This is a genomic window from Mesonia aestuariivivens, from assembly GCF_019311235.1.
Classification (GTDB): domain Bacteria; phylum Bacteroidota; class Bacteroidia; order Flavobacteriales; family Flavobacteriaceae; genus Mesonia; species Mesonia aestuariivivens.
This window is the reverse complement of record NZ_JAHWDF010000002.1, coordinates 57672-115342: the sequence shown is the minus strand read 5'-3', so window position 1 is coordinate 115342 and position 57671 is coordinate 57672. Positions and strand designations below refer to the sequence as shown.

Sequence of the window (57671 nt, the reverse complement as noted above, 5' to 3'; positions counted from 1 at the left end):
ATAAATTTCTACAAAGCTATCAGATACAAAATCACCACCTTCTGCTACATAAATTCTGTTATCTTCTACTTCAAAACCATACATAGTTCCCCATTGAGATGTTGTATTGTAGGTAAATAAAGGCTCTGCTGGAGCTTCTTCAGCATTCATACTCATCATATAAACTGAATTTGCAACCGTAAAATAAATTTGATCGTCTTCAATATCTATGTTTGCGACATCTCCTTCATAAGCGAAAGTAATGGTACTTTCTAAGGCTAAGGTATTTAAATTAAATTTTTCTAACTTATTTCCACTCAAGGTATAAATAGCATTATTTTCAATTTCAAAAGAATTTAAACCTAATTGTTTTATAATTTCTCCTGTTTCTGGATCTCTTTCGACTAAAATGTTAGTGACAATCGTATTTTCAATTTCATTAGTTGTAGGGTTAAATACTGTAATTTTTTCACCTAAGTTATAGGTAGACTTTTGAATATAAAGTTTTCCATCTTCTTCTTCTATAAACTCTAAAGCTTCACCTTGAGCGCCCATATGGATCGTTTGCTCTACTTCTAACGTTTCTAAATTGATAATGGTCAAAAAATCGTCAACTCCACCATCTAATGTATCTCCTTGATTAGTTACATAGGCTTTTCCATTATAAACAACCCCGTAACGAGGTACTTCTAAGCCACTATCTACTTTACCAACTATTTCAAACGTATAACGATTCACCACCGTAATTAAGTTAGAACCGTTAGAGATAATATAGGCTAAATCATCATCAAAAAAAATAGATTGTGCATAACCACCAATATCGTCTCCATCATTTACTAATTGATATATGGATTGTTGGCTGGTTTGTAAGTCGTCACTAATGTAAGTTACTGTACCTATACCGCCTTCGTTAAGTACTAAAATACCGTTATCGTAAGCCCCAAGTGGCTCATCAATTTCTGAAGTAAAATCGTCATCATCGCTACAAGAGCTTAGTAAAATTGAACCTAAAAAGGCTCCCACAATAAATTTGGTAAATTTCATTTGTTAAAGATTAAGGGTTAAATAAATAGTATAATTAGTTCCGGGCATTCGCCGGCTTTCTACATTTTGATAATCGGCATTTAATAAATTTCTTAGTTTACCGCCGAATGTAAATTGTTGATTTAAATGATAACCTACTCCGGTATTCCATAGCCAATAAGCGTCTAAATTGTAGCGAGAATTATTATCACTTCTAGTGAACACCTTTCCGTTATATAAAGCTTGAGTTTCTATAAAAAAGTCTTTAAAACCATAATACATAGAACCTGTAGCTTTATGATAAGGCACATATATTAACTGTTTTTTTTTAGCTTGATTTTCTGAAACGGTATAAGCGTAAGTTGCATTTGCTGCCAAGTGATGCGCACCAAATTGCTTTTTAAAATTCAGTAAAAATTCTCCACCATAAGTTTTTACTTCATCAATGTTTTTGGGCGTCCAATACCCATCACTTCCCGGTACCCAATTAATCATTTGCTGAATGTTATTGTAATATCCTGTGAACGTAAGTTTGAAATTATTGAATTTAAACTCGTTTCCTAATTCATATTGCATCGCTTCTTCTGCCGCCAAATCAGGATTTCCGCCGGTAGCCCAATACAAATCATTATAGGTTGGTATTCTAAAGTTTTTAGAAACATTCAGCTTTAACTTGTAAAAATCTGTAAAACTGTAAACCGCACCAAAAGTAAACAACAGCGGACTTTCATAATCATTCGTCAATTCTTTTCTAGCTGCAACCTCATAAGCCAATTTCTTATTAACCAAATGTTTCAACAATAATGTTCCTGAAGAAATATTACGCTCATTCTGCGGAATACTTGAGCCTTTTCCATCGGTATATTCATGAGATAAAATAGTATTCAATTTTACCTTTTCTGAAAAATGATAAGTGAAATCGTATTTCCCTATCAACGTATTTGCCTCACCAAATGTATACGAATCTTTATTGATGTTTGGAAAATATTTATATTCTTCTTTTAAAAAGGCAATACGAGTAATCGATGTTATTTTTTTATCAGATAACTCCCACTCCAACAGATTTTTTAAACTTACATCTTCATATTTTGTTTTATTTTCTGAAGGTCGTATTAACGAAAAATGCCGTTCACTTTCAAACACTTCGCTATAAAATTTTATGGTGCTTTTTGGGTTAAAGCGATAACCCAAAACTGCATTTAAACTAGTATTATAAAACTCGCCGTTTATATTCTTTTGATCAGAATCTATATAGTTAAAATCGTTATCAGAATTGGTCCTACTATAAGAAATTTTTGTACTCCAATTTTTACGGGAAGCTGTTAATTGATAGCGCTTATCGTAAGTATTAAAACTACCATAACCTAAATAAATACGATTACTAAATTCATCTTTAAAATCAATTTCATTTTTTAAATGTACGGTTCCGCCAATAGCTCCCGTCCCATATATTACGCTTCCACCACCGCCACGAATAGTTATTTCATCATAACTTCCTGTATTCACGGTATTAAAATCTGTTTGACCATTAAAACGAGAATTTATATTTACGCCGTTCCATAATACCGCGGTTTGTGAGGCATTAGTTCCTCTAAATGAAGGCGAAGCCACCATTCCTAATCCATTTTCTTTAAAGTAAATTGGAGAATTAAAATTTAAAGCTGAAATTAATGAAGGTTTATTTTGAAGTAATAATGAATCTGATAAACTGGTGAGCGTTTGTCCCGTTGAAAATTCTTCTAACTTCGTAGGAATCACTAGCACCTCTTCCAACACAGTAATAGAATCTGTTTGGGAAAACGCAGTAGATACCGCACTTAAAAATAAAATGTAGCTTATAAAATGTTTCATTTATCAGAGACCTTTTACCCGAAAGTCTATAGATTTTTAGTTATAAACTGGCAGGTCTCCTGGCTTGCGTTTTGTGATTTTCCTTCCCATCTTAAGACAGTGGAATTTAAAGTTTTATCACAAACATCTTTACAGACTAAGCTTACAGTTGCGGGAACAGCTCAGGTATTTTCTTTACAGAATCACCTGATTCCCTTTTAATGATTACTGAAATATCTTCAATAATCAACCAATTTAGCTGCGAAAATAAACATTTTAAAAGCATATACTATCTTAAATTGAAATAATCTTACATTTGTCTGTAAAAACCAATTTTTAACTCATGAAAAAATTACTCTTTTTTTTCTGCTTACTAACGCTATGGAATTGTAAAAAAGAATCGAAGAAAACTACCAGCGAAAATGAAAGTAAAGCTCATAAAGTTGAAGTTTCTTATGCTGAAGGATTTAGCATTACCAATTATAAAAATTATAAAATTATAAAAGTGAATTCTCCTTGGCCAAAAGCAGAAAAAGCATTCACTTATGTTTTAGCCGAAGAAAATATTCAACTACCCGATTCACTTCAATTTGATGAAAAAGTCACGATACCTATTCAGCGTGTAGTGGTTACTTCAACAACACATATTCCTTCTTTAGAAAGTTTAGGGCAAGAAAGTACCTTAGTTGGTTTTCCTCATCTCGATTATATTTCTTCTGAAAAAACGAGAGATTTGATCAACAAAGGAAAAGTGGAAGAAATTGGAGAAAACGAGCATATCAATACGGAAGTGTTGCTGAATCTAAATCCTGATGTGGTCATTGGCTTTGCTGTTGAAGGTGGAAATAAAACATTAGAAACCGTTAAAAAAAGTGGCATTCCAGTAGTTTATAATGGCGATTGGACAGAAACAAATCCACTTGGAAAAGCAGAATGGATTAAGTTTTTTGGAGCTTTTTATAATCAAGAACAAAAAGCCGATAGTATTTTTAATCGTATTGAAAAAGAATACCTTTCAGCTAAAAAAATAGCACAGCAAGCCACTAAAAAACCTAGTATTTTAGCGGGTTCTATGTATAAAGATGTTTGGTATTTACCTTATGGAAATTCTTGGCAGGCGCAATTCATTAAAGATGCACAAGCCAATTATTTGTATGCAGAAACAACTGGAAACGGAAGTATTTCTGCTGCTTTCGAAAGTGTTCTTGATAAAGCAGAAGCTGCTGATTTTTGGATTGCCCCAGGAAGTTTTACCAGCTATGAACAAATGCAAAATGCTTCAGAACATTATCAAAAATTTAAGGCTTTTCAGCAACATAAAATTTATTCCTTTGCAGGAGTAAAAGGTGAAACGGGCGGTGTTTTGTACTATGAGTTAGCGCCACAACGTCCCGATTTAGTATTAAAAGATCTCATCAAAATATTTCATTCTGATTTGTTACCTGATTATGAAACTACATTTTTTAAAGAATTGGAGTAATATCTATTTTAAATCGGTCTACTTTTTAATTCTGTAGTAATTATTTAAAACATTAAAGCTTGAGTAGTGGAGCAAGGGATTAGCGTAGCGGTTTCCATTGCGCAAGCAAAAAGGTTTTCAATACAATTCAAAGAAATAAAAATAAATCTAGACTTTTTTGTTATTTTTCTCGGTAATGAAAAAAAGTAAAAGTCTTTAATAATTATTATTAGCAAAATTTCTAAAATATTTACCTTAGCTAAATGCAAAAAACATCGCTTTCGCTTTTATTGGGTCTCATTATACTGGTTGTTTTACTTATGATAAACATAAGTTTGGGTTCAGTTAGTATTCCTTTAAAAGATATTTTTGCTAGTTTTTTTAATACTGAAATAGATAAAGAGACTTGGCGCTATATCATTCTCAATTATCGCTTACCTAAAGCTATTACCGCAGTTTTAGTAGGTTCTGGGTTAGCGCTTAGCGGACTTTTAATGCAAACTTTATTTAGAAATCCGTTAGCAGGTCCTTATGTGTTAGGTTTAAGTAGCGGAGCAAGTTTGGGCGTAGCGATTGTAATTTTAGGCGGTGCTGTTTTTGGCAGATTTTTTTCTGCTTTAATTTTATCTAAATGGACGTTGGTGATTGCAGCAAGTTTAGGAAGTATTTTAGTGCTTTTAGCTGTTTTAGCGACTTCTTTTCGGGTAAAAGACACGATGGCATTATTAATTATTGGGTTAATGTTTGCCAGCTTAACTTCTGCTGTGGTAAGTATGCTCTCCTATTTTAGTTCTTCAGAATCATTACAAAAATATATTTTTTGGTCGTTTGGAAGTTTAGGAAATCTATCTTGGCAAGAAGTTTTTATTCTAACGGTTTTTTGGAGCTTAGGAGTCATTATTTCTATTTTCTGTATCAAAAATTTAAACGCTCTTTTATTAGGAGAAACTTATGCTAAAAGTTTAGGAACAAATTTAAAACAAAATAGAATCTTAGTAATTCTCGCTACAGGCCTTTTAGCTGGAAGTATCACCGCCTTTGCGGGACCTATTGCATTTATAGGTTTAGCGGTTCCACATTTAGTACGGCAAGTAATTTCAAAAAGTGATCATTTGGTACTATTTCCCGCAGTTGCAATTGGTGGCGCTATTCTCATGCTTATTTGCGATAGTATTGCTCAATTGCCTGGCAGTAACCTTACCTTACCCATAAACTCTATTACTTCATTAATTGGTGCTCCCGTTGTGATTTGGCTTTTGTTAAGAAAAAAGAAATTGTATTTTTAGTTGAATTAAAATGAAAGAAAAAACCAAAACTAAACCAATTCTTCAAGCACAAGAACTTAGCATTGGCTATTCCGATAAAATTGTTGCTGAAGATATTTCATTAAAAATAAATGAAGCAGAATTGGTTGCGGTCATTGGTATTAACGGATCGGGAAAATCTACACTTTTAAAAACCCTTACTGGAAATCTAAAATGTTTATCGGGTACTATTTCAATTCAACAAAAAAATATAAATGAAATTTCAGTTCAAAAGCTTTCTGAACTTATTAGCATTGTACTAACCGAAACTCAATTCTCTCAAAATTTATTAGTAGAAGAATTGGTCGCTTTAGGAAGACAACCCTACACCAATTGGCTGGGACAACTTAGTAATAAAGACATTAATGCTGTAAAACAAGCTTTGCAGTTGTTAGAAATTGAAGATAAATCGAAACGCAAATGTGGCAGTTTAAGTGATGGACAATTACAGAAAGTGTTTTTAGCCAGAGCCATTGCGCAAGAAACACCGCTTATATTTTTAGATGAACCTACCACACATTTAGATTTGTACCATAAAATATTTGTGTTGAAACTTTTAAAAACATTAAGCCGAAGAACCAATAAATCTATTGTTTTTGCTACCCACGAGATTAATTTAGCCTTGCAATTATGTGATCAAATTATATTGGTTTCTAACGGAAAAGTAACTCAAAAAACACCAGAAGAATTGATTAATAGCAATTTGCTTCAAGAACTCTTCCCTAAAGATTTGGTTGAATTTGATGCGGCAACTAAAAATTTTAAGGTTTTATAAAATTTTACTCATACTGAACTTAATTGAGGGTGACATTCTGTTTTAAACAAAATGATGAAATCCATAAACAACTTCAGTATGACTATGGTTTTTTAGGCAGTTCTTGAAATTTTCTTACTCACCTAATTCAAGATGGTTTTTACTATTCTGAACTAATTTTATGTAAATTTGAAAAAAATCTTGTATGATAGAGTACATTATAGTAGGCGTTATTGCGCTTGTGATGCTAATCGTTGGTATTTTTATTGGTAAGAATTTAGGTAAGCTAAAGCAGCAATCCCTACAAAAAAGTTTGGAAAGTGAAGTTGCTAATTACCGAATTCAAGTTGAAAATATTGATAAAAATCTGCAAGAAATTAAGCAAGAACGTGAAAATTTAAGAAGTGAAAAAGACTTTTTTAAAGATGAACTCACTCGTAAAAATGTGGAGTTTGAAAATCTTCAGCAGCGTAATAACGAACAAAAACAAGAAGTAAATCAACTGCAAGAAAAGTTTCAGAAAGAATTTGAAAATTTAGCGCATAAAATTTTTGATCAAAACTCTCAGAAATTCTCCAATCAAAATAAAGAGAATATTCAACATATTTTAAATCCGCTTCAAGAGAAAATAAAAATATTTGAAGAAAAAGTAGAAAAAAACAGCATGAATTCGGTAAAAATAAATGCTGAACTAAGTAAACAATTGCAGTTTCTTAACGAGCAAAATTTAAAAATAAGCGAAGAAGCTACTAATCTTACCAGAGCATTAAAAGGAGATAGCAAAATGCAAGGGAATTGGGGCGAAATGATTTTGGAGCGTGTTCTAGAACGTAGCGGATTGCAAAAAAACAGTGAATATTTTGTTCAGCAAAATTTTAGAACCGAAGAAGGTAAACGTGTTATGCCTGATGTTGTTATTAAACTTCCTGGAGATAAAAAAATAATTATAGATGCCAAGGTTTCATTAAACGCTTATGAGCGTTATGTAAATGAAACCGATGATTCACTTAAACCTCTTCATCTTAAAAAGCACATAATTGCGGTTAAAAACCGTGTAGATGAATTGAGTAAGAAAAATTACCATCAGCTTTACGAGATGGAAAGTCCAGATTTTGTGTTACTTTTTATACCCATTGAAGCTGCTTTTGCCGTAGCATCTAACGAATATCCACAACTTTACGGTGATGCCTTTGATAAAAATATTATTTTGGTCACGCCTACCACATTATTAGCAGTTTTAAAAACTATTGATAGTATGTGGCAAAATGAAAAACAAAAACAAAACGCTATAGAAATTGCTTCTCAAGCGGGAGCTTTATACGATTCATTCGTAAATTTAACCGAAGAATTAAAAAAAGTAGGCAATCAAATAGGCACGGTGCAAAACACTTACGACAAAGCCATGAAAAAACTCACAGGAAAAGGTAATTTGGTAAAACGTGTTGAAAAATTAAAAGAATTGGGCGCCAAAGCCAGTAAACAAATAGATGCTAAACTAATCGATCAATCGGTTACAAACCATACAGACTTATGAAAAAAATTTTAACTTACGTTTTGCTAGGAATTGCGGTTCTTGCTATTGCCTATTATGCTTTTATTTATTTTGTTCCTTATAGTGAAGGTACACGTGCTGGAGAATTGATAAAATTTAGTAATCGTGGTGCAATCGTTAAAACTTGGGAAGGACAAATAAGTCAAGGGATTAGCGGTGCACAAATTTTCAGTTTTTCGGTATTAGATAAAGATGATGATGTGATTGAAAAACTAAAAGAATATCAAGGTGAATATGTAAAACTCACTTATATAGAAAGATTTGGAACTTTCACCATTTGGGGAGACACCAAGTATTTTGTGACCGATGTTGAACTTTCACAATCACCACATTTTAGAAGGTAGTTATTAATACTATGACATTTTTTTTGAAACATAATACTAGTTGAACTAATGTATTAAATATCAAAATCAACGAAATTTAATATTGATCATACAATTTTAATTTTTTATAAAGAATTGTCGACTTCCAGCTTTCAAACTTTTACCTTTACATTGCGCAAGGGATTGTAGCGGCATCCTTTTTTTGCTTTAGCAAATGGCAAAAAAAGATATAGCTAAAAGCCCGACCCGTTAGGGTTGCGCCCAAAATTAATTAAATCTATTTATGGATAAAGAATTTAAACATGTTTCTGAATCTGAAGTGATCATTTCTGAATTGATGCTTCCTTCCCACTCTAATTTTAATGGTAAAATTCATGGGGGTTATATTTTATCGCTACTAGATCAAATTGCATTTGCTTGCGCATCTAAACATAGTAGACAATATTGTGTGACGGCCAGTGTAGATACGGTGGATTTTTTAAGACCGATTGAAATTGGAGAACTCGTTACGATGAAAGCTTCTGTAAATTATGTTGGCAATAGCTCGATGGTTATTGGGATTCGTGTCGAAGCAGAAAACATACAGACGGGAGAAAGTAAGCATTGCAACTCTTCTTATATTACGATGGTAGCCAAAGATAAAGACGGAAATAGTATGAAAGTTCCTGGTCTTATTTTATCACGCCGTAAAAGTGTTCTTCGTTTTCTAAAAAGTATGAAACGTACCCAATTGAAAAGAAAAAGAGATGAAGAATTTCACCATATTGACTTTTCTTCTGCTGAATTTCAAAATGATTTGGAGCAATATCGTGTACAGGTAGAACTAAATGACTAAAAGTTAAATCTCTGTAAAACCAACGGTTTACATAAATTTATTATCGTTTTTTTGTTTCAAACAAAATTAAATTATGAAAAGCAAATTTTTAGTTTTAGTAGCCATTATTTTTTTAGCAAGTTGTTCTCCTAACATTGTGAATACTTGGAATATTGATAAATACGAAGTGATTAATAACAAAGGTCAAAATACAATTTCAAAAAATATTGGTTCTATTACCTTTAAGAAAAAAGGAAAAGGAACTAAAGATATAAATTATAATGTTGTTCAGAATGATTTTAAAGATCAGTCTGATTTTAATTATGAATTTAATGAAGATTATATCATTATTAAAAATGCTAATGAAAAAGATGAATCTGCATTTAACAAAACTTGGATCATTGTAAATGATAAATATAAAAAGCAAGTTTGGAAATCTACCGACGGTAGTGAAAGCGTTCAAGTGCTTGAGTTAAGTAGATAATTTCTCGTTTTTATAAAATAAAAAACTCCTTATGAAAATAAGGAATTTTTTTATGTAAATCTCTTAACTTTTATTTTTTTAAATCATTAAGATTTTAAAAAAAATAAAAGTTAAGATAACCGCTTATGCTCCCAAATACTTACCATAATCTAAGAACACCACGAGCATTAAAACCCAACCAATAATTAAACAAAGTCCTCCTAGCGGAGTGATGGGTCCCAAGACTTTTATTTTATTTCCGTTGCTGGAAGAAATACACAATCCATAAATACTAAAAGAAAATAGCACTACTCCTATAATTATAAAAGCTACCATAACAAGTTCTAATGTATTCACTAGCGGAAAATTTAAGCCAATTATTACCAATAAAATTGCATGATACATTTGGTATTTCACTCCCGTTTCAAAACTTTTTAATTGCTCTTCAGTAAACTTTTTCTTTAAAGCGTGCGCTGCAAAAGCACCCAGAACAATAGCCAGTATTCCAAATAATGCTCCGGCAACTAAGGTAATCTCTTTTATCATTATTTAAATAATTTTATTAATTGAAAAGATTTCATTAAGTGGTAAAGACCTGGTAATATAAAACTACCTCCAATTAGTAAAGCAACTCCTAAAACGGTAATCACACTATCTGGCGCTACGCCATCTAACATACTAATTTCTTTTGTTGAAGTAATAATCACATCAGGAAAGTGAGCCAACATTGCTGCAGATACAATAAGTAAAACTTGAACTCCAGCTAAAACCCTAGCCCAAGCTTTTCGCTTCAGCTTAATCATTTTCCAAAGCGGAACTAACACTAAACCAGAAATACCCACTGCAATTAATGAATATGTATTTTCAATAAAATCTATCACAAATGCAATCTCATTAAAATAGCCATAAATCAAAATTAGTAAACCGGTAAGCACTAATATAACGGTAGAATAACTTGCTTTTTTTCGGTATAAATTTAATTCTTCATCATCTCCTGCCTCTCCTATTAAAAAGTTAGCAGCAATAAAAGCACAAAGTACGATATAAAAAAAACCTATTAATAATGAAAAAATATTAAACCATCCATCTATATAAATTTCTTTAAAAGTCAAGTTAGGATTTTCTGAAAATAAATTAATATTTCCGCCTACTAAACCTCCAAAAACAATTCCTAAAAATAACGGACTCAAAATACTTCCTAATTTAAAAAGTGCATTATAAGAACCCTGAGATCTTCCTTTTACAGCATCATAATGTCTAAAAATAAACGCCAGACCACGAATGGTAATCCCTAATAGCATTAGAGTGATTGGGATATGTAAATACACGACAAAAATATTGAAATACTGCGGAAAGGCAATCCACATAATTACGATTAAAATGATAATCCAAATATGATTTGCTTCCCAAATGGGTCCCATTACTCGATAAATGGTTTGTTTGGTTTTCTCCTGATTTTTAGAAGAAGAAAAAAGCTCTATAATTCCGCCACCAAAATCTGCTCCTGCCAACAAAACATAAAGAAATAGAGAAAAAAATAAGAAAAATAAAACTACGGTTAACATACTAATCTTCGTTTTGGTTCAACACTTTAATTTGGCGCGCTAATAGCCAACTTACCACGCAGGTAAGTACAATATAAATTGAAGTATAAGTGATTAAACTATAAAAAATACCAGGCATTGGTGTTACCGCATCTTTAGTTTTCATGACTTGATAGATAATCCAAGGTTGTCTTCCTACTTCGGTAACGATCCAACCTGCCTCTAAGGCAATATAACCTAGTGGTGCCATAAGTGTGAATAGTAACCAAAACTTTCGGTTATGTTGCCAAGTTTTAAATCTTAAACTTAGCAAGTAAACTAATCCTACAATCGCTAATAAGGTGCCAATACCAACCATTATCTGAAATGCGTAATGCACAATTGCCACCGGTGGCTGTTCATCTTTGGGGAAATCATTTAGTCCTTTAACCTCTGCATCAAAATCTCCAAAAGCTAAGAATGAAAGTGCTTTTGGAATTTCAATTTTATAATTCACTTCTTGATTTTCTTCATCTACAATTCCGCCAATATAAAGCGGAGCACCTTTTTCAGTTTCATAGTGCGCCTCTAAAGCTGCGAGTTTTGCGGGTTGACGCTCAGCTACATCTTTTGCAGAGATATCTCCACTTATAGGTTGTAATAAAGCTGCAATTGAAGCAAAAATTATGGCAATTCGAAATGCTTTTTTATGTAATTCTACATTTCTTCCTCTATAAACTTGATACGCATGAATTCCAGCAACTGCAAAACCTGTAGCTACAAAAGCGGCCAATGTCATATGTAAAGCTTGGGTAAACCAAGCTCCATTAAGCATTGCAGCAATGGGATCGATGTTTGAAAAAACTCCGTTTTCATAAGTAAAACCTGAAGGTGAATTCATCCAACCGTTAGCAGCAACTACTAAAATACCAGACATCACCCCCGAAATACCAATAATTACTCCGGTAAACCAATGAAATTTCTCGGGTAATTTTTGCCAACCATACAAATAAAAACCTAAAGCAATGGCTTCTACAAAAAAAGCGGCGCCTTCTAAAGAAAATGGCATCCCAATAATGGGACCGGCGTGTTTCATAAACTCTGGCCAAAGTAAACCTAGTTCAAAAGAAAGCGCTGTACCAGAAACAGCTCCAGTCACAAAAAAAATTGCTACACCGCGCTGCCAAGCTTTAGTAAGTGTTAAGTAGACTTTTTTTCTAGTTTTTAACCACTTATAGTGAGAAATAATCATAAAAAATGGCATCACCATTCCTATGCAAGCAAACACAATGTGGAAAATAAGTGTTATAGCCATTTGCAACCTTGCGGCCTCTAAATTCTCCATAAAAATTGAATATTTTATTTCTTACAAATTTACTGGATACGCTATTAAATTATAGATCTTTGCTCATATAGTTTTCAGATTTAACACTTTTCAATTAATACTAAATAATTGATTTGAATAACTAGCTTTTAAATCTTATATATAATTTAAAATATCGCCTTTTATAACGATAAATAAACTTATCGTCTTTTGTAACGATATTTGTTTTTATCGCTTTTTTTAACGATATTTGAATTATGATTAGTATAATAACAGGAGATATAATTAATTCACAATCAATAAAACTGCCTAAAGCCTATTTGGCGCAGATTCGTGCTACGCTTCAGGTTTTGGGAGAAGAACAAACCGATTGGGAAATTTTTAGAGGTGATAGTTTTCAAATAGAAATTAAAGATCCGCTTGATGCTTTTTGGAAATGTGTTTATATTAAAGCCTGCCTAAAAACACATAAAGATTTAGATGCAAGAATGGCTATTGGCATTGGCGAGAAAACTTACAGCGCCAAAAATATTTCTGAAGCTAACGGAAGTGCCTTTATACGTTCTGGCGATGTATTTGAAAAGCTGAAGCGAGAGAAAAGTAATTTACTCATTAACACAGCAAAATCGAGTTTAGATTTCGAATTAAATGTGTATTTTCAACTAACTTTATTGGCAATGGATCATTGGACAACCAATTCAGCAGAAATAGTTAAATTAAGTATAGAAAACCCAGAAATGAATCAGCAGCAATTAGGAGAACTTATTGGTATTAAACAAAACACCGTAAGTGAACGTCAAAAACGTGCAGCTTTAAGTCAGTTAGAAGATTTCGACCTAATATTTAGAGAAAAAATAATAAAACTATTATGATGCTTTTGCTTCAACTTATTTTAGCGCATTTACTGGGAGATTTCTTGTTTCAACCTTATGCTTGGGTAAAAGAAAAAGAACATAAAAAATTAACGTCTAACAAACTTTACCTTCATGTAGGCATTCATTTGTTACTTACTTTTCTTTTGATATGGAATTTAAGTTTGTGGTATATTCCTTTAATTATTGCAGTTACGCATTTAGGGATTGATGCTTGGAAACTTAACTTTCAAAATGAAAAGAACCGCAGGCTGCTCTTCTTTCTAGATCAGCTTTTTCATTTTATTGTAATATTTGGTTTATACTTTTTAACTCAGCGTGAAACTATTCATTTTAATACTTCATCTGAATTTTTATGTTATGCTACTGGAGCATTTTTTCTAACCACACCGGTATCGATTATGATAAAAACACTCATAGCGGTTTACAGGCCTAATACTGAAATAGAAAAAAATGACTCCCTTGAAAATGCAGGGAAATACATTGGCATTTTAGAACGTCTATTGGTATTTGTTTTTATTGCCAGCCAACATTGGGAAGGCGTTGGCTTTTTAATTGCCGCCAAATCTATTTTCAGGTTTAGCGATTTAACTGAATCTAAAGACCGTAAACTCACCGAATATATTTTAATAGGTACTTTATTAAGTTTCGGAATTTCGATTGTTATCGCATTGCTTTGTAATTATGCTACAAATCTATTGTAAAATAAGAGCGTTTCCCTATCGGGTCGGACTCTCGGCAGTCGCTTTTTAAGATTACTGCGTAGGCAGAAATCTTAAAAGAGCTCCAACAAAGCCTCCATCCCTAACGCAAAAAATTTCAAAAAAATGAAAACAGAAAAAGAAAAAATGCTTACGTCCGAATATTTTAATCCGCTAGACAAACAATTGAGTGATGATCGTTTAGCTGCCAGAAAACTATTACACGAGCTCAATCATAACTCTCCTGAAGAATTTCAGCAACAAAAAGAAATTACCAGAAAATTATTGCCTAATTCTAGCAAAGCAACTTTTATTCAGCCTCCTTTTTATTGCGATTATGGGTATAATATTAAAGCAGGCAAAGGCGTTTTTTTTAATTTTAATTGTACGTTGTTAGATTTGGGAAGTATTGAAATTGGAACAAAAACGATGATTGGCCCCAACGTTCAAATTTATACCGCCGTGCATCCTAAAAATGCAGAAAAAAGAGCCACAGGTATTGAAAAAGGAAACCCAATTCGTATTGGTAAAAATGTATGGATTGGCGGCAATACCACTATTTGCCCAGGAGTCACTATTGGTGATAACAGCATTATTGGTGCTGGAAGTGTGGTGACTAAAGATATTGCAGCAAATGTAATGGCGGCAGGTAATCCTTGTAGAGTTATTAAGGAATTGCTTAACGAAACTAAAAGTCTTTCTTAATCTCTTCGCGATGATTTAATCCCCATTCAGCAATAACGCTTGTTAATTGTTTTAAAGATTTTCCATATTCAGTAATTTCATAGCTAATACTTACAGGCTTAGTATCTAAAACTTTTCTAAGAATTAATTTATTCATCTCTAAATCTTTCAATTCTCTACTTAACATTTTACCAGAAATACCTTGAACTTCGCGTAATAAATCTGAATAACGCATAGGCTGAAAGCATAGGCATGCAATAATAGATACCTTCCATTTTCCGCTTAATACATCCATCGTATCATGGATGGCTCTTATTTTTTGTGAGCAGGTTTTTAATGCTGATACTTCTTCTGTGGTTGCAATCATAATCTGGTTACCTAAATGTCACTATTACTTTTTGTCACAAAGTTACTTATTTACCTAATAAGATTTTACCTTTGCTAAAAATTTTTGAATTATGAGTTTATTAGAAGATTTACATTGGCGTTACGCTACTAAGAAAATGAATGGCAAGAAAGTGCCACAAGATAAATTAGATTATATATTAGAAGCTGCCCGTTTAGCACCATCTTCTTCTGGTTTACAGCCTTATAAAATTATTGTGATTTCAGATAAAGCATTATTAGAGAAAATAAAAGGAATTTCTTGGAATCAGAGTCAGATTACCGATTGTTCTCATTTATTAGTTTTTGCTGCTTGGGATCATTATAGCAACGAACGCGTTTCTGAAGTTTTTAATTATACGATGGATGAACGTGGTTTACCACACGAAACGATGGATGATTACAAAGCTAATATCTTAAGCTTATATGAACCATTAGGAAAAGTTTGGCAAGCTGAGCATGCTTCTAAACAAAGTTATATTGCTTTTGCTTTAGCGATTGCCGCAGCTGCAGAGCAAAAAGTAGATGCAACCCCAGTAGAAGGTTTTGTACCAGAACAATTAGATAAGCTTTTAAAGCTGGAAGGAAGTGGTTATAAAAGTACTTTACTTTTACCTATTGGTTACCGCGAAGATGAAAACGATTGGTTAGTAAATATGAAAAAAGTACGTACACCTAAAGAAGATTTTATTAGCGAAATGACCATAGACGATGCTGCAGAATATAATGAAGAGCCCATGGATAAATCTATTGGTGATTTAAAGAAATAATTTTTTAGTTCTTAGCATTAGCTTTATTACAAAAAACCTCAACCAGAGCCCTATCAAGCTCTGGTTTTTTTTATGATTATTAAAATAAAAACACATATATATTAAAGATTTAAACAGATTAAAATGTATTTTATCTAATTTTTATTAAAATTCATCATTATTTATTTTCGTTCTAAATAATAAAATTATATTTGCAAAAAATTTAAAATATTGAATCATGATCCCCATTCTTGATATTCGTATTAATTTGTTAGATTTCATCAAATTAATAAAAAAAAACGAAGGCATTTTCAAGCTTTTTATTCTTTTCTACTTCAGTATAATTATATACTAACATTTACTTGAAAATCGTAAAATGAGGTGTTTAAATATTAAGAACACAACTCAACTCTAGGTGAATCATTTCATCATTTTTCTTCCTAGTTAATGTTAAGCCTATTCAGAAAAAGAAAATTTTAGAATAATCGGTATTTATTCACAAATTCTTTTCATAACAAATAATATATAAAAGTGTCTCTACTCAACTATCGCTTACTTTCTATTGGTATTATTTTACTAATTGCTACCACCAATTTGAGCGCACAGCAAATCGAAATAAATACTGATCATTCTCCAACAACCTTAAGAGAATTATCAGAAATTATCGAACAACAAACTGAATTCAATTTTAGATTTCAAGATAAATCAGCATCAAAAATTAAGATAAAAGCAAGATTAAAATCTTCTAATCTTACTGAAATTTTAAAAATTGCTTTTTCATCATTACTATACACATATAATATTGAAAATAAAACGATTAAAGTAATTAGAAAAAATAAAAATTCTAATCAGTTTGAAAGTCGATTGATTACGGGTAAAGTCACGAATAAAAATGGGATCCCTTTACCTGGTGCTACACTTATGATTCCAAATACAGCAAAGGGTACGATGACTAATATTGATGGAAATTTCACCTATCGCATTAATGCTATAAAAGTTTCTAATGTTCAATTAGAAGTGAAGTATTTAGGAATGCAAACAAAATTGATAAGGTTAGGAGATCGTAATAAGTTAAATATACAGTTAGCAGATTCTCAAAACGAACTAGATCAAGTAGTGATTACTTCTTCTTACGGAACTAAAAAATTAAAAGAGGAAGTTGTAGGAAGTATTGTAACAGTTACTGATAAAGAAATCCCAACGCAACAAACTTCAGAGAGTGTGGATAAAATGTTAGAAGGACAAATGGCGGGAGTCTTAGTAGAAAACACTACCGGCGTAGGCGGTCCTGTTAAAATAAATATTCGTGGTCAAGGCTCGCTTTCTTCTATTAATAATAACTTATTAAGTACCTCTACGCAACCACTAATTATTGTCGACGGCGTTATTATGACTGAAGAAATTGGTATTGATAATAACTTTTTCGACGGAAATGGGGTTAGCGGTGAAACATTTAATAATCCGTTAGCGAAAATTGCACCTTCAGATATAGAAAGTATTAATGTTTTAAAAGACGCAGCAGCTGTTGGTGTATATGGTGCAGATGGAGCTAATGGTGTTATTATTATTACTACAAAAAAAGGTAAACGCGGCAAAACCAAATATAATTTTTCAACTCAATTAGGACTCTCTAAAGCCGTCAACCAAATTAAATATTTAAACGGTCAACAATATACTGAACTGCGAAATAGATTTTTAAAAAATACTGGAGGAACACCTTTACCCGAAAATAATATCAATACCAATTGGTTTGATTTATTAAATACCACAGGAGTTTATACTAAATATAATTTTAGTGCTTCAGGGGCTACAGAACGTTTCAATTATCGTACTAGTCTCACCTACTTAACTATTGATGAACCCCAGTTAGGTAATGAAAACCAACAAGTAAATGCTAATATTAATCTAGGCTATAATTTAGGAAAAGTAGATTTAAAACTTTCTTTATCTCCAAGTTATGTGCAACACACCAAACCCAATATATATTACAATTATGCTTTTGTACCCAGACTTAAACCTTATAATGAAGATGGTTCATTTACGATTCTAGGCGTAAATACTGTAGCTAATCCGCTTGCCGTTGTAGAACAAAACAAAAGTGAATCAAACGATTATGGACTGCTAGGAAGTTTTAATGTAAATTATCATATTAATGATAACTTAAAAGTGTCTTCTTTATTTGGTTTAGATTATCAAGATAAAAAGCAAGACCGTTATTTCTCAGCTTCTAATGAAAGTGGTCGTAGTAATGGAACTTTTGTATTCAATGGAGAGACCTACAATCGCTGGGGAAGACGTATTATTAACAAACGTAACAGCACACGTTGGAACTGGCAAACTCAATTATTCTATGAAAAACAATGGGGAAATCATGGATTTAATCTTTTAGGTGGTTTAGAATTAAGTGAACAAAAAACAGATCTTGATTATGCTTCGGGCACTGGTTTTGTAAATCCTGAACAGTTAAATGATATTGCTAATGCTTTACAAGATGACGATCCAAATACAGAAAAGGATGATCGCTTTAACAATCAAGTATATAGAGCAGATATTAATAATAATTCTCGTGTATCTTTCTATAGTCAGTTAAATTATAATTTTAAAAAAAAATATTATTTTTTAGCTAACTTTAGAAGAGATGAAAGTTCTGTATTTGGTACCGATAGCAAAGTGGCTTATAATGGTGGGGTTGGATTAAGTTGGGTGCTATCAAAAGAAAAGTTTTTTAAGAATAAAGATTGGATCGATTTTCTAAGAATAAGAACCAGCTATGGTCGTACAGGTAATTCTAAAATAGGTTCTTACCGTTCTTTAGGTTTGTATAACCGAAGACAAAATTCTGGATACAATGGATTAAATGAAGCTACCCCCAGTGCTGCACCAAACCCAAAATTAAGTTGGGAGAAAAACGATAAATACAATATAGGGCTTGATGTTAATTTATTTGATCGTTTACAACTTACCGCAGAATATTATTACGATGACCTAAGTGATCTTATTGCTGCGAGAGATATCCCTCTTGAGAATGGATTTACATCATTGCAACTTAATGCTGCCCAAATGTACAACAGAGGTTTTGAGTTTAGCGCAAGATTGAGTTGGATTAAAAAAGAAAATTTTAAATGGTATACATCAGTTAACTTATCTACACTTCAAAATAAAGTAACAGATTTATTAGGTTTAGGTAGTGACTATTCTACAGCCCAAAAAGCTTTAGCTCAAAAAATAGGCTATAGTACTTCTACGATTTGGGGAATTAACTGGCTAGGGATAGATCCTGCTACCGGAAGAGATCTCGTAACTAAGAATCTACAAATTTACGATATGTCAACTTATCAAAACATCTATAACCAAGCAGATTGGGAACCTATTGGTAATAAACAACCTAATGCTTATGGTGGGTTTAGCAATACAATTTCAATAAAAAATTTCAGCTTAAGAGTAACTGGTTCTTATCAAATTGGAGGAGATTACCTTGCCGATTATCAATTAATTTCACAATATAACTTTACTCAAAATCGTAATCTTTCGGTAAATGCTTATGATTATTGGCGAGGTACTGGAGACACAGAAGCTTTACAGCCCGTAGTTACCAACAATAACCCTATAGTCCCTAATTTAAGTAAGTATTTATATGATGCTACTTTTATTAAAATTAACAACATTAACCTTTCATATCAATTACCTATTGATCGGCTAAAATTACCTTTAGAAAAACTATCTATATTTGCAAACGTTTCTAACGTAGCTTATTGGTATAAAGATAAATCTCCTAAAAATCGCAATGGTGTACGTGAATTTAAATACAATTACCCACAAGCTCGTACGTTTTCTTTAGGATTAACAACTACTTTTTAAAAAATAACCCAATGAAAAAAAAATTATATACTGCAAGTTTATTATTGCTCATTCTATTTCAATGGAGTTGTAGTGATTTTTTAGAACAAGAACCTGGAAGTCAAATTTCGATTAAAGAACAACTTTCTACAAGAAAAGGAATGTTAGAAGCCGTAGTGGGTATGTATTCATTAGTAGAAGAAAATACAAGATTTGAAAATTATGCAGTTTATGGTGATTTAAATGGTGGAAATATTAAGTTCACCCCTAATTTACCCAGTGCTCAAGTAGAAGTTGTTTCCAAAATTCAAGAAATCTACAATTTTAATGATAAAGCAAGAGAAAGCAATTTAGAAATTTTTTATAAGAATGCCTATCGGATAATTACAGCAGCAAACCTTCTGATAGAAAATGTAGAAAATACACCTTTTTTTACTATTGTAGAACAAGATCAAATCTATGCAGAAGCATTAAGTGTACGCGCTTATACGCATTTTTTACTTTTACAAGTTTATGCACAAAACACTAATTTTTCTGAAGCAGAAAAACTAGGTATTGTCTATAAAACTGAAACCTTACAAGAAGAATTAAAATATGCTCCACGTTTAAGTTTAGCAGAAAGTTATGTCGCTATTGTTAACGACTTACAAAAATCATTAGATTTATTTTCTGACACACCGATTCTCGAAGGACCGGAATATTCGTATTTTAGAGAAGTAAGTGTAAAAGCTTTATTAGCAAGAGTTCAATTAGCTCAAGAGGATTATCCAAGTGCCCTAGAAAATGCTAAATCTGTAATAGAAAATTCAGGAGTAGTACTTACTTCTAAACAAGAATATATCTCCTCTTGGAAACAGCCTTTACAACCTATACCCGAAATTTTATTAGAATTTTCAGTTTCTGTAGATTCAGATGGAAATTTAAGTGGTAGTAAATCTGCAATCTATGGTTATACTTCAAATACGAAATATGCAAATTATGCAGCTTCTCAAGATTTATTAAACCTGTATACTGAAAATGATATTAGAGGTGATTTATTTCTAGAACAGCAATTGCCTACTTTAGAAAATAATGAAACCGTTAATAAACCTTATTATTTTACCCATAAATTTCAAGGTAATCCCGGTAATCCTGTATTTAGATTAAGTGAAATGTATTTAATAGCAGCAGAAGCAGCAGCACAATTAAATGAGAATTCTACGGCATTAAATTATTTAAACGCTATTCGCGAACGTGCAGGTTTAACTTCTTTGACAAACAATAATAATTTAAAAGAAGAAATCTTTTTAGAATACAGAAGAGAACTAGCTTTTGAGAATAAACTATTTTTTGATATAAAACGTTTAGGCAAAAATGTAACACGAAACGATGGATGTATTTCTACCTCTTGTAATTTAAATTATCCATCTCCGTTTTTCGTACTTCCTATTCCACAAGAAACCATTAATATTAATACAAATCTAATTCAAAATGAAGGTTATTAAATTTTTATTCTTACTAAGCATAATCGCTATCTTAGGATGTTCTGATGATGATTTGAGTAATCAAGAAAATCAAGACCTAACTCCATCTTTAAGGTTTAATTTTATTGTAGATAACAATGATATTCCTTTAGAATATCCTGCTAATATAGCAAATAAAAAACCACTAGATCGATACGAAAATACATCTTTAAAACCGTTAAAAATACCAGTAATCTTAAGTTCAAGATCTATTGATAAACCAGTAACCGCAACCTACAGTTTACAAACAGATTTACCTGCATCTGCATATCAAATTTCCACTGAAAATTTACAATTCACAGCAGAGCAGCCTACTGATACTATTCAAGTAAAGTTTCTCGGACGATGGAATGAGAGTCAAAAACTTAAATTTAGCATAACCAGTGTTTCAGATCCATCTATTCAGATAGGCTCCCTTAATAATCAAACGGGTGGAAATCAATTTGAAATTAACCTAGGTGAATTAATTACTACCTATCAATTTGATATTAATAGAATAGAACTCAAAGGAACCATGGATGAAGCCAAAAATTTTAAAGTTGAATTTCCTTATGGTTATCTAGAAGAAGAAATAAACGATAGTGAAATATTTCGTTTTCTAAATGGTTTTGAATATGTGTTACAGCGTTCTGAAATAAATGATGATTCTATAAATTATGAAATTATTTTGAAAGAAATTTTAAATGATGATGTAGCTTCTCAATCTACAATTTCATTAAAAGAAAATGATAATTATACCATTTCAGGAAAATCAAATATTATAATTGATAAACCTATTCATATAGATCGAAATACAAATACAAACCCTGCTTCTCACTTTTACGACCTCAGTAATCAGTATTATTTGGTAAGAGGAGAAAATTGGCTCGATCACAATAATAACGGGGAATGCTCTTGGAGATCTTGGACAGCATTTGGCGTCCCGGTTGCAGTAGACGCTAATGATGAAAATGCGGTACTAAACGATTATGATAATAACTATTACAACGCTTATAAAATTGGTTTTGTATCACCTATTGCAGGTAAAACAACAAATCCTTTTAATCTAAAACGTTGGTTTGATTATGAATCTTCAGAAGAAGCAGATTCTCCTGGGTTAAATATTAAAACAGCTATTGAATTTTATCCGGAAGATGGAACCAGCTTGACAAATGGTATCGTATCTGTTATCCCTCAATTCTTAACCATATCTAATAAAGATGATAAAAGGTATGAATTTGCTATTTCTGGTACAGGAACTTATAGACAAATTGAAGAAACACTTTGGGAAATTAAATTAAGCTTAAAAGTAACTAATGAAGAATTGTATGAGGGTACTGTAACATCAGAATATTACATTTACAGCGAAAGGGGCTATGAAGATCCCGAAATTATACCTGGTAATCAATGTATAGAAGAAATTTTGCTCTAAACTATAATCCATGTACAAAAAAATCTTATTAATTATTATTACTACCTTACTTTTCTCTTGCAAATCAGATAAGCAAGAAAATTATCAGTCAATAACCTTCTTACGAGAGGTTTATGCTTCAGGTAATTCTGAAAATTGGCCAGCGCCTAATTTAGATAGTAGTATTAATAATTTTAAGGACATAGGGCATTTGCCTAAAGTGAAATTCCCTAATAATAATCCGTATTCTAAAGAGAAAGTAAATCTGGGAAAAAAACTGTTTTTTGATCCCAGACTTTCTGTCAGCGGTCAAATAGCATGTGCATCTTGTCACAATTCTGAATTGGCATGGACAGATAACTTAACTCGTTCTTTTGGTCACAACCGTCAAAACGGAAAACGGAATGCCATGACCATCATGAACGTTGCCTTTGCCCACGAATTATTTTGGGATGGCCGCGCGAATAGCTTAGAAGATCAAGCTCGTTTTCCTATAGCCGATGAGTTAGAAATGAATGAAAAGCTCAATCTTGCTGTCCATAAAATCAAAGAAATTGAAGGTTACAAACCTTTATTCGTAGCTGCTTTTAATAGTGATGAAGTTTCATTAGAACGAATTCAAAAAGCCATAGCTACTTATGAACGTACAATAATAAGCCGAACCAGTAAATTTGATCGGTTTATTGATCAGCGCCCTAATGTTTATAGTGATGAAGAAGTTTTAGGTTTGCATTTGTTCAGAACTAAAGCACGCTGTATCAATTGCCACAATACTGGATATTTTAGTGATAATCAGTATCATAATGACGGGCAGGTTTTATTTGGTACCAAAAACGAAGATTTTGGTCGGTTCCATGTTACTGGAGATACAGCAGATATAGGCAAGTTTAGAACCCCTACTCTACGTGAGGTGGCTCGCACAGGTCCTTGGATGCACAACGGTCACTTTCCGTCTTTACGAGATGTCATTGAATTTTACAATTTAGGTAATCCACAAGTTATTCAAAAGCGCTATTTGGGAACACCACGAGACTCTTTAATTCCTGAGGTTTCACCACTATTACATAAATTAGAGCTTACTAAAGATGAAATCAATGCTTTAGAAGCTTTCTTAAAAACATTATCTTCTAAGAATACTCGTATTCATGCTCCAGAATTACCAGAATAGATACTTTTTTTATTTTAGAAACCTTTGAGTTCTGATGCAAAATCTTTCAAGAATAAAAATCCAATCGTTTAATTTACCATCTATTCAAAATTATTTATAGTAGTTGTGGTTTAAAACAGAATTCTGAGTTTACATCATCAATTTATAAGATTATTATTTAAAATAAGCTATTTAGAAACTTAAAATATTTAATCAAATTCATGCTTCCATATGTTTTTATATTTTTGTAGTATTAATTAAATTATATGCTTGTGAAATTTGAATCTCAGTCAAAAAAGATACTATTAATTGTGTTTATAATGATGAATACCGTCTTTTTTGCTCAATCTGAGAGTCCTTACAATTTAGTAAAGACTAGATATACTTTTTTCTATAAAAATAATTGGAAAACTTTTAACGGAATTACCATCACCCATTTCCCAGATGCTAAAATCATTTATAAGTCTAAAGTCAAAGATGGTATTGAGTTTTATAGTGAAGCTTATAATAAAAATGATGAACTTATCGGTATTCTTGAAAATGAAAATTACAAAAAATTAGATACTAAAAATAGAAAAACAGCATTTAAAGAAAATCAGAAATTCTCCGATACTTCTCAATTTAGAGTCAAAAAAATCATCACTAAATATTATAAGGATCCCAAAACAACTAAAGAAGAAAAAATTAACGGTATTTACAAAAAACCATTTAGTAAAGAATATTATTCAAAGGGATGTCTCACTAAAATTGAAAACTTTTACGATGAAGATTGCAAATTAATTAAAGAAAGTTATGAAATTTTCTATACAGAAGTTGGGAATCTTTTAGTGAAAAATATAGAATCTACTTATAATGGGAAATATAAATTATGGAATAGAGATGGAAAATTAATTGAATCTGGTACTTATAAAATGGGAGTTAAAATACCCTACTAAAATTTATATTTTTAACTATACAAAATCTCCACAATTACAATTCATTAAAATAACATAAGATTATGCCTCATTTATTTTCATACGGAACACTTCAAAAGGAAAAAGTGCAACTTGAAACTTTTTCAAGAATTTTAGAAGGTAAAAAAGATGTTCTCAAATGCTATCAACTAAAAATGGTAGAAATAACTGACCCAGAAGTTTTGAGGAAGAGTGAAGAAAAATTTCATCCAATTATTCAATATTCAGGTAATGAAACCGACAAAATTGAAGGAACTTTATTTAAGATTACACCAACTGAATTGCAACATGCCGATGATTATGAAGTGGATGATTATAAAAGAATTAAAGTTACTTTTGAATCAGGGAATACTGGGTATATCTACGTAAAGCGCTAATACAATTATCCAAAATCAATCAACTTTTACGAAAGTAAAGATCATAAAAAAACCTCTTACTTCAACTGAAATAAGAGGTTTTGGAATATATTTTTAAATATTTACGAACGAAACGGCAAAGCTCGATTAGGATAATCAGTGATGATTCCGTCTACGTTCCACTCTAAAAGTTGTTTCATCGCTGTGGTATCATTCACTGTCCAAGGGATTACTTTCATATCTTGTTCATGTAAAGAATCTACACTTTCTTCTGAAAGCATTTTGTATTCCGGACTATAAACCGCTGGAATAAAACCTAATTTCTCCAAATTCTTATCGATTCCATCTTGATAAACCAATGCCGAAAAGCGATACTCTGGATGTTCTTTGTGTAAGTACTGAAGAATTCTAAAATCGAAACTCTGTAACACAATTCGATCTTTTGGAATTCCAGAATTTTCGATGGTTTTTATCACTAATTCTGAAAATTCTTTAGGTTCCGGATGGTAAAAATTATCGGCACGCGGATCGCTTTTTAATTCGATATTATATGAAAAATCAACGTTGTTTTCGGCTTTATAATTTTCAGCCATCTCAAAAACAGCTGTTAGCAATGGTTTGGTAACATGCTGTTTTTCCTGCTCGGGAAATTTAGGATTCCCCATGCTTCCGCAATCGTATTTTTGAACCTCAGCATAGGTATGCTGATAGATATTGAGGCTCATCGAATCTTTCTCTTTAATAGGTTTTCCTAAAGAATCTAAACAAAAATCGCGGTTAAACCACAAATCGTGCGACACCAATACTTTTTTATCTTTGGTGATCACCACATCCATTTCTAAGGTATTCACACCCAATTCTAATGCTTTTTTAAAAGCTGGAATCGAATTTTCTGGCATTAAACCTCTGGTACCTCGATGCCCCTCAAGATCGAAATTATAGGTTTTTTCAGCTTTTTTTTCTGAAATATTTTCGGTTTTATTTTCAGTTGAATTTTCTACTATTACCGATTTTTCTGTCGACTTATTTTTACAAGAAAAAGCGACAATTGCCAATGCTACTAGAAGTATTTTTTTCATTATTTAATATTTTCGGTTATAAATTCAACACTTTCTTGATATACTTTTTCCCAATCTTTAGAACGTAAATCGGAAGCAATCACGTGATTTCCTGCTTCCGGGAAAGCTACTTTCTCCTTTTCAGCGGCGGGCGTTCCTAATTCATCATACATTTTTAGCATTGCTTCTACCGAAACTACCTGATCTTGTTCTTTTTCATTCTTGTAATAATAACCTAGAAATACGGGACAAGTTACTTTGCTAAAGGTTTTAGGGTTCATATTCTGCTGAAGCATATTAATTAAGCCAACATAGCCGTTTACATGATAATCGGTAGACCAATATTTGGCTTCTTCTGCCGGGCGATCTTGATGTTGAACCTCTCCCCCAATCTGGTTGATAAAAAACTCTTTTCCGCCAGGCTGTGTAATTGCTGCCATGGCAGGATTTTTTAACCCGATAAAAGGGGAATACATAATAACTCCCGCTAATTCTTTATTTTCTGAAGCTAAAATTAAACTCAGTGTTCCGCCAGTAGATGTACTCACTAAAAGTACTTTTTCGCCAATTTTTCTACCAATTGCTAAAGCTTCTTGTGCTGAAGCGATATAATTTTCGGGTGTTAATGATTTAAAAGCATCTTCTGCCGCAATACCGTGGGACTGTAACCTAGACATATACAGATTCCAACCAAATTTTTCTGCCAGTTTAGAAATTACCGGTTCGCCTTCTTTACTGCTTGCACCAAAACCATGTAAATACACAATTGATATTGGTGTTTTTTGATACTCTTTTTCCCAAATAATATGTGCTTCGTTATTCGGTTTTAAATCATTTACCGAAGCTTCTTTTGAAGCAATATATTCGTCTAATTTATTCAATGAAATATTATCTAATTGCTGCGCAAATATGCGGGTTAAATTCAGCAATAAAAATCCGATTAAAAAATACTTTTTCATTTTTGTTCGATTTAAAATTTAATAGAAGCTTGCACACCATAAGAACGTGGTGCTCCTGCGATAAATGTTGGGATACCGAATCCTCCTCCGGTGTTACCACCATCGATTATATATTCTTCATCCAACACATTATTCATAAAGAAATTCACTTCGTATTTTTTATTGATGATTGTTCCTACTTTAAAGTTTAGCAAACCATAAGCATCTTGAGAAACTCCGGGTTTGTTCGTTTCTTCAAAAAACACTTTAGATTTATAGCTATACGAAGGACGAACATATAAATCCATATTTTTAGTTATTGAAGGCTGATAATTAACACCAAGTGAAAATGAATGTTTAGGGGTTAATCTAAAGGTATTTCCTGCTAATTCTTGCTCGTTTCCGTTTTCATCTTCATCATCGAAGCTTGCATCTATATAACTGTAATTGGCAAAAAAGTTGCTGTTTTTGGCAAACGCATATTGAAAAGCTGCTTCAAAACCATACGAGGTTGCACTACCACTATCATCTGGGTTAGTGTTTATACCAGTTTCAGGATCAAAAGTGGTTATTGAAGTTTGGAAGTGACGGTACTTGTACGTATACGCATTCACATCAAACTGTAAACGGTTATTTAAGAATAATGATTTAGCACCTACCTCGTAAGACCAAACACTTTCTGCTGCTAAAGTATTTGCGCCAGTTTCATCAATATTAATCACATTAGGACGTCTACCTCTGGCTAGGTTTCCAAATACTGAAAATTGATTAGAAACTTCATAGTTTACTGCAAATCGACCTACCGCAGATAAAAAGTTTTCGCTAGCTTTTAAACGTCCGTTGGTTGGAGCAAATAAGTTATTAGGATAAGTGCTTAATAAAGCACCAATAAAGCTTGGCGTTTCAGCATCATCCACTTCATAACCTGCATTAATATTTTCCCAAGTTCCGCGTAAACCTAAGGTAAAAATAAGACTAGGAATAACTGAATACGATACATCTGCAAAAATATCTCCAGAATAATTTTTACCATAGTTGGTATACGATTCACGATTAGCTTCATTTAAGGGAGCTCCGGCTGCTTGACCAAAAGTATCTGGATCGTTTGGAATGGCAGGAAAATATTGAGGTATACCATTCACCATAAATAAATCTTGGTTTCCGGTTAAATAACTTAAAATTAAAGCACCATAACTCTGCTCGTTAGTGATAAGTGGGGCACTTTGAGAACCATCTTCATAGAAAAAATTTCCTCCGAAAAAACCATTTAACTTATCGTCTGCACTAAAATTGAAACGAACTTCTTGGCTAAATTGTTTTCCTTTCGCGATCTCGTGGAAAAACAAAGCAGGAGCTGGAGTACCATCGGCATCAAAAGCTTCATCTGAATCAAATTCACGATATGCTGTGGTAGATGTAAAATCCCAAACAGAATTGATATGATGTTTGGCAATCGCAGTAATATCGTAAACAGTACGGTCTAAGCCTAACTCTTCTCCGCGTTCTAAATCGGCAAATGTATTTGGGTTTGTGTCTCCGCCTACTGGTGCGTAAGTTCCACTCTTAAAAGCGGTACCAGGAGGAGTATCGTGTTGCCAGTTAGCAATTACATCCAAAGTCGTATTTGCTCCTAGCATATATTTTAAAGATCCTCTAAAAGCTAGCGTTTCTTTACCATTTAAATCACCTCCAGAAAGGTTGTCGATAAATCCATCTCTTTTACTGTAAATACCTGCTAATCTCACAAAAAGCTTATCTTTTACTAGCGGAGTATTTACAAAACCGGTTGCTCTAAATTGGTTAAAATTACCATATCCTAAAGTTAATTTTCCAGAATTATCATTTACTGCCTTATTATTGATAATGTGCATCGCTCCAATTTCAGCGCCTCGACCAAATAAAGTTCCTTGTGGCCCTTTTAAAACTTCAACACGTTCAATATCATAAAGTTCTACTACAGAACCTCTAGACTTACTAATGGAAACACCATTTTGAAAAACCGATACTCTGGGTTCTACTCTAGAATCTCCGTTATCACTTGTAATACCTCGAATTACAATACCTGGATTGTTGGCGCTCTGTAATTGCACTTGTAAACCCGGAACAAATTCTGACAATTGATCAAACTCTTGAATATTTTGATTTTGTAGAAATTCATTTCCATAAGAGGTGATAGCGATTGGTACATCTTTATTTTTTTGCTCTCTTTTTTGAGCGGTAACAACTAATCCTTCTAATTCAAAAGCCGATTCCTGTAATTCGAAATTGAGCTTCGTATCTTGATTGAGCGTAATATCTTTTGTTATGGTTTTAAATCCTACAAAAGAGACTTCAATGGTATAGCTCCCTGCTGTTATAGCTTGAATTTGATAATTTCCAGAATAATCTGAGGTAGTTCCTTTTGAAAGTTCAGCAATAGTAATATTAGCACCTGTAACAGGTTCGCCATCTTCTGAAGTGATTTTCCCTTGAAGCATTAAGCCTTCTTGAGAATAACTAAAACTACAGAAAAACAGTAGTAAGAATAGAAAATAAAAATTTTTCATAGTACAATTTGTGGATTATTATAAGCCACAAAACTACCTACGCTCCCATTATACAAGTATTTTCTTAATATGATTTATATATTAAGAAAAGTAAGAAAATAACTAAAAACGTTAATTAAATAACTCGAAAACATTTACAAACGTTTAATTTTTTTAATTATAAGTTAACAGACATCAAAACATAAACCTCTATAGTTTTCAAAAAACAATTAAAGAGTTTATAAGTCTATATTCCTAGTAATCAAAGTTTTATGTTGTAAAAAATTTCTATTTACAATCACCTATTTTAGTCATATTCGAATTATATTTTTGAAACTTTCTAAATATCCCTAAATACCGTGAGTTAATTTTAGTAAGCTCCTATTATCTTGCATGAACTTATAAAGTACAAGTAAAACATAATTTGGCAGAATACGTTTAACGCAAACTATAGCTTTAAGATTCTTATTTATGATACCTAGAGAACAAGCAAGTAAATACATTGCTACCTTCAAAAAATCCACACTAAGAGAAGAAGATTTTAATCAATTTCCTGAACCCTATCGTAAATTAGGTTTGGTAGTAGCCTGTATTAATAAGGATAGATACAATTATTATTCTGCTTACGATTTGATTGATAGTTTTGAAAATCCAGAAACTGTAAATCCTTGGCTTACGCCTGAAGGAATGAAATTAGGCGTTTTTCTATTCGGAGAAATTCAGGCTCCTTATTTAGCCGCAACCTGGAATCTTCTCGCTACCCAACCCTACCAATCTGGTTATGCAAGAAGATCTTTTCGTTGCAAACCTACGTTAGAGCTTTTCTTTAAAAAAATAAGTGTTTTTAAACGTTTTTTAAGCCTAAGCCGTTTAGGAATGGGTGGTCTATCTCTTAAAGAACAGTTGCAATACAGCACGTATTACGATCGTGGAAATAGCTATTTTCTTGCTTGTGTTTTACATCATCGACCCGCATTTGTAGATGAAGTAGTAACCGATATTATACAGGCAGAAGACGAAATAGGTGGTATAAGTCAAGATATTATTAAAGGATTATTGCTTACTCCTTCCTCTAAAAACTGGAAGCTAGTAGGAGATTTGCTATTGGCTGCGCAGCGTCAAGAAGGGCTTAGACAGACTATTTTAGAAACCCTAGACGATTGTGGTCTAGGCGCTTTAAACTATATGATTAATCTAATTTTAGAGCACGATTTAGCGCGGTTTAGTAGTGTGGTAAGGGCTGTAAATGTTTGGTTTGGTTTCAATTGGGAAGCTCCTAAAAAAGCAACTGTAAACCGAATTTTAAAAATTGCAGAAAGCCTTATGTTAGACTTAACTAAAGTCGAAGAATGGCTGGCCAGCAAAGATCATTTAGAAATTTATACCGCACTTTGGGCAATAGGCTTAACTGATGTAGACATTGCCAATCAAAAAGCACTTAATTTAGTTTACCAATCAGAAAATAGAGAACAAAAAATACTGGCGCTTTATTTTGTTTCGCAAACAGAACGTACCAATCATTCTATTGTTGAATATTTTAAAAAGGAATTAGGTAAAGATGCGGCAATTGATCATTGGCTAATCATAAATTTACCAGAAATTGAATTAGACGATCATACCTTTAAACGGGTGCTTGAAGTTGCGCAATCTATTTCTGCTGAAAACAAAGAGAAACCAGTACATATATTTTCTTGGCACAGCTTTCAACCCAACGCTGGGGCTTTCTATAATTTTTTACTGAAAAATAGCAGTGAAGAGCAACTTGCATACCTAGCAGAAGATATCGATTTGCTCCCTTCTGAAGTTAGAGAAGATTACATTCGTAAAGTTTTCCCTAACAGTTATCGTTATTACTGGAACAAAGAAAACCCTCCACAACCTAATCCAGATTTTGATTATGAAGCCGATTCGTGGAAGCGAAAATTAGTACATCAGTCTATAAAAAACCGTAATGAAACGGTTATGAATACAGGTATTCAGATGTTTTACGCTATGCCTTTACACGATAAAGACATTGAAGTTGCCGAAGAGCTGATGAGGCGTAAAAGCAAAACGCTACGTTCAGCTATTTTAAGACTTTTAGTAAGACAACCCGAAAATCGTTTTAAAACTACGACTAAAAACTTGGTGGTTTCACGTAATATAGATCAGCGATTAGCAGGGCTAGAACTGCTAACTCTTGCCGATGATGAAGATAAATACAGTGACTTTATTGCTGAACAAATTCATCTTTATAAAGAAAGACCTAAACACTCTAAAAACGAACAGGTTTTTTTAGATAAATTTTCTAAAAATTCAAATACAAATAGCTTTAGTAATGGGTTTGGCGCGATAGATTATGAAAACCTGAGTGGTCTTTATATTCCACAGTCAAAATTTGAAAGAAAAACCAACTTTTTTGATAAATTAGGAATAGTTACTTCAGCAGGTAAAAGCTTTAAATTGAGTGCATTTATAGATGCTGAAAAAATAATTTTAGCAATTAATAAATTAATTACACTCATCAATGAACAGCGTAATTATGAATATGAACGAGAAGGTTATCAGGGAGAAACAGTCACCCAATTATTGGGACAGGGAATTCATGATATTAAACAATTAGAAACCCCTACTCCTTTAGAAGAATTACATAATCTTCCGCTAGCCAATATTTGGATAGAATGGTATAAAAACAGTCAACTAAACGATTATGAAATGTATATGGCTATTCGCTTTATAGCCAATGCTAACAATCCTTACAGCACTTACGGTAAGCTTATTCCCTTTGTAAAACAATACATTCCCAATTTAGAAAAAATAGCAATAGATCATAGTACACGATCGTATTACGGAAAAAACATATTGTATTTAACGGTTCTAAAAAGACTATTTAAAGCTTATCAAGATCAGTCTAATTTTATTAATTTCAAATTAGATCTTTTAGAAGATGTAATTGCTAATTTTCCAGAAGACTGTAAAAAAACTGGCTTTAAACAAAATGATTATTCCATACTATCTTCAAATTGGACGATTATAGCTACGCAATTAATCGGAGCTCTAACTGAAGATGAATTAGAAAACACCACGCTAGATCAACTAAAAAAGTACTGGGATTTACACCTATATTTAACTGCCCAATACTTAGGTTACCCTAATAGTGTTTCACAAATAAGAGATGTTGCTGCAGAAAAAGTAAAAAATGCTAGAGATATGCCTAGCCCCAATATAGAAGCAACCCTTAAATTACATCAAAAAAATATAATTAACGATGATGATTTGTTGTTTCAAGCCTTGTATTCAGGGTCGTTAATGTCGATTATCGATGGAGGTTTAAATTACCGGGTTCGTAGTGGCAAAATACCTAAGAACCCAGTTCCGGAACACGTATTTTTACCGCTAAAAACCAATTTATTACAAATAGAATTAGAGCGCGGAGACATTGCTACAGAAGCTTCAGATTATGTTTCGCATATAATTACGGTAAAAGGAACTCATTATGTATTTGATATTTTACAACGTTTAGGGAAAGAATCTTTTGAACGCGGATATAGTTATTACAACGACAGCAAAAAATCAAAATTTAGCGGTATTCTTAGAAAAAGTGTTCCTAGTGAATCTGAAAGCTATGAAGATTTTGTAAGCCTTGCTAACGAAGCTAAAATACCTAAAAAGCGCCTTATCGAATTGGCGTGTTATGCCACACAATGGGCCGGTTATGTAGGAGAGTATTTAGGTTTAGAGAAATTAGAAGATGCCGTTTGGTGGTTTCAGGCGCATGTTTCAGATTATATGAGTAGTGAGAAAGAAACCCTAATTTCTAGATATTCAGACATTTCAAAATCAGATTTTGCCATTGGTGCCATCGATATTGATTGGTTTAATAAAGTGTATAAAAATTTAGGAAAGTCTAACTGGAAACTTTTACACGATGCTGCCAAATATATTTCTGACGGAAACGGTCATCGTCAAGTTAAATTGTATTCTAGTGTGATGCTAGGCGAAGTAAAAATTACAGAAACGCTTAAGAAAGTAAAAGAAAAAAGGGACAAAGATTATGTGCGTGCTCTAGGCTTAATTCCGCTTAGTAAAACCGTCCCAGAAAAAGATTTATTGAAACGCTACAATCTGTTGCAGCAATTTTTAAAAGAAAGCAAGCAATTTGGAGCGCAGCGTCAAGAAAGCGAAAAATTAGCCGTAGAAATTGGATTAGATAATTTATCTAGAAATGCTGGTTATAAAGACCGGGTTCGTTTCAGTTGGGCTATGGAAGCAAAAGCTACGCAAGAAATTATGGAAAATGCAACCCTAAAGCTCGATGAAACCGAATTAAAACTAGTGATTAATGAGTTAGGAAAAGCAAGCATTCAAGTAACCAAAGCAGGCAAACCGCTTAAAAATATTCCGGCAAAATATCGCAAAGAAAAATCGGTTATTGCGTTAAAAGAACATAAAACCTATTTAGCACAGCAATACAAAAGAACGCGTTTATCTTTAGAAAATGCAATGGTAAACGAAGATCAATTTACTGCTGCAGAAATTCATAAGCTTATGCTGCATCCTATTGTAAAGGCGATGCTTAGCAAATTAGTTATGTTCTCTCCCGAAAAGGAAATTAGTGGTTTTTACAGCGAAGGTACCTTAACGAATGTTTCTGGAAAAATACATACGTTAACAGCAGAAGATACATTAGTTATTGCACACTCTTCTCATCTTTACCAAACTGTAGAATGGGATGTATACCAAAAACACCTTTTTGCAGAGCGCATCATACAGCCGTTTAAGCAAGTATTTAGAGAATTATATGTAATTACTGAAGAAGAACGAGAAAACAGTTTTAGATCTAAACGCTACGAAGGGCATCAAATTCAACCTAACAAAACCGTCGCTTTATTGCGCAGCAGAGGCTGGACGGTTAACCGCGATGAAGGCTTACAAAAAGTATATCATAAACGTGGTTTTATGGCTACGATGTATGCGATGGCAGATTGGTATTCACCATCAGATGTTGAAGCGCCAACTTTAGAAGAAGTTTGTTTCCATTCGTTAACGGATTATCAACCTATTCCGCTTAGCGAAATTCCGCCGGTAGTATTTAGCGAAATTATGCGCGATATCGATTTGGTGGTAAGTGTTGCTCACGTTGGCGGTGTAGATCCAGAAGCCAGCCACAGCACAGTGCAAATGCGCGCAGCTCTAGCCGAAGAATCTGCCAGATTGTTTAAACTTCAGAATATAGAAGTTAAAAATCGTCACATTCTTATTAAAGGGAAACTTGGCGAGTACAGCATTCATTTAGGAAGCGCGCAGGTGAGTAAAAACGGATTGTCACTTTCTATATTACCGGTTCACAGCCAGCATCGCGGACGTATGTTTTTACCTTTTGTAGATGACGATCCTAAAACTGCCGAACTTATTTCTAAAATGAAACTGCTTGCCGAAGACGATAAAATACAAGATCCAACCATTTTAGCGCAGATTAATAATTAATAGTAACATTAGGGCGTTCCCCACTCTCGTGAGGCGCGCTTTCTGTTACAAGTCCGCGTGCTAGCGCACTGTGGGCTTTTCACGACAATCGCTAACGCAAAAAATTATTCGTGTTATGGAAATTACCCTACAATTAAAACGATTAGGCAAAAAAAAGGTGAAAAAATTCCCGTTTACCTTAGCAGAAACGCCACAAAATTTAGAAGAGTTACTCATTGGTTGTGTAAAAAATCAGGTAGAAGCTTTTAATAAAAAACGCTTAGAAGTGAATGTTATCGGTTTTTTAAGTCCGTCAGAAATTCAAGATCAAGCCGCAAGCGGTAAAGTAGATTTTGGCGATCTGGCCAATAGAGATTTAGCCAACGAGCAAGAGTCAATAGATAATGTACTGGTAGCTTTTAAAGATGGTTTATTTCTGGTTTTTATAGATGATGAAGAAATTACCGATTTGCAAACACCGCTTCAGCTTACTTCAGAAAGTGTAATTGCGTTTATAAGAATGACATTTTTAGTAGGCTCGTATTGGTAAGCTTCAACTATTAAAAACCAAATAAAAAACTCGCCAATTACATTCATAATAACTTAAAAAAAATTCCTTTTGAACTATTTAAACGACTCTATAAATGCTACTGTTCAAGATTTAATGGTAGATGTTTTTGAAACTATAAGTGCTTCCAGTTCACCCGAACTTCAACCTAACGAATTACTGGCGACCCAGCCTATTTTCGAAAAAGTTTTTAAACTGGTAAACGAAACCGGTTTTTATGAGCTAGACGATCATTTAGATTTAGTGAAAGCTATTGCGATAGAAACTAAACACGAAAATCTAGAAGATGAATTGATGCATACTTGGATAACTATGGTGAATAATTTAAATACCGCAACCTCTCAAGAAGAATTTAATGCTCGATTTGCCTTATTTACTCCTATAATTCTTAAAAAAATGAATGCTTATAAAGTAGCTACAGACGCATAAATTCTTTCATTTTTTAAAAATAAGAACTTAAAATTACCAAAACCCACTATGGAATTCAAGCTAGATCATATAGAATCCTACTACAAGCATCTTCAAGAAACCAGTAACTATCCTCAGGATAGTATTTATGAACTTTTTATAATCGGTAAACTTTACAGAAATAAAAAAGTTGTTCAAGAAATTACAGAAGTTTTAGAAAAACACGCCAATAAAGCTCAGTTAAAAGCTTTTAAATCTCGCAATAAGCTTCCTGAAAAATTAGATAACACCACAAAAGTAATTAGCGCACTTGTGCATTTTGCGTCTATAGATCCTGACTTTCCTATTGGCAAACTATACCATAAACTAGGCTATACTCGACTTTTTTTAGAGGAAGCAAATGTTGAGAAAAAGATAAGTAAAGATCCTTCTATCATCTTACGGCTTCAAAACATAACTGGCTTATTTATTAGCGAAGTATTTGAAAATGGAATTCCAGAAGAATTTGGCGTATTAAACTCAATTCGTATCCTTGAAATTAATGGAGCACATACAGATTTGCCAGATTCTTTCAGCAACTTTAAAGAGCTAGAAGAACTAAAGCTAACGACTCCCAGCTTACGTGAGTTTCCCAACTATTTTACGCAGTTAAAGCATTTAAAAAAACTATCTATAGTTCAATCTAAAGCTGAAGAATCGGTTGCCTTAGATTTACCCAAAGACTTACAGCAACTTGGCAGTCTTGAAACTTTAAAATTAAAAGGATTAACCACCGCAAACATCGAACATTTAAAACTTCCGAAGCATTTAAAGGTGTTGGAATTAATAAAATTGAAAAATGTAGAAAACTTACCAGATCTTTCTTCTTTAAAAGAGCTAGAAGAAATAAAAGTTTTTGATTGTCCCAATCTTACTGAAATACCACAATATTTACCACAATTAAACACATTAAAAAAAGTACATTTTAATAGAGTACCCAAAATTAAAGAAGTGGAAGATGCTTGTGCATTTATGCCTAATATAGATGTTATCCAATTAGATGCATCGATTAAAATTGTAAGTACCGGCAAACCTTTAGAAGTTACAAAACTAACTTTGTATAGAGCAGATTTATTGACCTATATTCTAAACAATGCTAATAAATTTCCGAATTTAAAAGAGATAGAAATCTACAATATAGATAAATTACCAAACCTTTCTTCAGGCTTAGAACGTTTACCTGCGTTAGAGACAATTGCTTGTTTTGGGATGAATGATTGTGATATTTTATTTGATAACTTAGGATCATGCCCAAATTTAGCTACTCTAAAAATATGGAATTCTGATATCGAAAAGTTACCAGAAAATTTAAAAAACGTAGCACTACTCGACTCTTTAGAGATTCAACGATGTCCTAACTTAATTATTGAAAGTGATGTGCTTCCTCAAAAAATTAATAACCTCTATATTTTAACTATAGATGCGCTTATTCCAGGAAAAAAATTCATTAATACTGAGAAGGCTTTATTTCAATCCTTACGTATTACTAATTTGGAAGGCTTTTTTAGTAAGATTGTAGCCAGCACCTTAGATATATCTTTCCCTAAAGAAGCATCAGATTCTGAAATAGATTATTCTGCATATTTTCCAAAGCCAGAATACTTAAAAAAACTAAACGTTATTTGGTCTACAGCGCCAATAAAAGATGTTTTAAAACATTGCCCTAACCTCGAAAAACTGTTTATAGAAAATCAAAACGAAAGCGAAGTTGCGCTTAACCCTCATCCTGCTCCTCAATTAAAAGGATTCAAATTAGAGAATTATAAAGCGCAAAATATAAAAGAATTGCTTCAGCAGATGCCTAATTTACAAGCATTTTGTATGCATCATAACCGTACAATTCAAGAATTTTCTGCGGTACAGCTTTTTCAATTAGAAAAGCTTAATCTGTCGTATACAGATGTATCATCTTTGACAGCCTTAGATGCGCCTAACCTCAAAGATCTAGAATTATCGCTATGTTATTCTTTTGATGAGAAAGCTTACGCTCAACTTAATAAATTTACGGCCTTAGAGCGACTTCACTTGAAGGGAGTTGGGGATGATATTAAAACCATACCAGAGAGTTTAACCAAGCTCGATCTTATAGATTTTAATCCGCATCATAAAATAGAAAAACTTCCGGATTACGTTAAAGAGTTTTCAAATTTAGAAACGCTGTATTTAGATGGGATACATTTTGTTGATTTTCCAAAATGGATTGCCGATCTCAAACACCTAAACTATTTAGGAATTAACAACTGTACCTTTGAAAATACCATTCCGGATTATTTTCAAAAACTAAAATTAAAAGAAGTGAAATACTACTTTTCTAAATTTAGTGGCTATAATATATCAGAAAAGACTTTTCAGAATTTAATGACGCCTAACTATACTCAACTGAAAAAAAAGTTCAGTCATGAAAAACTCTCATTCTTATTTGGTGCCGACTACTATTAAGCTGAAGAAAGAACTGGCTGCTTTGGTTTGTAATATGGATAGCTGCTGGTCTAAGTTGCTCGTAGAAAAAGAGCTGGGGAATCATGCACCAAGTATTTGGCAGATAAAGCTGGCTGCGGAAGAGGTTGAAGTCAATAAAATGAACAAAACTTTTCAGTTTAAAAATGCCAAATTCTCGTTTGATGTAAATCTAGAAGAACCCCACGAAACTGGAATGAATTACATAACGACCCTTCTAGTTTCTGGAGAAGGTTCGTTTGTTTATGATAAGGAAATTGAAGAATTAAAAATTTTGGATTTGGTTCTCGATGAATGTTGAAAATCTTGCCGAATTTTTAAATGAAGTTTATTCTTTCTAAAGTTTAAAAAGCTCTTCTCGATCTATAGAAAAATATCTATATTCATTAAATATTGGGGAAGACGGTATCGAGGATAATGATGGATACATACGTTCTGGTACTGTTAATTTTAAAGTAACTTTCCCATCGTAAAGCGAATGAATTTCATCTTCATCGGTAATATAAATCGGTTTTTCTACCCAGGTTTCTACGTGTGCGTAATTTGGTTGAAGTAAAAGTTGGTTGTAATTTGAATCTTGAAGCGAAAAACTATAAATATGGGCTTCTTTTTTACCAAGAGCTATCCATAAGCTATCTCCTTTTTTTAATTGCAAACAGCGAACACTATCATTCTCTGTCTTAAATTTTTCAGAAGAGCTAAAAGTGCATTCGTCAAAACTTTTACCTGTCTTAACTTGTATGTTTTTAAAGCTGAGTTTTCTAAAATAAATTACGAGTTCGTCTTCATCTAAATCATCAGAATGAGATCCGTAAAGCTTTATTTCATCTTGATCTGCAGTTGTGGTTGCATAAACCGTATCGTTTTTCAACGTAAATGTTCCCTGAAAGTAATTTACCGCACCTTTTTCAGTAGCTGATTTTTTAACTACAAATTGCTTTCTTTTAGCATTTAATCCTAAAATTACAGAAAAATCAGGATCCTCGTTTTTAAAAAAACCGTGATATTTTCCTAATTGCTTTCGCTCTTTATTAAATTTCTAAAAGCGTTTTTTTGCCTTTTCATTTTGTCTTTCTAATGGACTCTTTTTTGATGCTATTAATTTTGAATGATTAATAGGTTGAGCCAATTTTTCTGCTACATCTTGAGATAAATTATATTCAGAACGCTTAAAAATATAAGGTTCAACAGTACTTTTATCATTAAATTTTGTAAAACTTAAATTTCCAGATGGTGTTAAAACAGCTTCTAACTCACCAGGATTTTTATTGTCTGGAATTGGATCTAGCGTTGCGATTAATGTATCTCCTTTAATAATCCATTTTCCTCTTAAATCAATATCTCTAGCGCCATATACTTGCTTCCAAGAAAACCGATTAGAATCTAAAATATGCATTTGTTCGGCAAATTCCATCTTACTATAGGTGTAGGAACCCACAAATTCTTTAGTTTGAGCATTGGTGAAGGCTCCATAAAAAAATAAAGAAAATAGTAGTATCGTTTTAATCTGTTTCAAAATCATTTTTTTATTTTTTTAGTTGGGGGTAATTGATAACGCCAAAGAACTCGATTCATGTCATAGAAAACGACCCTGTTTTCATTTACTTTAATTTTCTATTGAAACAAAATCAAATCACTAGATTTTATGGGTAAAATTTTTCCATTTTCCGTCATATATTTCCAACTATTATTTTCTTGAAAAGGTACCGGAAAGTGAAAATCCATTTCTAGTGTGCGACTATTAAAGGGTCCGTCAATCCCGATAATATATAGCGGTTTCAATATTTCTCTTCCATCAGCCGTTATAACGCCGTAATGATTATTCTTCATCGTAAAAAAACCATTTCCGTTTCCATCGGGATATACTTTATCAAAATGTGGCGGGACTACAACTTTTCCTTCAAAATTCGCAAAGCCTTGCAGCATATTTCCCGTAGCTTTGTCTCTTTTCTTCAAAAATAAATACCGCTTGTTTTCAAGACTAGGCAAGTATGTTGTAGGTCTGATATCGTATGCTACCGGAACAATCATTTTTCCGTCTTTGTCAGCATAACCAAATTTTAATTGATTGGTGCTGTCTTTTTGGATTACAATATAATTTCCGTTTCTGAATTGATATATTTCTGAATATCCTTCTTCTAACAAGCGCTTTTCTCGTTTAGAATCGTATAAATACCATTTTTCTTTTTTTCGTGCAGTTAATAAGGAAGTGCTGTCATTTACACTGACTTTTGAAAAAGGAAGTTTTTCTTTTTTATGATTTTTGACCGTATAGATATAATATAAACTGTCTTTTTCGTGCAGTAAAAATTTTGAAGTATCAATTTGTTTGATGTCGGCATAATTTATAGGAAGTAATTCTTTGCCCGTCTCATCAAAAAGACCCGATTGGGTTTGATAATTACCTGCCTCTTTTACCACTTTTATAAGCTTAGGTTTTTTTAAAACTTGTACAAATTTATATTTTATAGGTAAAATTAACTTGTCTTCATTTAAATCATAAAGTCCTTGGTCACCATAATTCTCTTCTCTTACAAGTATTTTTTGATACGGCAGAAATCTAAAATCTACATAATCATCAGCAATCATTGTATTGGTACTTAGATTGTAAAGTTTAGTCTTTCCGTCTTTCTCTAAGCTAATTAATCCTTTGCCGTTGGCTTTAGAAACATAAGGAGTACGCTGCCGGTCGCTCAAAAACTCAATATCATCATATTCTGGGTGAATAAGTTTTCCGGTTTTTGGAAAGTACAACCCATACTTTTCATTGGCTGTTAGTTTAAAAATGAATTCAGTTTTATTCTCGTCAGTTTTTATTTCAGCTATGATAATTTCATCATAATTAGGAGGTAATACTTGCTTATTTTCCTGATTAAGCACGCCAACTTTACCATTTTCTCTACTGATAAAGTAATGGTCTTGCACGCGCAATTGTCTCTTGTAAGTTGGTGGAATTATAACGTTGCCTAACGTATCTATAATTCCAAATTTTTCATCTTTTTTAATCGATAAATAAGGCCCCGATTGAAAGCTTGAATAAGAATTATAAATTGCTGAATATTGAAAGGGAACTACTTCTTTGCCGTTGCGGTTAATCACACCATAAAAGCGTTGATTATCTATGGTTTTTGCGGCTATTAAATGCCCGTTTTCAATCTGAAATCTATCATACTCGGGTGCTTTATATTCTTTTTGCTGCGGAATATTAATAATAACATTTTTACCGTCTTTTCTAAATGCGGCAACCCACTCGTCACTTCGTATATTGGAGTGTACGTATTCATAGTTAAATGGAACTAATACTTTGTTTTTTAAATTGATAACACCCCATTTTCCATCTTTTTCAGCATAAAAATAATCGGACTTTTTCTCGCAACCGCTACAATAATCAAAATGATCGTATTCAAAAGGAATAATTATTTTATGTTTTTCAGTATCATGAACACCCCATTTTTCATCTTTTTTTACATCAAAATAACGAGAAGACATGATTTGAATACTATCAAATTTTAAAGGAACTAATAACTTACCCCAAGAATCGGCATACGTTGTTTTTCCGTCTTTTTCTATTTTTACATAGCGATTATATACAAATTCAATTTTATCGTATTCTGGTTGCAAAACCCATTCAGCTAAATCATTCAGCATTCCATAGTTTCCGTTATCAAGCTGTACAATTCGCATTATTTTTTCTTCATTTTTATACGAATGTATCATTCCGCCATTAACAGGAACAACACTATCTAAAGGATGAAATTCTTGCAATAATTTTTGAAATGCAGTTTGCCCGTTTTTGAAGATAAAAAAACTGCTACTATCTTTTTCTACTCGTGCGATACCATAAGAAAAACGAGAACTCTTATCGAATTTTATAGTATCGGTCACGGTTTTAGAATCTTTTGATAAGCTTTTAGCAGTATCGCAAGCATTTAAAAACCATAAACTGTTTAATAATAAAATGCTATAAATATGGAATTGAGTTATTTTCATTTTTCTCTTCTTTCTATCATTAATACTGAAAACTTTAATCGAATAACTTAAGTAAAAAATTGATGCTTAAAGAATACTTATAAACTAGCTTTCTTTTCTTTTACAAGTGCGACAAACTGTTTTTTTATTCCTTTAAATTTATTTTCTAACGCATCGAATTGATTGAGCCAAACCTTATCGTTATATCTTTTAGCTAACCAACTTTTTAAATTTGGCTCATTCCATTTATGGAGAGCAGAACCTACTGCATTTAATAATAATGGAGAGGCGGTTTCAAAAATCGCTTGAAAACCGATATCAAAAGTTTTTTCTACTTGAACGGCTGAATAGTTAGATTGAGCAGAAAAATCTTCATAAGAATCTTCTCCAAATATTTTTTTAAATACTATCGCTTTTGTTTCAACTGAATAAACAGCGTCTTCAGCAGTAATTATATTGATTAAATACTCGAAAATAGATTCATAATAAGATTTATAAACTATTAGCATAGCAGCAGCTTCTAATGTTTTCTCGTAGGTGAATTTACTTTGATATTCATTTTCTTTAGAGGTGAATACCAAGTCGATAATCTTCAACCTTTCGTCGTCTGTAGCAATTACCTGAGTAGTCTCTTGATGAAATATTAATTTCTTTAAAACTGTATCTGAGATAAATAGATTTTTAAGAATTGTAAAAATAGATTCTGCAGAGAAAGAGGAAGGTTGAAACCAGTACGCGCAAAAAACTTTTAATTTATGGGAATCTTCTTTTAAGGAAGAAACGGCAACATCAAAAGCCGATTTATAACGCTCAGCAAGATTAGAAAGCTCAATTACAAAAGGCATAAATTGGTTACTATCAAGAAGATCTTCTATTTCAGCATCCTTATTTAAAAGCTTTTGCAATTCATTAGAGGCTTCGTTAGAAACATCAAGAGATTCAGTATTTTGGTTTTTTGATTTTAAAATTTCAATATATTCTTCAGACTGAAAGTCACCTTCAAAATAGTACTCACACGCTTTTAAATAGGCATCAGTTTCTAAATCTAAACACCTCAAATCATACAGCATGATTTGTATAAAAGATTTTTGCAGATCGGTTTTATTATAGTTGTGTACAGATAGTTCTTCTAAAAATTGATTTGCAAAATGCTCTTTATCGGTTGTATTTGGATTGCAGGCTGAGATATATGATAAGAAGGGCAACTCCCCTATTTCAGAGCGAACCTTATCTAACTCGTTCCATCTGTCAAATTTTTTCAAATTATTTTTTAACCAGCGTATTTTGAGAATTAAATTTTCTTCAAAATGAGGATACATGGAAAAACATAACCACCATTTTTTAAAATTATCACCGCTTGCATATCGGTACAATTGAGTGGTATATACCAAATACGAGCGTCTTTTTATAAAAAGGTCTTCTGAGGATTCTCCATTATTATTGGTGATAACATAATTAAAATTGGCATCGGTATGTTTAAAGAAATTAATTGCATCTTCAACATATGCTGCAAATGAATTTTCAATTTCGCTTTTCTCTACAATAGCGATCACTTCGTTCACTCTATCATCCATCGAAAAACCAAAATGCAACAACCAGTACATAGCTAACCATTGATCTTGCGCTAGCTCGTTTTTTTCTTCAGCATAGCAAGCATTAATGTTCTCAAAATCTCCAAAAAACCGTAATGGCGATGGTGTATCTCTATGTAACCAATTAATAAATAGATCTGTCATCCAAACATAACGCTTCATTAAAACAGCCGTACTCACCAATCTTTCTATAGGTTTTTGAGAATAATTTATTCCGTGAGAAGCTGGGTTTTTAACTTTAACGGGAGCAATAAGTCCGCTTTCAGCCACACCGTAAGTTCCGGTTAAACAGCGTTTATCCCATACCACAAAATCTCCGGTACCCGGATATATCATTTCATCGGTTATGATTTCATCATCTTCAGAAATACTATCTATTACTTCGCCACCCGCTAAATACGACAAGTTGTATTCCGTAAGGATTTGTAGCGATCTTATAAAACTATTAATCATTTCTTTATTCATACTATAAACTCAATTTCTTGATCTACAATAGCACTCATATGAGCATCAAAACCGCTGGCTTCACAAATAACGTCCGAGCTGTTTTCTAATGGCGTATTACTATCGTCTTGGTCAAAAACCATAATGCTTACTTCTCCGGTTTCCGGATTTAAGGTATTGTAATCGAAACAATGAAACCATTGTGCCTGAAGCCCTTCGTCACCAAAAGAGAACGTGATAATTTTATCTAATTTGCTTTTGGTTTCTTTAGAAAAGTCATCATCGGCATCTATTCCCCAATAAAGTAACTCAGTACTTAACCGATTATAATCTAAAAACAGTCTTCTATTAAAATCATTGGTTTTACCAAATTGAATTAAGCCGTGTTTTAGTACAAATTCTTTATAAGAGGGAGGAAACTTTATACCCAATTCTTGTTCTTTCGCGGCTAACTTTTCTTCTGAAACAGATTCTATTTGATATGGTTGATGTAAATCTGCCAACTCTTCTAAAAAGTCTTCATCAATATCTTCATTTTCCTTAACAATGGCTATTACTTTATTTAATCGTGTTATTGCTTGTTCTGCAGTTTCATTTTCTGGAGCTGTTTTTAATTTTTCTAATTCTGAAGATCTTCCTGCTTCTATCGATAAAAGTTTACCAGACTTATCGTAAAAATTATACTCTTTAGGAAATACCCCTACTACTCGTTCTGCTTTCCAAACGTTTTTAAAGGGATTTTCAGGAAAATGCTCATAGGTGTCTTCGGTAGAGGTATAATAGGTCGCTAATTCTTTTCGGTCTTTATTGAAAAAAATAGTTGATGCCAGCTCTCCATTAGGATGAAATCGTTTAGCGCTTAAAAGCTGCTTGCCATCATCACTAAAAAAAGCGTGACAAATTAAGTAGCCTTCATCGGGATCCCACCATTTCCATTCGCCTATTTCATCTCCGGTTCTATTTCTAGTTCCTAATTCCCATTCTTCATCTTCTTCATTCCACCTTGCTTCTTTGGGTACTCCAATTGGTTTTTTCATAATTATGCTATGCGTTTATTCATTTGTATTCTTAAACAAAAAAGAAGCTTTTCACGAAATCGTAAACTGTTTCCTATAGAAACAAAGAACTAATTTTTCACGAAAAAATTACTCCCTGTTTTCAGGGTTTATGAATTTTTTAAGAAGAATTATATTCTAGAAATTTACTGAGACGAACTTTAAATTTCACGGAATACTGGTACTAAAATCAATCTCAGATAAACCAACTTTGTTGTATTAAAAAATATAACTATGGATTTTAAAACAATGTTACAATTACCGGTTATAGAGACGAGTGAGGTTTTAAAAATACTTCAGGAAGTTGCAGACCACGAGCGTAAACAAGAGAACCCAAATATGCCCAAGATTAGCTTTAGCAATACAGATGGCACTATTTCTGGTTATTTTATAAACTACGATGCCGAGAAAGGAGTGGTTTTAATAGGAAATTGGTACGATAACGAGGCCGATTTACAATACGTAAGTTTCCATAGCATTTCGTGTATTATGTTACAAAACGTAAAAGATTACGTACACTTGCTATCTGATGGTAAAATACCGTTTACGCCAGATCCTAAAGACATTCCAACGCAACTCCAACTAAAAAAAGAGATCAAGACTGCCGTTTTAGCACTTCAAGAATCTTTAAGTAAAGAATTGACTGTTGCATATGAAGCTGGAGAAAACCCAAGTGATACTCAAAAATTCTACGCTAAGAAAGCCATTCAGTTATTGCAAGAAACGATAAGTACGCTTGCTGAAAATAACCTGGCAAAAGAAGCTTTTTCAGAAAGTATTGATGTGATTAATTTTAATTTTTCTGAAGAAAACACCGTATCACTTAGCGAACGTACAATAACTATTAGCTTCAATCTTGAAAAAGGCTGGAAAAGTGTTTTCAATAAAATTCAACTTCAAAACGAAATCGAAAAAAACTTATAAAATTTAAATATTATGGTACCTAATACTGTTATAGATCGCATAGAATTCATTTTGAACAAAGATGAAACCACACAAAACAAATATACCTTACAGCAATTTGATTATAGTATTTCTACTGCTTACGATTTAAATAATGAATCTGAAAAAAGAATAGATGTCTACGCTTCTGGTTGTAATAATAACGAGCCAGACCAAGTATTTTTAGAATGGATTGCCAACCACCCTAGCGATTGGTCTGGAGTTATAAAAATTTTCTTTAAAAATGAAGATACACCTAATATAACCCTCAATTTTGAAAAATCTATTGCACAAAGCTATAATCAATCGTTTACCGAGAATAATGGTTATCAACAAAACGGTTATTTTTCTGCAAATTTAAAAGGAGTTGTCATTAATAAAGTAACAGTGAATTAATGGCTTATTGAAGCATAAAAACGTCTTATGATTTTCATAAAGGCGTTTTTTTTGTTTCACAATTTAGTTCCTTTTTCAATTATTGAACTATCAAATAAAATGCAAAAAAAACGGAAAGCTTAATCAGCTTTCCGTTTTTTTATAAGGTACTAAAAGTAGTGATTATAAATTATTTTCTAAAAATTCACGAATCACCAAATCAGAGAAATAACCACTGTGGTGGCCACCCCAACAAGCGGTAAGCGAAAATACACCATCTGTTATTTTTAATTCTTTTTTATCTTCTGCGCCTTCATTAGCGATGCAATAAACCTCTACCGTATTAATGCTTTCTTGTACAGCTTCTTTGCCCATATCATCTGCACAAACTTCTTTAAAAGCATCGGTAAGACGTTGTAAACAAACGCTAGGTACAAACTTCATGAAATCTAGTTCAAACGTATCCCAGTTAATGTTTATAGGCAATTCTTTCCCTACAATCTCGTTGATTTCTTTTTGATAATCTGCTAAATACTGATCTTCAATTGCTTTTGCTGTTTTTTTTTCTTGTAATCCCATGGTGTTTTTTATTGAAATTTATACTTCAAAAGTATTGGCTATTACTGAAAAAAAACTGCCCTGTTTTAATGAAAATAAAAACTCACGGAATTCCGTGAGGCTCTTACTTTGCGTATTCTTTAAATTAGTTTATTCATATAAATAGCTCATGAAAAATATAGTATATATCGTAATTCTAATCCCCATTGTTATAGCTTGTTTTAGCTCGTGTGCCAGATTATTTGGGGGAATGAGTAAAGAAAAAGCCGCAAAAACGTTAACTCAATATCTTGGAAAACATACCGATCAAAAATTGGGTTTTAGCAACCTTAACCGGTTTTGGAATGAAGGCAATATGAATCCCAATATGTTTACTGTTGAAATTTTTGATGAACAAATTCCAGAGATTCGGTTCGGTTTACATTTTGACGCTAAAGTGATGAAAGAGCAAGATTCTTTATCACAGGGAAGTTTTCAGGAACTTTCTATTCAAGAACAATATGAAGAATTTGAAAAAGATTACCGTATTAAACAAAGCATGATTGTTCCTTTAAAAAAAGACGGAATACAATTAGATTTTAACTATTATAGCGCAACTCTTCAATTTGAAAACAAACCAAAACCTAAAACTCTTAAAGCGACCATTTCTACATTAATGAAAACAATGAACAGCAATAAAAGCCATTTATTGAGTTCTAACTATTTTAACTTTAACATACAAACGCCACAATATTCGTCTGCTGTTTTACAAGCTAATACAGCTTCAGAAACAGAAAAAGAAGATTGGAAGCTCAATTATTTTACTTTAAATTCTAAAGCTGAAGATTATAAAGTGATAGAACAAACTATTGAAGCAAAAACGACTCAGTATTTAAATCAACTAGACCATAAATACCAAATGCATACAGCAAGTAAGGTTTTTGTAAATACAGATACATTTGAAGATGCCGTCTGGATTCAATTTTTAAGTGATAAATCTGAAACTGATGATACCATCATTAAACGTTCAAGGGCACCCATAACAGCGGTTGTTTTTCAGTTTTTTGATCTTGAAACGCAAGCAATTATCCGTACCGAATTAAAACCTATTTCTAATGTAGACTCTTTTGATGCTTATTGGGAAAACATCAAAAACAAGCTTCCATTTCCTACCAGTTTTAAGATTTAAATCGAAACTAAAAAACCTGATTTTGAATCAGATTTTTTAGTTTATAGCTTATTTAGTCATCAAATAATCCAGATTCAATTGCAAATTTCACCGCTCCTGTGGTGGTTTTAGAACCTGTTTTTAGCAAAATATTTTTACGATGTGTTTCTACCGTATTTACCGAAATAAAAAGTTTTTCTGAAATTTCTTTTGAAGTAAGCTCTTCTCCTAAAAGCTTCAACACTTCTTTTTCTCTGGGAGAAAGTTCGATGTTTTTATATTTTTTACGTTCAAAAACACTTTCCATATAACGCTGTTTAATCACTTCTGAAAAGTATTGCTCGCCTTCTAACACGGTTCTCACCGCTTTTTGTAACTCTTCTTTACTGGTAAATTTGGGTACAAAACCATTGGCTCCTTTTTGGATCACTTTGTGTACGGTACGGTGATTATCGAGCATACTCAGCATAATAATTTTTACCTCAGCGTGCTTCTTTTTAATTTCTTTCAGCAACTCGATCCCATCCATCTTTGGCATACTAATATCACTGATAATCAAATCGATTTTAAACTGATTGAGCAAGCGTAAAACCTGTGTCCCTTCAGTGGCTAAATGTACTTCATCAATTTCAGGCATATCCTGTAAAATGGTATTGATGCCTTCTAAAAACATTAAATGATCGTCTGCTATTATGATGTTTATTTTTTTCAAAATATTTAATTTAGGGGGATGTCTATTGTTATTGAAGTGCCGTTTCCTGAGCCGCTGTCAATATCTAAAGTTCCTTGCATTTTATGCAGTCGCTCTTTGATATTGCGAAGTCCTATTCCTTGCTTTTTAGTTTTCTGAAAACCTTTACCGTTATCATTAATAACAATATTTAGGTGATCTTCGTGTTTGGTAAGCTGCACTTCTGCTTGGGTGGCTTCTGCGTGTTTTAAAATATTGTTTATCAATTCCTGCACAATTCGATACGCATCAGCCAGCAATTCTTCTGGTAGCGCATCTATTTCTTCTTCAGGAAAGAAAAAAGTCTGTATTTCTAATTCGGTTTTTTGAGTAATCTGTGCAACAAAATCATTAAGGAAACTGCTAAATCCTATTTTAGAAAACGGCAGCGGGTGCAACTGATGAGAAAGTCCACGTACATCAATGCACGCGTTGCTAATAGCTTCTAACAAACGTTTTGCCTGTGGTTTTTGTGCAGCTTCTTCGAGATAATGTTCAAAAGCTATTTTTATACCTGCCAAATCGCTGCCTATACCATCGTGAATCTCACGCGCCAATCTGGAGCGTTCTTCTTCCTGCCCTTCTTGATAGCGTTCTATAACAGATAGCTTATGTTCTTGCATCATCTGGTTAATGCGCTGTCTGGCATTTTCTTCCTGTTGAGAACTTAATTGCTTTTGAATACGCAGCCGCTGAATGTAAAAAAGGCGTAACAAAATTAACGTAATTAAAACCAAAACAAAACCAGCTATAAATGCATTTCTCACCACAAGCTGTCGCTTCACTCTTAAAGCTGCTTTTTGCAATTCGGCATCACTAAGCTTTTGCTCTTTTTCTAACAGTTTTATCTGCGCTTCTTTTAGCTGAGTTTCATAACGCTCTTGAAGTTTAGCTACATACTTCTCTTTATCAAGAGAGTTTTGTTGATCTTCTTTATTTATCGCTTTTTGATAAAATGCTAAGGCTTTTTGATAATCTTTTTGTTTTTTATATAACTGAGAAATATTGATATAGATTTCTGAATTGTATTGTAACAAAGCTTGCTGATTACCTATAGATAAGGCTTTTTCAAAATAAAAAATAGCTTTTTTAGTATTTCCTAATTTACTCTCGCAAAGTCCTAAATCATTATAAACAATAGCGATATCAGATTTAAATTGAAGCATTTCTAAAAGAGACAATGTTTTTTTTAAGGAGATAAGCGCCTCATTATACTTTTTTTCTTCTAGCAACATTTGTGAAATATTCATATTCACATAAGCAATTACTTTTTTGTTCCCTTCTCGTCTTCTATATTTTAGTACCGTTTGGTAGTGCTTTCGGGCTTCATCAAATTTACCTTGCTCTTTTAAAATATTAGCAAAATTAAATAAGGTAGTGAGTACGCCATCATCATCTTTCAATTCACGAAAAAGATCTGCTGCTCTATCTAAATTTTCAGCTGCCTTTTTATAATCTTCTTGAAGAATATACAAGTTGGCAATATTCTGATAAGCATTTGCTTGCTGTTGCTTGTTATTTTCTTTTTCAGCAAACTGCAAACATCTTAGGAAATTATCCATCGCTTTTGGATATTCTGCCATATTCTTATACCCTAACGCCAATAAATTATAGCTTGCCGCCAAACCAGTTTTACTATCTAAATCTTTTAAAATTTTAATGGTTTGTTGGGTATTGGTAACCGTACTCTTGTATTCGCCTAAGTTATTCCCTAAATTACCTAACGCGTAATACGCCTGAGCTTCTTGTAACTTATTATTTGATTTTTTAGCTTCTTTTAACCAAGCTAAAGCTGCTTTTTTTGCCTTTTGGGGCTGGCTGTTCAAGGCACTTCGATACACTCCAGAAAGTGAATCTATTAAAGCAGTTTTAGCATTCTGCTGGCTAAAAACAGGCATGCAACCTGCCAATAGCCAGAGAATACCTAAAATATACTTTTTTATTTCAGTCATGAATTAATTCGCTTTCACGAAAGTATTAAGCAAAATGGTTTTGAATAATTTCAGCTTTAAGGTTTTTAATTTTCTGAAACTCTTCTTCGTTATCTTCTGTTTCAAACCTAGCGAGCCTAGCTAATAAATTATGCCGCAAAAATAGATCTTCTTGATGAAAATCTTCAGCAATTTGCTGATGCTCTTTCAAATAACTTTCGTTTGGGTTCTCTTTACTTAAAAGCACAGCACTATACCTGGTGTAATCTTTTAAATTCCCTTCTCCTTTTGCCGATTCTTTAAGGGTTTGAATAACCATATCTTTATGTTTCGCAAAATTATAAAACACTTCGTAAGGATACGATGCTGTAAAATTTAAAAAGCCTTCTTTTGCTTCTTTAAAATTCTGGGTTTGTTCTAATAAACCGGTATATGAGATATCTATTTCCCAGTTTCTGGCCTCAGGAACTTCTTTTACTAAATCTCTATATATACGTACCGCCACTTCTTTATCTGGACTTAGTCTTGCGCAATGGTAGGCTAACTGATAGTACAAGCCTTTTTCTGTGTCTTTTTCAGCAGCAAGTAATAAAGAATTTATTGCTTCCGTATAGTTCCCAATCATCCAATAGGTTAACCCGTTATTACGATAGTCGATAAATGATGCTGGATTGGTTATTAAATCTGCTTCTGAAGCTTCTTCTAATCCTTTAGGTTTTGGTAGGTAATTATAAAAGCAAATCCATTTTAATACCGTATGAAGGTCTGCGTCCAGCTGTCTTTGTTCAAAACAATATGCCCCATATTGATGCGATTTTTTGTAATCTCCCTTTTCAAAAAACGAAGCCATACATAAGTTCATCGAGTTGCAATAGTCGCTGCTTCCTTCAGGATAAAATTTCACTTCGCTCTGAATATCTTTCAACATCAAATCATAATTTTTATGATGTTTATGAATTACCGCTCGCCAATAATACATCCAAGCATGAAATGCCGATTGTGGATAGTTTTCTATTCCTTCTGTAAAAACCTCAAAAGCTTGATCTAGAAAACCTAATTTAACCAAAGCTATTCCTCTAAAACACGTACTTTTTGCATTAGGAAAATGGCGTTGATGAAACTGATTCACTGTTTGCAAAATACCTTTACTATTTTTCACCCGATCATTTAAATCCATTGAGGTTTGTAGAAAATCGGTTGCAGAAAGTCCTTGCTTAAATGCCTCATTAAAACCTGCTGCTGCCTGCTCATAATCTCCTTGGAAAAAGAAAAACTTCCCTTTCAATTCTAATAATAACGGATTTTTAGGATGAAGTTCTAAGCCTTGCTGAAGACAATATGCCATTTTCTTCAAGTCTTTTGAATAATGATAACAAGACTTACCTATTAATAAATAGTGGTGTTGCGCTCTTTGCCAGCCTGCATTGGTAACGGCTAAAATATAAGCTCTGTAACCTGAAAAATCTGTGTAGTTTTCTTCTGGAAAATGAGGCGCTTCAGGAAATTTCAAAACCTCATCTACCATATCATACATCATAAATGCTTTTGCATAATCTGCCAATAAATCACGAGTTTGGTCTGCTAATTCTACATGTTGCCATTCGGCTCTCCATTGGTTACGATTTTCTACCGATCTATTTCCCCAAACGGCTAACTGAATTTGAACGTGGTATTTTTCGGCTGGTGTTAATCTAGGATCTAGTTCTAAGCCTTTTAAAACAGATTTATGGTGTGTTGCTGAAGCTAAACTAAGAAGCTGTGTTGCTTCAATTTCTTCTTCAGCATTACATAATTCATCTAAATATTCTTGTTTAATTTCCCATAATAAAAAGCGACATTCGGTATTTCCGGGATAGCATTCTAGTACATAATCTACTACTTCAATTGCCTCTGTAAAGCGACGCTCTTCTTTCAGTTTTAAAGCATAATGAATATGTAAGGTTTCATTATAAGAATAAGCAATTAATGCTTTTTCGTAAATCTCTTGCGGGCATAGTTTGTAAAAACTACAAATAAGTTCGTAATCTGAAGCCTCTACAACTCCTTCTGTTTCTAAAGCTTCTAGATAGGTTTGCATTGCAGATATTTTAACCTGCTCAAAAAGCGTTAAAAAACGCATATACAAACGATAATACCGAATACAAATGCCTTGATCTTGAGCTTCTAAAGCATCAAAATTTTCTTGAATTGCAACAATATGCGATTCTAATTGTCTGTTTTGTTGATTAGCGTAAGCTGCTTCAGCCTGCTCTATATGTGTGATTACTTGTTCTCTTGTCAATTCCATAATTACCATTCTTTAAACCAATTAGGATGAGTGATGTGCATACGCTGGTAACATTCCCACAGGGTTAATATTCCAGGGAACGAACTTCCATCTTGTTCTCCACGTCCGTTAATAAATTCATCTCCTATACACACATTGCGGTGAAACTCTCCCCAACTAGTAAATGTATTTTTAAGTAAGGCTTCTGCTTCAGTTAAGCGTAATGCAATCTCTTCTAACTCTACGTAATTTAAGATGCCGCCTAAACGCAACAAGAATACATATTTTGCCATCTCGTAACCTATAAGTTTCTGGTCTTTAAGACTGAATCTATATTTCCAAGCCAGTTTATAATTATGTTCTAGCATTACATTATCTAAAGCTTTGTATTTGGCCTCGAAACTACTCGTGGTATCTAGGCGTAAACTAGCTGCTAATTTCTCAAAAGTAGCAGAAGCTATAATTCCATTTTCATATTCAAACAATTTACTGCGTAAATCTAAACCTGAATGTATCCCGTAGTATTTCAATAAGCGTTTTGCTGCTTTAAGATGCCATTCGTTTTGCAGATTAAATCCAAACCAACTTTCAAGATCTACTTCGTGAGCATGTTTTTTTAAAAGCAAAGCCGAAAAGTTTAGTTGCTTTTGTATTTGGGGTGTAATTTCTTCTGTAGTCATAAGTTATGCTTTTAAATTGGTCACTACTTTTAATAAAGCTTGGGTTAATTTTTCGGGATAAGCGCCAGATGAAGCCATCATTTCTAGACCTTGTGCATAGCTTAAGGCCATAGAGTTTCCTTTTACCAGCGTCACAAAAAAGTTTCTACTCAAGTCTCCGTAAGCTTCATAATCGCTATCGGGTGCGGCTTCTAAATCGATCACCAATAAATATAAAACCTGATACATTTTCATTTTCAGCTCCATATTTTCTTCTAATAAGGCTTTAATTTCGGTCTCGTGTTGTTCTATAAATGTTTTATAAACACTACTATCTATTCCGGTGGTTTTATAATTTTCTAATCCTGAAATTACCTGTTCTAAAACCTCTTTATTAACTTTTGTCCCAGATGAAAGTACTAAAGGTTCGGTAGTTGGTGAAGTGGTTTCTTCTTCTAATAAAGACTCAACAGGTAATTCTGTAGTGTCTGGTTCTTCTTCTTCTTCTTCTTGAAAATAATACTCATAGAAAGGAAGAATCACACTTTCTAATTGCATATTATGATAAGCATTAATTTCGTGCCCCATAATGTAGTTGTATAAAACCTCTACCACTTGTGTAGACAATTTCTCGGGTTTTAAATCTTGTAACAAATGAAAAATATGCTGAGAAATAGCTGACCCAATTTCATTTAATTTAGAATACGATCCTGAATGCTTGCTACACATTTTTAAGAACATATTTAGCCTAAAAAGGATCTCACTAGGCAAACTTCCTTCATCATTTTCATTAAAATAATTGGCTAAACGAGTTCCTTGGTTTTTTAAAACTTCTTCTACCCATAAGGCTTCTTTACCTAAGCTGTAGTAATAATCGTTTAAAAACAAATACCAACTTTGTATAAGGTTAATACTTAACGGAATTTCTGTATTTATATAATGAGATTTTGCAAATTCTTCACAGTATGCTTTTACACCAGGATGAATATTTTTTAAGGATGCAATCTCATTTACTTGCTTAAAATCTTGGATGTCTTTGTAAACTTCGACTAGAATTTTTACACAAAGTTCAACACCGGTTTCTCGCAAATAGGGTTCTGTTTCTCTCGCATCTTTAGCTAGAGTAATCAAGTAATTATATAAAACGGTATTACTTTCTTCGTTTATTTTTTCTTTTAAATCTTTACGAACATCATAAAAACAAAGTAGTAAAAACTGATTTAACGGATCTGCAAAACCTAAACGTTGATATGTGGGTAGCCAATCTTTTAATAAATAAATATTTTCTAATAAATCGTCGAGCACAAACATTCCGGTGACTTGAAAAGCCTCCCCTTCGTGACTCATAACCGGTAATTTTTTAGCCTTCCAATCTGAAAGTAAACACGCAAATACCTGATTAAAATAGGCTTTTCGAGGCAAGTTTTTATGATAAGCCTTGCTCAACTCTAACCAAAGTGAAATAGATCTCACTGGTAATTCTCGAGCACTGTTTACAGCCAATACTGCTTTTCCATAATTATCAAAAACCGGACGGTTAAAATTAATACCATTATTTGCCAACAACCAATCTTGCAGTTTATAGAAACCTGGTTCAGTTTGTTTTAAAGGAATATTTTTATCTTTCAAGCTAAATAATAATACATCTCTTTCATTCCATTCTTTATCGTTGAAAGCAGCAATCAACGGGTAATAACCTTCTGCCGTGCAAAGATTGAGGTAATCAAAACTTTCATCTTCTACAAAAAACACACGCTCTAGCAATACTTGATGCGCGCTTTTTGCAAAATCTTCATTCGCTGCATAAAAAGCTGCTAAATCTTGAGTTAACCAAGGTTTCAGCAATTCATAAGCGCCAGCTGTATTTTCCATACTTACTGGTAAAACTTCGTGAAAGCTTTTTGCTAATAAGTAAAAACTATTTTGATAAAAATGATCTACAAAATCATCGGTAATTTTGAATGGAAATTCCTTTAAAATATCGTTACTATCTTTTGCAAAATAGGTTCTGGCCAGCAACTTATATTTTAAACTCTGCTGAACAATAAAAGAAGAACTCTGCTGATCTCTAATGTCAAAAGCACGTTCCATTAAAAAACGAGCTACTGGTAATGAGGCTTCAGATTTCCTGTGAACTAAGAGATGTAAGACTTCAAATACACGTTCTCTTTTTTCTGTTGAAATTTTTTCTGACTGTAGAAAAGCTAAACCGAAGTAAAGAAATTCTACCAGCTTTTCTGCACTCTCTTCGTCTGGGAAAAATCCCTTTTTCAACAAAGGAATCCAAGTAACTATCCATTCAAAACCTCGGGCTTCATCTGCATAAACCGCAGGATGATAATAAATTTGTTGGGCTAAACCTTTTGAAAATACGGGAGCGATAGGTTGTAATCCTACTGTATTTTGTATTTCAATATAAGCACGAGAATCTTTGGCTTCTAGTAATTCTAAAACCTCTAACAAAGCTTGAAGTTCCGTATGATCTAATTCCAAAGTTTTTATCTTGGGGACAATTACATTTTTAAATGTCTCTATTGGAGCCTCGCTATTCAAATTATTTTCCACGTTTTACATTTGTTTTATTGAAGTTCGCATCGGTTAAGCTGCGCAACCTTAAATCTGTTTTTATGATGCCTTGTATTTAAGTAGTTTTAATACTCGTCTTCATCAAATTCTTCAAACTCTTCAGAATTTAATAGTTGTTCTAAAAAAGCACTTAAACTTTCTGCTTCTTGATAACCAATTTCTTGATCGGCGCCAAAACGTATGACTTGACCGGGAGTTCCTTTTTCTGCAGGTGCAAAATCTAAGGCAATAAAATTACCGTTGTATAAATTGAAAAACGGAATCCAATAGGGCGTGGTGTACATCAGCAATGTTTTCCCTTCATTAGTACTGTAGGTATCTAACAATTCTTCTTGCGTCCATTCGTTATAGATACTTTGCCAATCTCTCCATTCCTTGAGAATAGATTCGGCATTTAAAAAACGAGTATCTTCAACTCCATTATGAAGACTTAAAAAATCTTTGAGCAATTGCGGAAATGCAAAGCCTGCTTCGGCTTCAAACTCGTCATATAGTTTTTGATTATTGGTTGGCGCAACAACTTTCCACGAATTTTCAGTTACAAGTTTTTCAAAATTTGCCTTGATAATTTCAAAATCATATTCAACATCCAAATTGATAAACGGAGTGATAAAATCTGCTTTTTCTTTGGCTAACTTTTCTGCAATAAATTCATTAGGAATCGCACTAACTATAAATTCTCCTGTCTGCTCAAAAATCTGTTCGTGTTTTTTAGCATTTATTGGACTGTAACTATAGCTGTTTTTAGAAAAATGAAACAACTTAGCATCTTTTTCATCATCATCTTCATCAAGAATAGCATCATACCAATTGGTAAAAATTTCAGTTTGCTGAATGGTTGCGGTATATATTTCTTTCCCTTCTAGGTAAGCGATACCGTAAAATGCTGAATTTAAATTAAAATCTGGAGTTATAAATAACAGTTTTAAAACATTTTTACCTGAAATTTCTGCAAAAGCTTCTAGTAGCGAATCTCTAAAGGTGAAACTATTTCTAAAATCTTCAGGATCTTCTAAAGCTGGAAGTGTTTCTATTTGAATAGGTTCAAACTGAAAA

46 protein-coding genes and 1 riboswitch (2 of these 47 cut by a window edge) are annotated in these 57671 nt (G+C 32.7%); of the genes, 25 read left to right on the top strand and 21 right to left on the bottom strand.

Annotated elements, in window-relative coordinates; genetic code table 11:
* Together KW502_RS02165 and KW502_RS02160 are read right to left on the bottom strand one after the other, a co-directional pair.
* Positions 1-1023, bottom strand: partial view of a YncE family protein gene (locus tag KW502_RS02165; RefSeq protein ID WP_219038891.1) — the 5' portion only. Its footprint begins 72 nt before the window's first position; the window shows 1023 of its 1095 coding nt (coding positions 1-1023); its start codon is at positions 1021-1023; the stop codon falls past the left edge of the window.
* A 3-nt stretch (positions 1024-1026) separates the two neighbouring features.
* Complete coding sequence (locus tag KW502_RS02160) at positions 1027-2853, bottom strand: TonB-dependent receptor plug domain-containing protein (protein WP_219038890.1); 1827 nt, start codon at positions 2851-2853, stop codon at positions 1027-1029.
* Between the two features lie 32 nt (positions 2854-2885).
* Positions 2886-3102: riboswitch (cobalamin riboswitch) on the bottom strand.
* A gap of 73 nt (positions 3103-3175) precedes the next feature.
* On the opposite strand from KW502_RS02160, the gene KW502_RS02155 reads away from it, so the two are divergent.
* The 7 genes from KW502_RS02155 to KW502_RS02125 all read left to right on the top strand — a co-directional run bounded on the left by KW502_RS02155 (position 3176) and on the right by KW502_RS02125 (position 9522).
* Entirely contained in the window at positions 3176-4312 is a 1137-nt protein-coding gene (locus KW502_RS02155) for an ABC transporter substrate-binding protein (protein ID WP_219038889.1), read from the top strand.
* A gap of 242 nt (positions 4313-4554) precedes the next feature.
* Positions 4555-5577 (top strand): FecCD family ABC transporter permease, encoded by a 1023-nt coding sequence (locus KW502_RS02150; protein WP_219038888.1) that lies wholly within the window; start codon positions 4555-4557, stop codon positions 5575-5577.
* A 10-nt stretch (positions 5578-5587) separates the two neighbouring features.
* Entirely contained in the window at positions 5588-6370 is a 783-nt protein-coding gene (locus KW502_RS02145; RefSeq protein WP_219038887.1) for an ABC transporter ATP-binding protein, read from the top strand.
* Between the two features lie 184 nt (positions 6371-6554).
* Positions 6555-7883, top strand: a complete 1329-nt coding sequence (locus KW502_RS02140) for a DNA recombination protein RmuC (protein WP_219038886.1) — start codon at positions 6555-6557, stop codon at positions 7881-7883.
* The gene (locus KW502_RS02135) at positions 7880-8245 is read left to right on the top strand and encodes a 6-phosphogluconate dehydrogenase (protein ID WP_219038885.1); all 366 of its coding nucleotides are present in this window, start codon (positions 7880-7882) and stop codon (positions 8243-8245) included. Before KW502_RS02140 ends, KW502_RS02135 begins: the two co-directional genes overlap by 4 nt.
* A 262-nt stretch (positions 8246-8507) precedes the next feature.
* On the top strand, positions 8508-9059 hold the full coding sequence (locus KW502_RS02130; RefSeq protein WP_219038884.1) for an acyl-CoA thioesterase: 552 nt from the start codon (positions 8508-8510) through the stop codon (positions 9057-9059).
* A 73-nt stretch (positions 9060-9132) separates the two neighbouring features.
* Positions 9133-9522, top strand: a complete 390-nt coding sequence (locus KW502_RS02125; protein WP_219038883.1) for a hypothetical protein — start codon at positions 9133-9135, stop codon at positions 9520-9522.
* Positions 9523-9645: 123 nt separating this feature from the next.
* Here KW502_RS02125 and KW502_RS02120 read toward each other — a convergent pair whose 3' ends face one another.
* The 3 genes from KW502_RS02120 to KW502_RS02110 are packed head-to-tail and all read right to left on the bottom strand — an operon-like array spanning position 9646 to position 12369.
* The gene (locus KW502_RS02120) at positions 9646-10047 is read right to left on the bottom strand and encodes a DUF423 domain-containing protein (RefSeq protein ID WP_219038882.1); all 402 of its coding nucleotides are present in this window, start codon (positions 10045-10047) and stop codon (positions 9646-9648) included.
* On the bottom strand, positions 10047-11066 hold the full coding sequence (locus KW502_RS02115; protein WP_219038881.1) for a cytochrome d ubiquinol oxidase subunit II: 1020 nt from the start codon (positions 11064-11066) through the stop codon (positions 10047-10049). The genes KW502_RS02120 and KW502_RS02115 overlap by 1 nt, the downstream gene beginning before the upstream one ends.
* Position 11067: 1 nt before the next feature.
* Entirely contained in the window at positions 11068-12369 is a 1302-nt protein-coding gene (locus tag KW502_RS02110) for a cytochrome ubiquinol oxidase subunit I (protein WP_219038880.1), read from the bottom strand.
* 236 nt (positions 12370-12605) lie between these two features.
* On the opposite strand from KW502_RS02110, the gene KW502_RS02105 reads away from it, so the two are divergent.
* From KW502_RS02105 to KW502_RS02095, 3 genes are all read left to right on the top strand, one after another.
* Positions 12606-13220 carry a transcriptional regulator gene (locus tag KW502_RS02105; protein ID WP_219038879.1) on the top strand — a complete coding sequence of 205 codons (615 nt, stop codon included), beginning with the start codon at positions 12606-12608 and terminating at the stop codon, positions 13218-13220.
* Positions 13217-13924: a DUF3307 domain-containing protein gene (locus tag KW502_RS02100; RefSeq protein ID WP_219038878.1), complete on the top strand. Its 708-nt coding sequence runs from the start codon at positions 13217-13219 to the stop codon at positions 13922-13924. The genes KW502_RS02105 and KW502_RS02100 overlap by 4 nt, the downstream gene beginning before the upstream one ends.
* A 123-nt stretch (positions 13925-14047) precedes the next feature.
* The gene (locus KW502_RS02095; protein WP_219038877.1) at positions 14048-14626 is read left to right on the top strand and encodes a sugar O-acetyltransferase; all 579 of its coding nucleotides are present in this window, start codon (positions 14048-14050) and stop codon (positions 14624-14626) included.
* Here KW502_RS02095 and KW502_RS02090 read toward each other — a convergent pair.
* On the bottom strand, positions 14610-14972 hold the full coding sequence (locus KW502_RS02090) for a winged helix-turn-helix transcriptional regulator (RefSeq protein ID WP_219038876.1): 363 nt from the start codon (positions 14970-14972) through the stop codon (positions 14610-14612). The genes KW502_RS02095 and KW502_RS02090 overlap by 17 nt on opposite strands.
* 91 nt (positions 14973-15063) lie before the next feature.
* Here KW502_RS02090 and KW502_RS02085 point away from each other — a divergent pair, with 91 nt between their 5' ends.
* The 7 genes from KW502_RS02085 (at position 15064) to KW502_RS02055 (ending at position 24944) form a co-directional block, all read left to right on the top strand.
* On the top strand, positions 15064-15759 hold the full coding sequence (locus KW502_RS02085; RefSeq protein WP_219038875.1) for a nitroreductase family protein: 696 nt from the start codon (positions 15064-15066) through the stop codon (positions 15757-15759).
* 510 nt (positions 15760-16269) lie between these two features.
* The gene (locus tag KW502_RS02080; RefSeq protein ID WP_219038874.1) at positions 16270-19596 is read left to right on the top strand and encodes a SusC/RagA family TonB-linked outer membrane protein; all 3327 of its coding nucleotides are present in this window, start codon (positions 16270-16272) and stop codon (positions 19594-19596) included.
* 11 nt (positions 19597-19607) lie between these two features.
* Complete coding sequence (locus tag KW502_RS02075) at positions 19608-21059, top strand: RagB/SusD family nutrient uptake outer membrane protein (protein ID WP_219038873.1); 1452 nt, start codon at positions 19608-19610, stop codon at positions 21057-21059.
* Positions 21046-22488: a phospholipase D-like domain-containing protein gene (locus KW502_RS02070; protein ID WP_219038872.1), complete on the top strand. Its 1443-nt coding sequence runs from the start codon at positions 21046-21048 to the stop codon at positions 22486-22488. Before KW502_RS02075 ends, KW502_RS02070 begins: the two co-directional genes overlap by 14 nt.
* A 10-nt stretch (positions 22489-22498) precedes the next feature.
* A complete protein-coding gene (locus KW502_RS02065; protein ID WP_219038871.1) occupies positions 22499-23635 on the top strand; it encodes a cytochrome-c peroxidase in 1137 nt (378 codons plus the stop codon).
* Positions 23636-23934: 299 nt separating this feature from the next.
* Positions 23935-24549 carry a hypothetical protein gene (locus KW502_RS02060; protein WP_219038870.1) on the top strand — a complete coding sequence of 205 codons (615 nt, stop codon included), beginning with the start codon at positions 23935-23937 and terminating at the stop codon, positions 24547-24549.
* 62 nt (positions 24550-24611) lie between these two features.
* Positions 24612-24944 carry a gamma-glutamylcyclotransferase family protein gene (locus KW502_RS02055; RefSeq protein WP_219038869.1) on the top strand — a complete coding sequence of 111 codons (333 nt, stop codon included), beginning with the start codon at positions 24612-24614 and terminating at the stop codon, positions 24942-24944.
* Positions 24945-25045: 101 nt separating this feature from the next.
* On the opposite strand, the gene KW502_RS02050 is transcribed toward KW502_RS02055, so the two are convergent.
* From KW502_RS02050 to KW502_RS02040, 3 genes are read right to left on the bottom strand one after another with little or no spacing between them, the layout of a single operon-like run.
* A complete protein-coding gene (locus KW502_RS02050) occupies positions 25046-26002 on the bottom strand; it encodes a glycerophosphodiester phosphodiesterase family protein (RefSeq protein ID WP_219038868.1) in 957 nt (318 codons plus the stop codon).
* Positions 26002-26940 carry an alpha/beta hydrolase gene (locus tag KW502_RS02045; protein WP_219038867.1) on the bottom strand — a complete coding sequence of 313 codons (939 nt, stop codon included), beginning with the start codon at positions 26938-26940 and terminating at the stop codon, positions 26002-26004. The genes KW502_RS02050 and KW502_RS02045 overlap by 1 nt, the downstream gene beginning before the upstream one ends.
* Positions 26941-26951: 11 nt before the next feature.
* Positions 26952-29465 (bottom strand): TonB-dependent receptor, encoded by a 2514-nt coding sequence (locus KW502_RS02040; RefSeq protein ID WP_219038866.1) that lies wholly within the window; start codon positions 29463-29465, stop codon positions 26952-26954.
* A gap of 450 nt (positions 29466-29915) precedes the next feature.
* Here KW502_RS02040 and KW502_RS02035 point away from each other — a divergent pair, with 450 nt between their 5' ends.
* The 5 genes from KW502_RS02035 (at position 29916) to KW502_RS02015 (ending at position 38662) form a co-directional block, all read left to right on the top strand.
* Positions 29916-34910 (top strand): DUF4132 domain-containing protein, encoded by a 4995-nt coding sequence (locus KW502_RS02035; protein ID WP_219038865.1) that lies wholly within the window; start codon positions 29916-29918, stop codon positions 34908-34910.
* 115 nt (positions 34911-35025) lie between these two features.
* The gene (locus KW502_RS02030; protein ID WP_219038864.1) at positions 35026-35439 is read left to right on the top strand and encodes a hypothetical protein; all 414 of its coding nucleotides are present in this window, start codon (positions 35026-35028) and stop codon (positions 35437-35439) included.
* A gap of 69 nt (positions 35440-35508) precedes the next feature.
* Entirely contained in the window at positions 35509-35886 is a 378-nt protein-coding gene (locus KW502_RS02025) for a hypothetical protein (protein WP_255553963.1), read from the top strand.
* A gap of 48 nt (positions 35887-35934) precedes the next feature.
* Positions 35935-38343, top strand: a complete 2409-nt coding sequence (locus KW502_RS02020) for a leucine-rich repeat domain-containing protein (protein ID WP_219038863.1) — start codon at positions 35935-35937, stop codon at positions 38341-38343.
* Positions 38303-38662: a hypothetical protein gene (locus tag KW502_RS02015; RefSeq protein ID WP_219038862.1), complete on the top strand. Its 360-nt coding sequence runs from the start codon at positions 38303-38305 to the stop codon at positions 38660-38662. Before KW502_RS02020 ends, KW502_RS02015 begins: the two co-directional genes overlap by 41 nt.
* 36 nt (positions 38663-38698) lie before the next feature.
* Here KW502_RS02015 and KW502_RS02010 read toward each other — a convergent pair whose 3' ends face one another.
* The 5 genes from KW502_RS02010 to KW502_RS01990 form a co-directional block, all read right to left on the bottom strand.
* Positions 38699-39232 (bottom strand): hypothetical protein, encoded by a 534-nt coding sequence (locus KW502_RS02010; protein ID WP_219038861.1) that lies wholly within the window; start codon positions 39230-39232, stop codon positions 38699-38701.
* Between the two features lie 168 nt (positions 39233-39400).
* Positions 39401-39883 (bottom strand): hypothetical protein, encoded by a 483-nt coding sequence (locus tag KW502_RS02005; RefSeq protein WP_219038860.1) that lies wholly within the window; start codon positions 39881-39883, stop codon positions 39401-39403.
* Between the two features lie 92 nt (positions 39884-39975).
* The gene (locus KW502_RS02000) at positions 39976-42351 is read right to left on the bottom strand and encodes a WG repeat-containing protein (protein WP_219038859.1); all 2376 of its coding nucleotides are present in this window, start codon (positions 42349-42351) and stop codon (positions 39976-39978) included.
* Between the two features lie 77 nt (positions 42352-42428).
* Positions 42429-44387, bottom strand: a complete 1959-nt coding sequence (locus KW502_RS01995; RefSeq protein ID WP_219038858.1) for a hypothetical protein — start codon at positions 44385-44387, stop codon at positions 42429-42431.
* The gene (locus KW502_RS01990; RefSeq protein ID WP_219038857.1) at positions 44384-45403 is read right to left on the bottom strand and encodes an SMI1/KNR4 family protein; all 1020 of its coding nucleotides are present in this window, start codon (positions 45401-45403) and stop codon (positions 44384-44386) included. The genes KW502_RS01995 and KW502_RS01990 overlap by 4 nt, the downstream gene beginning before the upstream one ends.
* 252 nt (positions 45404-45655) lie before the next feature.
* Between KW502_RS01990 and KW502_RS01985 the strand changes: the two genes are divergently transcribed.
* The gene (locus KW502_RS01985) at positions 45656-46345 is read left to right on the top strand and encodes a hypothetical protein (protein ID WP_219038856.1); all 690 of its coding nucleotides are present in this window, start codon (positions 45656-45658) and stop codon (positions 46343-46345) included.
* Positions 46346-46357: 12 nt separating this feature from the next.
* Complete coding sequence (tssD, locus tag KW502_RS01980; protein WP_219038855.1) at positions 46358-46759, top strand: type VI secretion system tube protein TssD; 402 nt, start codon at positions 46358-46360, stop codon at positions 46757-46759.
* Between the two features lie 162 nt (positions 46760-46921).
* On the opposite strand, the gene KW502_RS01975 is transcribed toward tssD, so the two are convergent.
* The gene (locus KW502_RS01975) at positions 46922-47317 is read right to left on the bottom strand and encodes a hypothetical protein (RefSeq protein WP_219038854.1); all 396 of its coding nucleotides are present in this window, start codon (positions 47315-47317) and stop codon (positions 46922-46924) included.
* Positions 47318-47465: 148 nt separating this feature from the next.
* On the opposite strand from KW502_RS01975, the gene KW502_RS01970 reads away from it, so the two are divergent.
* The gene (locus KW502_RS01970) at positions 47466-48464 is read left to right on the top strand and encodes a hypothetical protein (protein ID WP_219038853.1); all 999 of its coding nucleotides are present in this window, start codon (positions 47466-47468) and stop codon (positions 48462-48464) included.
* A gap of 52 nt (positions 48465-48516) precedes the next feature.
* Here KW502_RS01970 and KW502_RS01965 read toward each other — a convergent pair whose 3' ends face one another.
* From KW502_RS01965 to KW502_RS01940, 6 genes are all read right to left on the bottom strand, one after another.
* Positions 48517-49155 (bottom strand): response regulator transcription factor, encoded by a 639-nt coding sequence (locus KW502_RS01965; RefSeq protein ID WP_219038852.1) that lies wholly within the window; start codon positions 49153-49155, stop codon positions 48517-48519.
* Positions 49156-49160: 5 nt separating this feature from the next.
* Positions 49161-51125 (bottom strand): tetratricopeptide repeat-containing sensor histidine kinase, encoded by a 1965-nt coding sequence (locus KW502_RS01960; RefSeq protein ID WP_255553953.1) that lies wholly within the window; start codon positions 51123-51125, stop codon positions 49161-49163.
* Between the two features lie 25 nt (positions 51126-51150).
* Positions 51151-53391, bottom strand: coding sequence for a tetratricopeptide repeat protein (locus KW502_RS01955; protein WP_219038851.1), 2241 nt, complete (start codon positions 53389-53391; stop codon positions 51151-51153).
* 2 nt (positions 53392-53393) lie between these two features.
* On the bottom strand, positions 53394-54050 hold the full coding sequence (locus tag KW502_RS01950; protein WP_219038850.1) for a DUF1266 domain-containing protein: 657 nt from the start codon (positions 54048-54050) through the stop codon (positions 53394-53396).
* A gap of 3 nt (positions 54051-54053) precedes the next feature.
* Positions 54054-56522 (bottom strand): hypothetical protein, encoded by a 2469-nt coding sequence (locus KW502_RS01945; protein ID WP_219038849.1) that lies wholly within the window; start codon positions 56520-56522, stop codon positions 54054-54056.
* 158 nt (positions 56523-56680) lie between these two features.
* Positions 56681-57671: the 3' portion of an SMI1/KNR4 family protein gene (locus KW502_RS01940; RefSeq protein WP_219038848.1), read on the bottom strand. 53 nt of this gene lie beyond the right edge of the window; 991 of the gene's 1044 nt are visible here — the last part of the coding sequence; the start codon falls outside the window, past its right edge; it ends in the stop codon at positions 56681-56683.

Coding starts and splice junctions, on each gene's coding strand:
- KW502_RS02160 (WP_219038890.1), bottom strand. CDS start 2,853: ATGAAACATTTTATAAGCTACATTTTATTTTTAAGTGCGGTATCTACT.
- KW502_RS02155 (WP_219038889.1), top strand. CDS start 3,176: ATGAAAAAATTACTCTTTTTTTTCTGCTTACTAACGCTATGGAATTGT.
- KW502_RS02150 (WP_219038888.1), top strand. CDS start 4,555: ATGCAAAAAACATCGCTTTCGCTTTTATTGGGTCTCATTATACTGGTT.
- KW502_RS02145 (WP_219038887.1), top strand. CDS start 5,588: ATGAAAGAAAAAACCAAAACTAAACCAATTCTTCAAGCACAAGAACTT.
- KW502_RS02140 (WP_219038886.1), top strand. CDS start 6,555: ATGATAGAGTACATTATAGTAGGCGTTATTGCGCTTGTGATGCTAATC.
- KW502_RS02135 (WP_219038885.1), top strand. CDS start 7,880: ATGAAAAAAATTTTAACTTACGTTTTGCTAGGAATTGCGGTTCTTGCT.
- KW502_RS02130 (WP_219038884.1), top strand. CDS start 8,508: ATGGATAAAGAATTTAAACATGTTTCTGAATCTGAAGTGATCATTTCT.
- KW502_RS02125 (WP_219038883.1), top strand. CDS start 9,133: ATGAAAAGCAAATTTTTAGTTTTAGTAGCCATTATTTTTTTAGCAAGT.
- KW502_RS02120 (WP_219038882.1), bottom strand. CDS start 10,047: ATGATAAAAGAGATTACCTTAGTTGCCGGAGCATTATTTGGAATACTG.
- KW502_RS02115 (WP_219038881.1), bottom strand. CDS start 11,066: ATGTTAACCGTAGTTTTATTTTTCTTATTTTTTTCTCTATTTCTTTAT.
- KW502_RS02110 (WP_219038880.1), bottom strand. CDS start 12,369: ATGGAGAATTTAGAGGCCGCAAGGTTGCAAATGGCTATAACACTTATT.
- KW502_RS02105 (WP_219038879.1), top strand. CDS start 12,606: ATGATTAGTATAATAACAGGAGATATAATTAATTCACAATCAATAAAA.
- KW502_RS02100 (WP_219038878.1), top strand. CDS start 13,217: ATGATGCTTTTGCTTCAACTTATTTTAGCGCATTTACTGGGAGATTTC.
- KW502_RS02095 (WP_219038877.1), top strand. CDS start 14,048: ATGAAAACAGAAAAAGAAAAAATGCTTACGTCCGAATATTTTAATCCG.
- KW502_RS02090 (WP_219038876.1), bottom strand. CDS start 14,972: ATGATTGCAACCACAGAAGAAGTATCAGCATTAAAAACCTGCTCACAA.
- KW502_RS02085 (WP_219038875.1), top strand. CDS start 15,064: ATGAGTTTATTAGAAGATTTACATTGGCGTTACGCTACTAAGAAAATG.
- KW502_RS02075 (WP_219038873.1), top strand. CDS start 19,608: ATGAAAAAAAAATTATATACTGCAAGTTTATTATTGCTCATTCTATTT.
- KW502_RS02070 (WP_219038872.1), top strand. CDS start 21,046: ATGAAGGTTATTAAATTTTTATTCTTACTAAGCATAATCGCTATCTTA.
- KW502_RS02065 (WP_219038871.1), top strand. CDS start 22,499: ATGTACAAAAAAATCTTATTAATTATTATTACTACCTTACTTTTCTCT.
- KW502_RS02060 (WP_219038870.1), top strand. CDS start 23,935: ATGATGAATACCGTCTTTTTTGCTCAATCTGAGAGTCCTTACAATTTA.
- KW502_RS02055 (WP_219038869.1), top strand. CDS start 24,612: ATGCCTCATTTATTTTCATACGGAACACTTCAAAAGGAAAAAGTGCAA.
- KW502_RS02050 (WP_219038868.1), bottom strand. CDS start 26,002: ATGAAAAAAATACTTCTAGTAGCATTGGCAATTGTCGCTTTTTCTTGT.
- KW502_RS02045 (WP_219038867.1), bottom strand. CDS start 26,940: ATGAAAAAGTATTTTTTAATCGGATTTTTATTGCTGAATTTAACCCGC.
- KW502_RS02040 (WP_219038866.1), bottom strand. CDS start 29,465: ATGAAAAATTTTTATTTTCTATTCTTACTACTGTTTTTCTGTAGTTTT.
- KW502_RS02035 (WP_219038865.1), top strand. CDS start 29,916: ATGATACCTAGAGAACAAGCAAGTAAATACATTGCTACCTTCAAAAAA.
- KW502_RS02030 (WP_219038864.1), top strand. CDS start 35,026: ATGGAAATTACCCTACAATTAAAACGATTAGGCAAAAAAAAGGTGAAA.
- KW502_RS02020 (WP_219038863.1), top strand. CDS start 35,935: ATGGAATTCAAGCTAGATCATATAGAATCCTACTACAAGCATCTTCAA.
- KW502_RS02015 (WP_219038862.1), top strand. CDS start 38,303: ATGAAAAACTCTCATTCTTATTTGGTGCCGACTACTATTAAGCTGAAG.
- KW502_RS02005 (WP_219038860.1), bottom strand. CDS start 39,883: ATGATTTTGAAACAGATTAAAACGATACTACTATTTTCTTTATTTTTT.
- KW502_RS02000 (WP_219038859.1), bottom strand. CDS start 42,351: ATGAAAATAACTCAATTCCATATTTATAGCATTTTATTATTAAACAGT.
- KW502_RS01995 (WP_219038858.1), bottom strand. CDS start 44,387: ATGAATAAAGAAATGATTAATAGTTTTATAAGATCGCTACAAATCCTT.
- KW502_RS01990 (WP_219038857.1), bottom strand. CDS start 45,403: ATGAAAAAACCAATTGGAGTACCCAAAGAAGCAAGGTGGAATGAAGAA.
- KW502_RS01985 (WP_219038856.1), top strand. CDS start 45,656: ATGGATTTTAAAACAATGTTACAATTACCGGTTATAGAGACGAGTGAG.
- tssD (WP_219038855.1), top strand. CDS start 46,358: ATGGTACCTAATACTGTTATAGATCGCATAGAATTCATTTTGAACAAA.
- KW502_RS01975 (WP_219038854.1), bottom strand. CDS start 47,317: ATGGGATTACAAGAAAAAAAAACAGCAAAAGCAATTGAAGATCAGTAT.
- KW502_RS01970 (WP_219038853.1), top strand. CDS start 47,466: ATGAAAAATATAGTATATATCGTAATTCTAATCCCCATTGTTATAGCT.
- KW502_RS01960 (WP_255553953.1), bottom strand. CDS start 51,125: ATGACTGAAATAAAAAAGTATATTTTAGGTATTCTCTGGCTATTGGCA.
- KW502_RS01955 (WP_219038851.1), bottom strand. CDS start 53,391: ATGGAATTGACAAGAGAACAAGTAATCACACATATAGAGCAGGCTGAA.
- KW502_RS01950 (WP_219038850.1), bottom strand. CDS start 54,050: ATGACTACAGAAGAAATTACACCCCAAATACAAAAGCAACTAAACTTT.